This window comes from Parachitinimonas caeni, assembly GCF_030129945.1.
Lineage (GTDB): Bacteria > Pseudomonadota > Gammaproteobacteria > Burkholderiales > Chitinimonadaceae > Parachitinimonas > Parachitinimonas caeni.
Genome location: NZ_JARRAF010000010.1, coordinates 113,119 through 168,919 on the forward strand (window position 1 = coordinate 113,119; position 55,801 = coordinate 168,919).

General features: G+C 56.7%; 49 protein-coding genes (1 of these 49 cut by a window edge). 23 read left to right on the top strand and 26 right to left on the bottom strand.

Annotation, left to right across the window (positions count from 1 at the left end; translation table 11 throughout):
• Positions 1-784, top strand: the 3' portion of a protein-coding gene (gene lplT, locus PZA18_RS10710; protein WP_284100831.1) for a lysophospholipid transporter LplT. Its footprint begins 509 nt before the window's first position; only the last 784 of its 1,293 coding nucleotides appear in the window; its start codon lies off the left edge, out of view; its stop codon occupies positions 782-784.
• Between the two features lie 136 nt (positions 785-920).
• On the opposite strand, the gene modC is transcribed toward lplT, so the two are convergent.
• Genes modC through modA form a run of 3 tightly spaced genes read right to left on the bottom strand, consistent with a single transcriptional unit; the run spans position 921 to position 3,433 of the window.
• On the bottom strand, positions 921-1,997 hold the full coding sequence (modC, locus tag PZA18_RS10715) for a molybdenum ABC transporter ATP-binding protein (protein ID WP_284100832.1): 1,077 nt from the start codon (positions 1,995-1,997) through the stop codon (positions 921-923).
• Positions 1,998-2,006: 9 nt separating this feature from the next.
• A complete protein-coding gene (modB, locus tag PZA18_RS10720; protein WP_284100833.1) occupies positions 2,007-2,687 on the bottom strand; it encodes a molybdate ABC transporter permease subunit in 681 nt (226 codons plus the stop codon).
• The gene (gene modA, locus PZA18_RS10725) at positions 2,684-3,433 is read right to left on the bottom strand and encodes a molybdate ABC transporter substrate-binding protein (RefSeq protein WP_284100834.1); all 750 of its coding nucleotides are present in this window, start codon (positions 3,431-3,433) and stop codon (positions 2,684-2,686) included. Before modA ends, modB begins: the two co-directional genes overlap by 4 nt.
• Positions 3,434-3,759: 326 nt before the next feature.
• Here modA and PZA18_RS10730 point away from each other — a divergent pair, with 326 nt between their 5' ends.
• From PZA18_RS10730 to PZA18_RS10745, 3 genes are all read left to right on the top strand, one after another.
• Positions 3,760-4,911 (top strand): HD-GYP domain-containing protein, encoded by a 1,152-nt coding sequence (locus PZA18_RS10730; protein WP_284100835.1) that lies wholly within the window; start codon positions 3,760-3,762, stop codon positions 4,909-4,911.
• A 202-nt stretch (positions 4,912-5,113) separates the two neighbouring features.
• Positions 5,114-5,977 carry an isochorismatase family protein gene (locus tag PZA18_RS24970; protein WP_308447363.1) on the top strand — a complete coding sequence of 288 codons (864 nt, stop codon included), beginning with the start codon at positions 5,114-5,116 and terminating at the stop codon, positions 5,975-5,977.
• The gene (locus tag PZA18_RS10745; protein WP_284100836.1) at positions 5,974-7,251 is read left to right on the top strand and encodes a DUF2169 family type VI secretion system accessory protein; all 1,278 of its coding nucleotides are present in this window, start codon (positions 5,974-5,976) and stop codon (positions 7,249-7,251) included. Before PZA18_RS24970 ends, PZA18_RS10745 begins: the two co-directional genes overlap by 4 nt.
• A 123-nt stretch (positions 7,252-7,374) precedes the next feature.
• On the opposite strand, the gene PZA18_RS10750 is transcribed toward PZA18_RS10745, so the two are convergent.
• Both PZA18_RS10750 and PZA18_RS10755 read right to left on the bottom strand, forming a co-directional pair.
• Complete coding sequence (locus tag PZA18_RS10750; protein ID WP_284100837.1) at positions 7,375-7,839, bottom strand: YiiD C-terminal domain-containing protein; 465 nt, start codon at positions 7,837-7,839, stop codon at positions 7,375-7,377.
• Between the two features lie 8 nt (positions 7,840-7,847).
• Positions 7,848-9,263 (bottom strand): DEAD/DEAH box helicase, encoded by a 1,416-nt coding sequence (locus PZA18_RS10755; RefSeq protein WP_284100838.1) that lies wholly within the window; start codon positions 9,261-9,263, stop codon positions 7,848-7,850.
• A gap of 153 nt (positions 9,264-9,416) precedes the next feature.
• Between PZA18_RS10755 and prmB the strand changes: the two genes are divergently transcribed.
• Both prmB and PZA18_RS10765 read left to right on the top strand, forming a co-directional pair.
• On the top strand, positions 9,417-10,358 hold the full coding sequence (gene prmB / locus PZA18_RS10760) for a 50S ribosomal protein L3 N(5)-glutamine methyltransferase (protein ID WP_284100839.1): 942 nt from the start codon (positions 9,417-9,419) through the stop codon (positions 10,356-10,358).
• Positions 10,359-10,400: 42 nt separating this feature from the next.
• A complete protein-coding gene (locus PZA18_RS10765; RefSeq protein WP_284100840.1) occupies positions 10,401-11,000 on the top strand; it encodes a DJ-1/PfpI family protein in 600 nt (199 codons plus the stop codon).
• 9 nt (positions 11,001-11,009) lie between these two features.
• Here the strand turns inward: PZA18_RS10765 and PZA18_RS10770 are convergent, their stop codons facing one another.
• On the bottom strand, positions 11,010-11,804 hold the full coding sequence (locus PZA18_RS10770; protein ID WP_284100841.1) for a substrate-binding periplasmic protein: 795 nt from the start codon (positions 11,802-11,804) through the stop codon (positions 11,010-11,012).
• A 191-nt stretch (positions 11,805-11,995) separates the two neighbouring features.
• Between PZA18_RS10770 and dnaE the strand changes: the two genes are divergently transcribed.
• Positions 11,996-15,424 (top strand): DNA polymerase III subunit alpha, encoded by a 3,429-nt coding sequence (gene dnaE, locus PZA18_RS10775; protein ID WP_284100842.1) that lies wholly within the window; start codon positions 11,996-11,998, stop codon positions 15,422-15,424.
• Between the two features lie 135 nt (positions 15,425-15,559).
• Positions 15,560-16,366 carry a substrate-binding periplasmic protein gene (locus tag PZA18_RS10780; protein WP_284100843.1) on the top strand — a complete coding sequence of 269 codons (807 nt, stop codon included), beginning with the start codon at positions 15,560-15,562 and terminating at the stop codon, positions 16,364-16,366.
• Between the two features lie 287 nt (positions 16,367-16,653).
• Here the strand turns inward: PZA18_RS10780 and PZA18_RS10785 are convergent, their stop codons facing one another.
• The 3 genes from PZA18_RS10785 to PZA18_RS10795 all read right to left on the bottom strand — a co-directional run bounded on the left by PZA18_RS10785 (position 16,654) and on the right by PZA18_RS10795 (position 19,622).
• Entirely contained in the window at positions 16,654-17,115 is a 462-nt protein-coding gene (locus PZA18_RS10785; RefSeq protein WP_284100844.1) for a hypothetical protein, read from the bottom strand.
• A gap of 59 nt (positions 17,116-17,174) precedes the next feature.
• A complete protein-coding gene (locus tag PZA18_RS10790; RefSeq protein ID WP_284100845.1) occupies positions 17,175-18,272 on the bottom strand; it encodes a M35 family metallo-endopeptidase in 1,098 nt (365 codons plus the stop codon).
• A 582-nt stretch (positions 18,273-18,854) separates the two neighbouring features.
• Positions 18,855-19,622 (bottom strand): DUF2189 domain-containing protein, encoded by a 768-nt coding sequence (locus PZA18_RS10795; RefSeq protein ID WP_284100846.1) that lies wholly within the window; start codon positions 19,620-19,622, stop codon positions 18,855-18,857.
• Between the two features lie 206 nt (positions 19,623-19,828).
• Here PZA18_RS10795 and PZA18_RS10800 point away from each other — a divergent pair, with 206 nt between their 5' ends.
• The 6 genes from PZA18_RS10800 to hutI all read left to right on the top strand — a co-directional run bounded on the left by PZA18_RS10800 (position 19,829) and on the right by hutI (position 26,528).
• Entirely contained in the window at positions 19,829-20,476 is a 648-nt protein-coding gene (locus PZA18_RS10800; RefSeq protein WP_284100847.1) for a FecR family protein, read from the top strand.
• 177 nt (positions 20,477-20,653) lie between these two features.
• The gene (gene hutH / locus PZA18_RS10805; protein ID WP_284100848.1) at positions 20,654-22,186 is read left to right on the top strand and encodes a histidine ammonia-lyase; all 1,533 of its coding nucleotides are present in this window, start codon (positions 20,654-20,656) and stop codon (positions 22,184-22,186) included.
• A gap of 80 nt (positions 22,187-22,266) precedes the next feature.
• Positions 22,267-22,962, top strand: a complete 696-nt coding sequence (gene hutC / locus PZA18_RS10810; protein WP_284100849.1) for a histidine utilization repressor — start codon at positions 22,267-22,269, stop codon at positions 22,960-22,962.
• Between the two features lie 62 nt (positions 22,963-23,024).
• Positions 23,025-24,695, top strand: a complete 1,671-nt coding sequence (hutU, locus tag PZA18_RS10815; RefSeq protein WP_284100850.1) for a urocanate hydratase — start codon at positions 23,025-23,027, stop codon at positions 24,693-24,695.
• A gap of 70 nt (positions 24,696-24,765) precedes the next feature.
• On the top strand, positions 24,766-25,317 hold the full coding sequence (locus PZA18_RS10820; protein ID WP_284100851.1) for a GNAT family N-acetyltransferase: 552 nt from the start codon (positions 24,766-24,768) through the stop codon (positions 25,315-25,317).
• Positions 25,314-26,528: an imidazolonepropionase gene (hutI, locus tag PZA18_RS10825; RefSeq protein WP_284100852.1), complete on the top strand. Its 1,215-nt coding sequence runs from the start codon at positions 25,314-25,316 to the stop codon at positions 26,526-26,528. Before PZA18_RS10820 ends, hutI begins: the two co-directional genes overlap by 4 nt.
• Before the next feature lie 121 nt (positions 26,529-26,649).
• On the opposite strand, the gene PZA18_RS10830 is transcribed toward hutI, so the two are convergent.
• The 5 genes from PZA18_RS10830 to rimO form a co-directional block, all read right to left on the bottom strand.
• A complete protein-coding gene (locus PZA18_RS10830) occupies positions 26,650-27,795 on the bottom strand; it encodes an NAD(P)/FAD-dependent oxidoreductase (protein ID WP_284100853.1) in 1,146 nt (381 codons plus the stop codon).
• Positions 27,796-27,906: 111 nt separating this feature from the next.
• On the bottom strand, positions 27,907-28,074 hold the full coding sequence (locus PZA18_RS10835) for a rubredoxin (protein ID WP_284100854.1): 168 nt from the start codon (positions 28,072-28,074) through the stop codon (positions 27,907-27,909).
• 36 nt (positions 28,075-28,110) lie between these two features.
• Complete coding sequence (locus tag PZA18_RS10840; protein WP_284100855.1) at positions 28,111-28,587, bottom strand: rubrerythrin family protein; 477 nt, start codon at positions 28,585-28,587, stop codon at positions 28,111-28,113.
• Between the two features lie 232 nt (positions 28,588-28,819).
• Complete coding sequence (locus PZA18_RS10845) at positions 28,820-29,761, bottom strand: LysR substrate-binding domain-containing protein (RefSeq protein ID WP_284100856.1); 942 nt, start codon at positions 29,759-29,761, stop codon at positions 28,820-28,822.
• 78 nt (positions 29,762-29,839) lie between these two features.
• A complete protein-coding gene (gene rimO, locus PZA18_RS10850) occupies positions 29,840-31,159 on the bottom strand; it encodes a 30S ribosomal protein S12 methylthiotransferase RimO (RefSeq protein WP_284100857.1) in 1,320 nt (439 codons plus the stop codon).
• 400 nt (positions 31,160-31,559) lie between these two features.
• On the opposite strand from rimO, the gene PZA18_RS10855 reads away from it, so the two are divergent.
• Positions 31,560-32,024, top strand: a complete 465-nt coding sequence (locus PZA18_RS10855) for a hypothetical protein (protein WP_284100858.1) — start codon at positions 31,560-31,562, stop codon at positions 32,022-32,024.
• Between the two features lie 53 nt (positions 32,025-32,077).
• Here the strand turns inward: PZA18_RS10855 and phaR are convergent, their stop codons facing one another.
• Positions 32,078-32,710, bottom strand: coding sequence for a polyhydroxyalkanoate synthesis repressor PhaR (gene phaR / locus PZA18_RS10860; protein WP_284100859.1), 633 nt, complete (start codon positions 32,708-32,710; stop codon positions 32,078-32,080).
• Positions 32,711-32,961: 251 nt separating this feature from the next.
• Between phaR and PZA18_RS10865 the strand changes: the two genes are divergently transcribed.
• Complete coding sequence (locus tag PZA18_RS10865) at positions 32,962-33,513, top strand: phasin family protein (protein WP_284100860.1); 552 nt, start codon at positions 32,962-32,964, stop codon at positions 33,511-33,513.
• A gap of 75 nt (positions 33,514-33,588) precedes the next feature.
• Here the strand turns inward: PZA18_RS10865 and PZA18_RS10870 are convergent, their stop codons facing one another.
• The 5 genes from PZA18_RS10870 to PZA18_RS10890 all read right to left on the bottom strand — a co-directional run bounded on the left by PZA18_RS10870 (position 33,589) and on the right by PZA18_RS10890 (position 38,229).
• Complete coding sequence (locus PZA18_RS10870; protein WP_284100861.1) at positions 33,589-34,089, bottom strand: AtaL-like protein; 501 nt, start codon at positions 34,087-34,089, stop codon at positions 33,589-33,591.
• Between the two features lie 21 nt (positions 34,090-34,110).
• Positions 34,111-34,992 (bottom strand): EamA family transporter RarD, encoded by an 882-nt coding sequence (rarD, locus tag PZA18_RS10875; protein WP_284100862.1) that lies wholly within the window; start codon positions 34,990-34,992, stop codon positions 34,111-34,113.
• Positions 34,993-35,764: 772 nt separating this feature from the next.
• Entirely contained in the window at positions 35,765-36,259 is a 495-nt protein-coding gene (locus PZA18_RS10880; RefSeq protein WP_284100863.1) for a hypothetical protein, read from the bottom strand.
• A 438-nt stretch (positions 36,260-36,697) separates the two neighbouring features.
• Positions 36,698-37,183, bottom strand: a complete 486-nt coding sequence (locus PZA18_RS10885) for a GNAT family N-acetyltransferase (RefSeq protein ID WP_308447364.1) — start codon at positions 37,181-37,183, stop codon at positions 36,698-36,700.
• A complete protein-coding gene (locus PZA18_RS10890; RefSeq protein ID WP_284100864.1) occupies positions 37,180-38,229 on the bottom strand; it encodes a lipase family protein in 1,050 nt (349 codons plus the stop codon). Before PZA18_RS10890 ends, PZA18_RS10885 begins: the two co-directional genes overlap by 4 nt.
• A 130-nt stretch (positions 38,230-38,359) precedes the next feature.
• Between PZA18_RS10890 and PZA18_RS10895 the strand changes: the two genes are divergently transcribed.
• Positions 38,360-39,157 (top strand): substrate-binding periplasmic protein, encoded by a 798-nt coding sequence (locus PZA18_RS10895; protein WP_284100865.1) that lies wholly within the window; start codon positions 38,360-38,362, stop codon positions 39,155-39,157.
• Between the two features lie 44 nt (positions 39,158-39,201).
• Here PZA18_RS10895 and PZA18_RS10900 read toward each other — a convergent pair whose 3' ends face one another.
• Both PZA18_RS10900 and PZA18_RS10905 read right to left on the bottom strand, forming a co-directional pair.
• Positions 39,202-39,831: a helix-turn-helix transcriptional regulator gene (locus PZA18_RS10900; protein WP_284100866.1), complete on the bottom strand. Its 630-nt coding sequence runs from the start codon at positions 39,829-39,831 to the stop codon at positions 39,202-39,204.
• 341 nt (positions 39,832-40,172) lie between these two features.
• Positions 40,173-41,003, bottom strand: coding sequence for a nuclear transport factor 2 family protein (locus tag PZA18_RS10905; protein WP_284100867.1), 831 nt, complete (start codon positions 41,001-41,003; stop codon positions 40,173-40,175).
• 370 nt (positions 41,004-41,373) lie between these two features.
• On the opposite strand from PZA18_RS10905, the gene PZA18_RS10910 reads away from it, so the two are divergent.
• Together PZA18_RS10910 and PZA18_RS10915 are read left to right on the top strand one after the other, a co-directional pair.
• Entirely contained in the window at positions 41,374-42,642 is a 1,269-nt protein-coding gene (locus PZA18_RS10910) for a hypothetical protein (RefSeq protein WP_284100868.1), read from the top strand.
• Between the two features lie 9 nt (positions 42,643-42,651).
• Positions 42,652-43,086 carry a type 2 periplasmic-binding domain-containing protein gene (locus PZA18_RS10915; protein WP_284100869.1) on the top strand — a complete coding sequence of 145 codons (435 nt, stop codon included), beginning with the start codon at positions 42,652-42,654 and terminating at the stop codon, positions 43,084-43,086.
• 49 nt (positions 43,087-43,135) lie between these two features.
• On the opposite strand, the gene PZA18_RS10920 is transcribed toward PZA18_RS10915, so the two are convergent.
• Together PZA18_RS10920 and PZA18_RS10925 are read right to left on the bottom strand one after the other, a co-directional pair.
• Positions 43,136-43,894, bottom strand: a complete 759-nt coding sequence (locus tag PZA18_RS10920) for a substrate-binding periplasmic protein (protein ID WP_284100870.1) — start codon at positions 43,892-43,894, stop codon at positions 43,136-43,138.
• A 66-nt stretch (positions 43,895-43,960) separates the two neighbouring features.
• Positions 43,961-44,962 (bottom strand): AI-2E family transporter, encoded by a 1,002-nt coding sequence (locus PZA18_RS10925; RefSeq protein ID WP_284100871.1) that lies wholly within the window; start codon positions 44,960-44,962, stop codon positions 43,961-43,963.
• Between the two features lie 293 nt (positions 44,963-45,255).
• On the opposite strand from PZA18_RS10925, the gene PZA18_RS10930 reads away from it, so the two are divergent.
• Positions 45,256-46,755: a CoA-acylating methylmalonate-semialdehyde dehydrogenase gene (locus tag PZA18_RS10930; RefSeq protein WP_284100872.1), complete on the top strand. Its 1,500-nt coding sequence runs from the start codon at positions 45,256-45,258 to the stop codon at positions 46,753-46,755.
• 325 nt (positions 46,756-47,080) lie between these two features.
• On the top strand, positions 47,081-48,043 hold the full coding sequence (locus PZA18_RS10935; RefSeq protein ID WP_284100873.1) for a hypothetical protein: 963 nt from the start codon (positions 47,081-47,083) through the stop codon (positions 48,041-48,043).
• 89 nt (positions 48,044-48,132) lie between these two features.
• On the opposite strand, the gene PZA18_RS10940 is transcribed toward PZA18_RS10935, so the two are convergent.
• Positions 48,133-49,503 carry a phosphomannomutase/phosphoglucomutase gene (locus PZA18_RS10940; protein WP_284100874.1) on the bottom strand — a complete coding sequence of 457 codons (1,371 nt, stop codon included), beginning with the start codon at positions 49,501-49,503 and terminating at the stop codon, positions 48,133-48,135.
• 179 nt (positions 49,504-49,682) lie between these two features.
• The gene (locus PZA18_RS10945) at positions 49,683-50,699 is read right to left on the bottom strand and encodes a YheT family hydrolase (protein ID WP_284100875.1); all 1,017 of its coding nucleotides are present in this window, start codon (positions 50,697-50,699) and stop codon (positions 49,683-49,685) included.
• A 310-nt stretch (positions 50,700-51,009) separates the two neighbouring features.
• Between PZA18_RS10945 and PZA18_RS10950 the strand changes: the two genes are divergently transcribed.
• Positions 51,010-52,167, top strand: a complete 1,158-nt coding sequence (locus tag PZA18_RS10950; RefSeq protein WP_284100876.1) for a patatin-like phospholipase family protein — start codon at positions 51,010-51,012, stop codon at positions 52,165-52,167.
• A gap of 523 nt (positions 52,168-52,690) precedes the next feature.
• Positions 52,691-55,402, top strand: a complete 2,712-nt coding sequence (locus PZA18_RS10955; RefSeq protein ID WP_284100877.1) for a TonB-dependent receptor — start codon at positions 52,691-52,693, stop codon at positions 55,400-55,402.
• Positions 55,403-55,801 lie beyond the last annotated feature (399 nt).

Sequence of the window (55,801 nt, forward strand, 5' to 3'; positions counted from 1 at the left end):
GATCAGCGTGGTTTGCCTGCTCTATCTTGCGGCAGCTTGGGTGAACTGGTACATCCCCAAACTGGATGTCCACCTGAAGCCTATCCACTTCAATCTGCACTTCCTGCTGAAAGAGTTCTGGTGGTGCGTGCAGCGGCTATGGAAAGATCCACAAGGCCAACTATCGCTGGCCGTCACAACATTGTTCTGGGGAGCCGGTGCAACCATGCGGCTGGTGGTAATCAACTGGGCCATCATCTGGCTTGAATACACACAGGAACAGGCCACCCGACTGGTTGCCCTGGTGGCCTTTGGTACCGCCTTTGGCGCCATCCTTGCAGGGCGGTTCATTCCTATTCGACGGGCGTTTGTGGTCTTGCCAGCGGGCGTGGCCATGGGTGCGGTGGTAATGACGCTGCTCGCCGTAAAAGACACATTTGCGGCAGGACTCATGATGATTTTCATCGGCAGCCTTGCCGGATTTTTTGTCGTCCCGCTCAATGCCATGCTGCAGCATCGAGGGCATATGTTGATGGGTGCCGGCCACTCTATTGCCGTACAGAATTTCAACGAGAATCTAGGGATTCTGTTGATGGTTGGCATCCATGCACTCGTTGTTCGCTATCTGAGCACACCTCTTGATCCCGAGGCTAGCGATGCCGTCAAGGCTGCATTTGGCGCAACGGGTGCCACGCCGCCGATGGTTGGCATCGTTGTTGGTTTTGGCGTCTTCGTCATGCTGCTGATGCTCTGGATCAGTCGACGACACCGGCGCGGCGTTGCAGCCGGAATCATGCATGACTAAACCGGGTTAGGGATCACTACACGCCATTTCCCAACAACGAGACCGCTGCAACCCGGCTCGGCCGGAAACAAAACGTCAGCGTCACCCTGATGCCCACTTGACCGAAATCGACACCCGCAATCCGGTACCGCGCGAATCATATTAATAATGCAGCTGACTTGACCTGGATCCAGACCATCTTGCCTGGCGACAGTTGCAAGGTCGCGCAAGACAGGCGGGTGATTCTGGCAACAAAACGTATTCCAGCAACATCCAATGCCAGCACAACCTGCGCCGGATGATGCGCATCTGCCAGCTCAATAACGCAAGCGGGAAATTTGTTGAGGATACTATCCTGCGTGTGAGGGTCGATTGCGATACTGACATCCTTGGCACATACCCGAACCCGAACCCTCTCCGCTGCAGGCTTTGTACTGGCGGGCACACGCAGGATATGGTCGCCGATCTGCAAACAGGCCAGCGCATAATCTGCATCCCAACGAATTACCGTCGTTTCGATGACCACACTGAGGTCATCCTGAAATGGAAATGGCAAATCAAGCCGGGATAGTGTTGCCGACAAAACGCCTTGCGACGCAATTTCCCCGCTGTCAAATAGCGCAATATGGTCCGCAAGGCACACCGCTTCTTCCAGCGAGTGGGTGACATAGACCATTGGGATGTCCAGCACCCGCCGCAAGCGCACCAGATAAGGCAGGATCTCGTCCCGATGCGCACGATCAATCGCTGATAGCGGTTCATCCAGCAACAGCAGCCTGGGCGCCGCCAATAACGCACGGCCTATCGCCACCCGCTGCCGTTCTCCGCCAGACAATTTCTGAACCGACCGCTGCAGCAGGGTGCCAAGGTTCAGCATTTCGACCGCCCCCTCATAAGCTGCCCCTTGCACGGGCTGAATACGCCGGCGCCAACCGTATCTCAGATTCCCCTCAACATTCAGATGCGGAAACAGACGCCCCTCCTGAAACACCACGCCCAATTGCCGCGCATGAACCGGTACAAATACGGGAGGGTCATCGCTCTGCCAAACAACACCATTCATCGACAGCCTACCCAATGCAGCAGGCTCCAACCCTGCAAGGCATCTTAATAGCGTGGTCTTGCCCGAACCGGAGGGGCCAAGCAGGACGGTAGTGCCACGGCCCGGAAAATCAAAACTTGCCCGCAGGCTGAAGCCGGGCCGCTGCAATGTCAGATTGCCACTCAAGCTCATGAGAAGACTTTATTTGTTGCGGTTGACGATCTGAACCAAGAACAAGGCTAGAAGGCTGAAAGCCACCAGAATCGCTGCCAAGCTATGCGCCTGGGCAAATTCAAGCGATTCGACATGGTCATATAGTTGCACCGACACTACCTTGGTCTTGCCAGGAATATTGCCGCCAATCATCAGCACTACACCGAATTCGCCCACAGTATGGGCAAAGCTCATCACCGCGGCGGTAATCAGACCGGGGCGCGCCATAGGCAGCACAACACTGAAGAAGGCATCCAAACGAGAAGCTCCTAGTGTGGCGGCCGCCTCCAGCCAACCATCTCCTTGCGACGCAAACGTCTGCTGCAAAGGCTGCACGGCAAACGGCAATGTGTAGATAACCGACGCCACCAGCAACCCACTGAATGAAAACGGCAAGATCCCCAAGCCCAGGGCATTGGTCAGCTGTCCAATCGGCCCTTGCTCACCCAATGCTATTAATAGATAGAAGCCAAGAACGGTGGGCGGCAGCACCAGCGGCAAGGCAACCACCGCAGCCACCAGCTTGCCCGCCAGCGAATGCGTTCGGGCCAACCACCAGGCAAGCGGCATAGCGATCAGCAACAGGATTACTGTCGTCAGCGTGGCAAGTTGCGCTGTCAGCACAATGGCCACCCAGTCGCTATGGCTCGGCAGCGCCCAACTCGTCATAGCTCGTATCCATAAGACCGGATAACCGCTTTAGCCGGCTCAGACCGCAAATAGGCGAGCAAAGCCATCGCGGCAGGGTTGTCCTTACCCTTGATCAGCAACACCGCGTCCTGACGGATGGGCTGATGCATCTCGGCAGGTACTCGCCAGATCGAGCCGGTTGCGTGCCCACTGGCATCCACAACCTGGGATTGCGCCACCAGGCCCAGCTCTGCGTTGCCGCTCACCACAAACTGGAAGGCTTGGGCAATATTCTCGCCCTGCACCAGTTTGGCCTGTACGGCCTGCGTCAACCCCAGATGACTCAGCGTCTCGACTGCCGCCCGTCCGTATGGCGCAAGCTTGGGATTCGCGATGGACAATCGGCGAAAACGCCCCTGCTTCAGCATTTCTGTGCCCTCTGCAAATTTACCTGGCTGGGGCGACCACAGAACCAGTCGCCCCAAAGCATAGGTAAAGCGACTGCCCGACACCACCAGGCCCTCCGCCTCCAATCTGGCCGGCGTCTCGTCATCGGCGGCCAGCAATACCTCAAACGGAGCGCCGCTCTTGATCTGTGTATAGAACTTGCCGGTTGCGCCACTCGAAATCACCACTTTATGCCCGGTGCTTTGTGTAAATGCCGCAGCAATTTTCTGCATCGGCGCAACAAAATTGGAGGCTACCGCCATCGCCACCTCGCCAGCACTCGCCCAAGCAGACCAAACCGTCGTGATCAATACGACGAAAATATCCCGTCTTTTCAAAACACTAACCCCTATTCTTCTGAAATTACCCGAAAACCCGATCATCTCAAGCAAACGCCATGTTATCCGCCGGCATTTTGCTGTTCTTCGTATAAGATCAAAGAGTAAATACATAGATTTCAGTATTTATTTGGCGCTATTGACACTTTTTGCAGTCCATAAAAGGTCTCAATTGAGCCAAAACCCATGTAGAGCCGTTCATTCAGGTTACATGGGCTTTCATTGAAAAGTGATGACTTGCACCTTGGTTGGCATCGGACCTTGCGTCATTCCGGACCAACCATACGAGCCCCGCCTAAGCGGCCTGGGCCAAGGAGACTGCTGCAATGGCTTACGGTCGGATCAAGCCCTCGGATGTGCATATCGGTCGCCCGCTTCAGTGGGATGTCTTTGACGAAAAGGGCAACCTCCTTTTAGGCAAAGGCCATGTAATCAGCAGCGAAAACCAGCTGGTGCGACTACTGCAGCTTGGCATGTTTGCCGACAACGCAGCCCTGCAGCGCAGCAGGGGCGATGTCGTCATCGACGAAACACTGCCACCCTCCACCGTAACCCTGCTTCTGGTTGCGAGAAAAAAACTGGAAACCCTGTTTACCCAGCTCGAACAAGCGACACTTGAAGACAATTTTGTTGCCCGGATGCATGAGATCGTCGCGCATGTGGAAGGTGGCTGCAGCGTCAATCCGAATGTTGCCCTGGCGATGATTCTGCTGCGACAGGATGGGCGTTACGCCATCCGCCATATGGTCAACGCTGCCGTGGTGGTCAATCTGGTTTGCAAAAGCATGGGGAAGACCGAAGACGAACGCCGCCGGATCGTCGCTGCCACTCTGAGCATGAACTTCGGCATGATGGACTATCAGGACAAGCTCAAGCAGCAAACCACGCCACTCACTCCCGAGCAACGTGCCGAGCTGGAGCAGCATCCGTTTAAAAGCCGTGAACTCCTTGCCAACGCTGGTGTACTGGACGAACTATGGCTTACCGCCGTGCTGCAGCACCATGAATACATCGACGGTTCCGGCTACCCCGGCAAGCTCAAAGGTGACAGCGTATGCCAGGAAGCCCAGCTGGTTTCCCTCGCTGACCTGTTCTGTGCTCGCGTCACACCCAGGGCATATCGGGCAGCAGTTGCATCCAATGTCGCCTTGCGCGGCATCCTGCTTGATCGGGGCAAAGCGTTCAACCCGCTGCTGGCCGCCCACTTCATTAAAACATTGGGCATCTACCCGGCAGGCATGATGGTCAAACTGGCCAATGGTGAAATCGGCCTGGTTTCAGAACCCACCGAAAAAGCCAACTGCCCGATAGTCTCCAGCTTCATCGGCCCTCGGGGTGCCCCGCTGACCATCGTGCTGAAACGGGATACCAGCCTGGATCTGTACGCCATCCGCGAAACCGTCGATCCAAAATCCTTTGCGGTACATATCAATATGGAAAACATCTGGGGATCTGCCGCAGTGGAGTACCGGATTTAGCCACCGCCTCGATTGCGCCCCCTCCTGCCGAATCATCTCCCCCACCCAACGCTTGCCGCCACCGCGAAGCCTTGGCAAGCTTGAAACCCAATCAGATCCGACCGATGCTGGCCTCTATTGACCTATTGCCTCCGGACACAAAACGTCAATCGAGCCAACATGGCCAGAATCTAACCACCCTGCATACTAGAAAGCCCGAAGCATGTTAATCGACGCCGCCCAAAGCACCTTGTTGATTGTTGATGTTCAACAAAAGCTCCTGCCCGCCGTTGCCGAGGCCACAGAAACTACGGCCAACCTGCGCTGGCTGATCCGCATCGCCAATACCTTGTCGATACCAACCGTCTTTTCCGAGCAATACCCACAAGGTCTTGGCGCCACCCTGCCCTGCCTGCTGGAAGCGGCCAATAATGCTCCAGTAGTCATCAAAACCCTGTTCTCCTGCGTCGATGCCAGTTGCCTCAACGGCTCGCCGGTCGAGCAAAGCAGTCAGATCGTTGTGGCCGGCATCGAGGCACACGTATGTGTTCTGCAAACGGTGATTCATCTGCTAGCCATCGGAAAGACGGTTTATGTGGTAGCCGATGCCGTGTCATCGCGCAACGAGCACGATAAAGCGCTGGCGCTGGAACGCTTGCGCGGTGCCGGCGCCCATATCGTCAGCCGGGAGATGGTGTTGTTCGAATGGCTGCGCGATTCACGCTCGACCCACTTCAAGGAGATTTCACGCGAATATCTGCAAAAACCACCAGGCCTGAGCTTTGCCGATGCCTTGACCACGCTGCCCACCACGGCTCACCTGTCCGGATTACAGCTATGGCGGGATGGCAAGCTGGAAGCCGTCATCGAAAACAAACCCGGCCAGACCGGTTCACTTGCTATCTATCACGCCTTGTTCCAGCGCTATCGTTCCATCACGCCCAAAGCCGCTCGCGCCGGATTGGCGATGTATGGCGAGCATGTCGCCGATGCTCAGGCTCATCCGGGCAAACATCCCAATATCGACAGACTGCTGGCTCTGGAACTGGTAGGCGGTGGCTTCGGCGTCAGGCTGCTACCCCTATGAGCAGGCTCGACCGCGCGGCGGCATCGCTTCGCGCTGCAGACCTGCCTGCCCGCAGGTGGCTAAACCTGCTCTGCCTGTTATCGGCGAATTGGCTGGCTGCCTGTACCGCGCCGCAAGCCCCTCCTGTAATCAAGCCACCTGTCGCACCCGCAACAGATCCATGGGCCGCACCGTTACCACTCGTCAGAAACCTGAGTGGCTTTCCGGTATTGCAAAGCCAGTATCCCAACCATGATGGCCAGCCTTACCTCTCAGTCATCCTGAAGCAAACCTATACCCGTACGGCGGATCAGTCCTTACAGCTCGCCCTGCCGCAACCGCCCTTGCAAATCGACGACGAAATGAGTCGCAACGACTGCACGGCAGCCTTGATTCGCCCTGGAGAGCTTGCCCCACTCAAGCTGGCAACCGACGTGATGATTACCGGAACCGCCCATGCCCCGCAGGGCAAACCTGCGACCGAATGGAAAGTGGGCCTGAAGATGGGTGACGATAGTCGCAATTTGCACCTTACCGGACCTCGCTGGTGGCTCAAGGATAAGAACAACTGGAAGCTGAGCAAACCGAGTCCGATGAGTGCCTTGCCGCTCAGCTACGACTACGCACAAGGCCGACGCGACGCGGGTTGTGGCCTGGGCAGCTTCGCCCACAATCGCACCGGAATGGGCTGGTATACCCTTGCCGAGCGCAAGGAAGCAAAAAAGCTCGCCGCGCCACAGATCGAATGGGACGAAAAGCGGGTTAGCGTCATTGACCGATTTACCCAGCTGGCAGGTTTCGCACCGGTCGCCCCCAACTGGTGGGCCCGCGCAATCTACGCTGGTGCCAAACCCTGTGAAGTGCCGTGCAAAAAGCTGGAATCAGATTTTGATTTCAATTTCTACAGCCAGGCCAACCCGGCACTCCGATTCAACTTTCTGAAAGGCGATGAAGCAATCACGCTGGAGGGAATGAGCCCGCAGGGGCCGCAAGTCTGGCGCCTGCCGGGTGATCGACCCCACCTGCTGCTGCATGAACGTGCAGGAGGCCAACGCCCACAAGCCATGCGACTGGATACGGTGCTGATAGAAAACGACCGCAACCGTCTGACGTTGATCTGGCGGGCAGTGTATCTCCCCACTCCGTCCCTTGTGGCGACGGAAGTCCGTCTGTTACGTAAAGAAGAACTTCAGGCAAGCGATGGCGCAATAGCCGGACCAACCAGAGAACTGATGGAAAAATTGAAGCAGTCATTACAGCCAGGGTACCCAGGCTACTGGTGGCCGGCCATTTAGGTGATCGGGGTGGTATGGCTATCCCCCCGTGATCAGAATGAAGCATTCCCGACATCCGGGAATGCTTTTTAACTTCTCAAGAAAGCGAATGCAGGAATCAGTATTTGACGGGGTCGCTGGCGGTTACGTCGTACTCGGCTTCTGTGTACGGGCAACGAATTCGCCATCAAAACGGGCAGCCATGCCATTACCGGCCCAGATCTCTACCGTGACGGCCAGTCTGCCAATTCCACGTCGGGTCAGTATCTTGGCAAAGGCGGCAGCTGCCTCTGCATGACACGGAATGGCTCTCGCAATGAAATCCGACTCAACCGGCTTCAAATACTCGGTAGCCCCACGCTGGATGACAATCTCGACGGGTCCAAGATCATGCAGATCAGTCAACCGCAACACTTCGCACCAGCCGGCCAGTGTGGCCAGGGCTGCGATGCTGCCACCAAACCCTGTTCCCTTGTCGTTACGATTGGGGGCTAATGGCGCGAAAAGCTGCAGATGGCCATCTGCATCCAACTGGGCCTGAACAGCCATCGGCGCCGCCAGAGGAATACCCGAGCTGATCAGACTTTGCCATGTTGCAGCATTTCGCATCGACTGCCTCAGCGCTTACCGACTGGTGGCAACAGCAAAGCCGCTACAGGGCGTTGAGGACGCTGACCGAAGCGGATCTCGATCGCGGCGCTGATCTGCGCCTTGCCACCAATCAGGGCGGCAGACTCGGTTCGCGCCACACCAACCCGACCGGTTGCAGGCATCGAACGGGGCGATGCCGTTGCCGAGGGAAAGGCGGCCGGATCTTTCGGCAAAGGAGCACCGCCGCGTGAGAACCCCGGTACTGGGGTTAGAGGCAAATCACGCTTGAGCAGCTTCTGAATGGCCTGGAATTGCCTCTCTTCTTCCGGGCTGACCAGCGAAATCGCAACGCCCGACGAACCGGCACGGCCAGTGCGGCCGATACGATGCACATAGTCCTCAGGCGAACCTGGCAGCTCGAAGTTCACCACAAACGGCAGCTCCGAAATATCCAGGCCACGGGCGGCAATATCCGTCGCAACCAGCACGCGCAAGCTGCCTTCCTTGAAGGCTGCCAAGGCGGCCATGCGGGCCTGCTGGGTGCGATCACCATGAATTGCTTCTACCAGAAAACCATCACGGGCAAGTTCTCGCGCCAGGCGATCAGCCCCCTGTCGCGTGCGGCAGAATACGATGACCTGCTGCATCTGGTGCATGCGGATCAAATGCGCCAGCAAGGCACGCTTGCGCGGCGCATCAACCGGATGCAGATACTGGGCCACCGACTCATTGGCACTATTGCGACGGGCCACCTCGATCGTTTCCGGCGCATGCATGAAGTCTTCGGCCAGCTTTTTGATTTCCGGCGCAAAGGTAGCCGAGAACAGCAACGTCTGTCGCTGCTTGGGCAACAGGCTCATGATCTTGCGAATATCCAGGATGAAGCCCATGTCGAGCATGCGGTCGGCTTCGTCCAGCACCAGCACTTCCACTTGCCCCAGAGAGACGGTTTTCTGCTGGATATGGTCGAGCAGCCGTCCCGGCGTAGCCACGAGAATCTCGACCCCATCGCGCAGGGGCTTAACTTGGCCATTGATATCCACCCCGCCAAACACAGCCGTGGCGCGCAGAGGGATGTACTTGCTATAGGTTTGGACGCTGTCGAATACCTGATCACACAATTCACGGGTTGGGGTGATGATCAGCGCACGGACAGGGTGCTTGGCTGGCGACACGCTGTTGTTGGCATGTTTTTGCAGCCGATGCAGGATAGGTAAAGTAAAAGCTGCCGTCTTACCGGTGCCAGTTTGTGCGGCGCCCATCACATCGCGCCCGGACAGAACGGTCGGAATCGCCTTCTGCTGAACGGGTGTGGGGCTGGTGTAGCCCTGCTCCTCCACGGCACGTAGCAGCTCAGCCGACAGGCCAAGTTGTGCAAATGTCAGGGAAGAGGGAGCGTGAGGTCCGGAATCGGACGGTAGTTCTGAAGCCGCCTGTTGCATGGAAATTGATGACACCTTGGGCGCGGATAAACGGCGAAATATAAGCGATCGACGCCGTTCGTGAAACCTGAAACGGCCTCACTGCGGCATTTTCGAGACAGTTTGCCACACGCTTGGGCTAAACTGGAGTGTTGTCCGACCAATGGATTCGCCATGCAACCGATACCCTCCCCAGCCGAACCGAACCTGTTTCAAGATGCTTCGGCACATCTCATTACCATTCGAGACCTGCTGCGTTTTGCTGTTTCTCGCTATGAACAGGCTGAACTGTTTTTTGGTCACGGCAGCAGCAGTGCCTACGACGAAGCAGCCTGGCTGATCCTGCGTGCCCTGCATTTGCCAGCCGACCGCCTGGAGCCGTTTCTTGATGCCAGATTACTGCCTGCCGAGCGCGATACCTTGCTCGGCCTGATCAAGGCCCGTGTCGAAACCCGCAAGCCGGCAGCTTATCTACTGAATGAAGCCTGGTTGGGTGACTACCGTTTTTATGTCGATGAACGGGTCATTGTGCCGCGTTCATTCATCGCCGAACTGATCCGCGATGAAGCTTTACTGCCTTGGATCGAATACCCCGAGCTGGTGAACCGGGCGCTGGACCTGTGTACAGGCTCGGGCTGCCTCGCAATCATGCTGGCCGATGCCTTCCCCGATGCCGAGGTGGATGCTGTCGATATTTCCCCGGATGCCCTGGCGGTTGCTGAGATCAACGTCAAAACCTACGGCCTGCAAGACCGCGTAGCGTTGGTGATGAGCGATATGTTCAATTCGCTGGAAGGCCGATACGACTTGATCATCAGCAACCCACCTTATGTTGACGCGCCGTCGGTAGCCGAGCTGCCAGCGGAATACCTGCATGAGCCAGAGCTGGCACTTGGCAGCGGTGAGGATGGTCTGGATGCCGTTCGGGAAATCCTGACCAGAGCGCCAGACTTCCTCACGGATCAGGGAGTGCTGGTGGTTGAAATCGGCCACAACCGTCTGGTGCTTGAAGCCGCCTTCCCCGAGTTGCCATTCAACTGGATGCCAACCAGTGGCGGGGATGGCTTTGTATTTGTCTTGAGTCGCGGCGACCTGCTGGACCTCGCCCCGCTGTAGCTGTAGGGCAAACCGGTAACCAAGACCATCCAAGGAGGCATCATGAGCTGCCTGAATGTGGGAATCCTGTTATTCGACGACGTCGAGCTGCTGGACTTTGCCGGCCCTTATGAGGTGTTTTCGGTCGCCGCAGACAGGCAGCAACCGCCGCCCTTCAAGGTCTTCACGGTCGCACGCCAGAATTGGCCCGTGCGCTCGGTCAACGGCCTGACGGTCAATGCCGACTATCACTTCTCCAACTGTCCCACCATCGACCTGCTGGTCATTCCCGGCGGGAATGGCATGCGGCAGGAAATCACCCGGCCAGATGTGGTGGAATGGGTCAGGGAGCGTGCGAGTCTGGCTCGTCATGTCATGAGCGTCTGCTCGGGGGCCAGGCTGCTTGCGGCAGCCGGACTACTCAAGGGGCAGTCAGCCACCACCCATCACGAAGTGGTCGATGAACTGGCCCGGCAGGCGCCAGATGCAACCATCATCGCAGGTGCCCGGTTTATCGAGTCGGGCAAAATCTTCAGCTCGGCCGGCATCTCGGCAGGCATTGATCTGTCTTTGTATCTCGTTGCCAAGCTGTGTGGAAATGATGTCGCCACCGACTCCGCCCGATATATGGAATATGACTGGCGCCATCGGCATGCGGGTTGATGGCGAGGCTCAGTGATTGCGGGCCGGGATGGGCGCATCCACCGATACTGGCGCCTGCCCGGTCAGACCGTGGCGGATCAAAATGCGGTCGTACACGCCGTTTGCGCGGATCCGGCTTAGTCCATCGTTGAACTGCTGCATGAGCAAGCGGCTTTCCGGATAACTACGGGATACCAACAGCCGGTTATGGCCAACCAGATTCAAAGGCGGTTCGAGCACCCCGAACGAGGCAGACTCCTTGGGAAATTGGGTATTGATGTGGTGCCAGCCAACCACATCATTCATTGGCACCAGATCCACGCGACCAGCCCGTAGCTTGGCAATACTCTGTGCTTCGGTGGTCGCATAGTCGAGATTCAGGCCAAGGCGGCCGAACTCTTCCAGATACCACTCGCCTCTGATCACACCCAGCGTATAAGGCCGCAGCTCATCCAGTCTGGCATAGCTTGTCCGGCTCGACCATTTGGGCCGGAAAAAGAACAACCGGCCGGTTGTTGTCAGCAAGGTATCGGAGAACTCGAACCTGGCCAGTCGTGCGTCGGTCTTAAGGTAAGGAAATGCAGCAAATACGCTGCCCTTTTCAACCATCGCCTCGGCGATCGGCCAGCTGACGAACTGAATGCTCACTTCATAACCCGCCTCCTTCATCGCCATGCGCACGATCTCGGTCACCGGTCCCATATCCGGCGCAGACTGCGAGACAAACGGGGGCCACTCCCCTGTGACCAGAGAAATGACCGGCGCAGCCTTGCTGACAGCCATAGCACCGATTGCCGCGCCAAACACCACGCCACGCCAATCCATTCGCCCCCCTCTCCGCGCACTTCGGTCCACGACACACCCACACACAGACGCGCATGAAATGCGACAAACAGTTAAGTAGTCAGCCTTTCTACTGACAGTATAGATGGCTCGACAAGCAGCAAACTGGCAGATCAACCGCTGCCACCCAATGTCGCAAGGCAGCCACTGGCACGCGCTGTTAAAATCTCTTTATGAATACTCCGTCTTTTGTCCATTTGCGCCTGCACAGCGAGTTCTCGATCAGCGACGGCATTGTCCGGCTCGATGATGCGGTCAAGCGCGCCAAATCTCTGGACATGCCGGCATTGGGCGTCAGTGATCTGATGAACCTGTTCGGCATGGTGAAGTTTTACAAAGCCTGTCGCGGTGCCGGCATCAAGCCCGTCGTGGGGCTGGATGCCTGGCTCGAAAACGAAGCAAACCCCGACCAACCTTACCGCCTGCTGATGTTCGCCAAGAACCGCACCGGCTATCTGCGCCTGTGCGAGCTGATTTCGCGGGCTTATCGGACCAATCAGCACCGGGGCCGTGCGGAGCTGCGCCGCGTCTGGCTGGAAGAAGGCGACAACAGCACGCTGATCGCCCTGTCCGGTGCGCAACTGGGTGAAGTCGGCATGGCTCTCGCTCACGGCCAGCTCGATAACGCCCGTTCGGCCGCGCGTTATTACGCAGCGCTGTTCCAGGATGCCTTCTATATCGAACTACAGCGTACCGGCCAGCCGGGCGTCGAGGCCGTGGTGCAGTCCAGCCTCGCCCTGGCAGCCGAACTTGATCTGCCGGTTGTGGCAACACACCCGATCCAATTCCTCGACCCCGATGACTTCAAGGCACATGAAGCGCGTGTCTGTATTGCTGAAGGCTATGTCCTGGCGGACAAGCGTCGGCCGCGTCACTTTGCCGAAAGTCAGTACTTCAAATCGACCAGCGAAATGCTGGCGCTGTTTGCCGACATCCCTGAAGCACTGGCCAACACCGTTGGCATCGCCCAGCGCTGCAATCTGACCGTTCAGCTGGGCAAGAACTACCTGCCGCTGTTTCCAACGCCCGATGGCATGTCGCTGGACGACTACCTGATCCATGAAGCGTCACGCGGTCTGGAAGAGCGGCTGGAACAGCTCTACCCCGAACCGGTCACACGCGAAGCCAAACGCCCGGAGTACGAAGCACGACTGAAGTTCGAGTGCGACACCATCATCAAGATGGGTTTCCCCGGGTACTTCCTGATCGTTGCCGACTTTATCAACTGGGGCAAACAGAATGGCTGTCCGGTTGGCCCTGGCCGGGGTTCCGGGGCCGGCTCGCTGGTTGCCTATGCGCTCAAGATCACCGATCTCGACCCGCTCAAATATGCGCTGCTGTTCGAACGTTTTCTGAACCCGGAACGGGTGTCGATGCCTGACTTCGACGTGGACTTCTGCCAGGAGAACCGTTGGCGCGTCATTGAATACACCCGGCAGAAGTACGGCGAGGAGGCGGTCAGCCAGATTGCCACTTTCGGCACCATGTCATCCAAGTCGGTGATTCGTGATGTGGGCCGTGTACTGGATCTGCCTTTCGGCCTGTGTGACCGGCTATCCAAGCTGATCCCGCTGGAAGCCAACAAGCCGCTATCACTAGCCAAGGCGATGGAGGCCGAGCCACAGATCAAGGAGCTGATTGACGCAGAGGATGCCGGAGAGTTACTGGAACTGGCCGAGAAGCTGGAAGACCTGACACGCGGCATTGGCATGCATGCAGGGGGTGTGCTGATCGCACCGGGTAAATTGACCGACTTCTGCCCGGTTTATGTCGCCAGCGGTGAAGGCGCCGCGCCAGTGTCGATGTACGACAAGGACGACGTCGAGCAGATTGGTCTGGTCAAGTTTGACTTTTTGGGCCTGCGTAACCTGACGATCATCGAACTGGCCCAGCGTTACATCAAGCAGGTCAGCAACGAGGAAGTGGATGTCGCCAAGCTGCCGCTGGATGACAGCTTGGCCTACAAGGTGTTTGCCGACGCCAATACCACGGCAATCTTCCAGTTTGAATCAACCGGTATGAAGAAGGTCCTGGTCGAGGCCAAGCCCACGCAGTTCGAAGAGATTATTGCTCTGAACGCGCTGTACCGGCCGGGGCCGATGGATCTGATTCCCGACTTCAACCGCCGCAAGCATGGCGAGAAGTTTGAATATCTGCACCCCCTGCTGGAGCCCGTACTGGCGCCAACCTACGGCATCATGGTTTATCAGGAGCAGGTGATGCAGGCCGCCCAGGTCTGCGCCGGTTACTCGCTCGGTGGTGCGGACTTGCTGCGCCGTGCCATGGGCAAGAAGAAAGTCGAAGAAATGGCCCAGCAACGGGCAATGTTTGTCGAGGGCGCCGCCAAGAACCAAATCGGCGAAGCCAAGGCGAACGAGATCTTCGACTACATGGAGAAGTTCGCGGGCTACGGCTTCAACAAGTCGCACGCGGCGGCCTATGCGCTAGTGGCGTATCACACCGCCTGGCTGAAAGCCCATCATTGCGCTGCCTATATGGCCGCCACGATGTCTACGGAATTGGATAACACCGACCAGCTCAAGGTGTTCTACGACGACGTGGTGCTGAACAAGCTGACGGTGCTGCCCCCCGATGTCAACCAGAGTGTGTATCGCTTCGTACCGGTATCGCGCAAAGAGATCCGATATGCACTGGGGGCCATCAAAGGTACTGGCGAGAGCGCGGTCGAGCATATTGTTGCCGAACGCAATGCCAATGGCCCGTACACCGATCTCTTCGATTTTTGTCGCCGCACCGACAAACGCATGGTCAACCGCCGGGTGATCGAAGCCTTGATCCGCGCCGGCGCTTTCGACTCGATCAACCACCATCGGGCCAGTCTGCTGGCCTCCGTCGGCTTGGCCATGGAAGTGGCCGAGCAGGAAGCCGCCAATGCTGCACAAGGTGGTTTGTTCGATGATATCGAACCCCATCCGGATCAAGTCATTCAGCTGGTGGATGTGCCGATGTGGGAAGAATCGGTCAAGCTGACCGAAGAGAAACTGGCCATCGGCTTTTACCTGACTGGCCACCCATTCGAGGCTCAGGCCAAGCTGGTACGCGGCTTCATCAAGACGCCACTATCACGCATCCAGCCCCGCAAGGAACCGCAGATGCTGGCTGGCGTTGTCACCAGCCTGCGCACCAAGATCGGTCAACGCGGCAAGATGGCCTTCATTACGCTCGACGACGCCAGCACCAAGCTGGAAGTGTCGATCTTCTCGGAAACCTTTGATGAGAACCGTGGCAAGTTGAAGGAAGACGCGCTGCTGGTGATCGAAGCCAAGGTCAGTGACGACAGCTACACCGGCGGCCTGCGCATTGTGGCGGACAAGGTCTATGACCTTGCCGAGGCACGCAGCCGATTTGCCTCAGCCCTGAAACTGCAGGTTGGCATTGATGCTGCCGATGCCGTCCGCTTGCGGCGAACACTGGAACCCTATCTCGGCGGCGCCTGCCCATTGGAAGTGTATTACCGCAATCAGTCTGCCCAATGTGGCCTGCGTCTTGGGGAAGACTGGCGCATCACCCTGCGCGATGATCTGATCAAAGACCTGCAAGGCTGGCTGGGCGACACCTCAGTCAAAGTTGCCTTCCAATAACCCCTTGGCGGGAAGCCGGCAAGGGCTTCCCGCCACCCATCTGCAAATTTCCTATATTGGAGGACACAGGCCGCTGCCGCCGAGTCCGTCTGGCACGCAACGATTTCGCAAACCGCATCTGACACCGGAGCCAGCATGCCTTGGTCATCATGTGCGCAGTCAGTCCCGTTTCGAATGCTTGCCATTGCCACGGCCCTGGCATTCGCCTCGGTCCCATCAACAGCGATCGCATCAGACCCCACCCGCCTGCGCCTGACTTTGGACCATTGGCCGCCTTATGAGTACGTCGAAAACGGTCAGGTCAAAGGTTACACCATCGACAAGCTGCGGCTGGTTCTGAAAAAGCTTGGCATTGAATTGGAAACGCCACAGGCCAGCGTGCCCTGGAAGCGTGTGCTGGCAATGATTGAATCCGGTGAAGCCGACGTCGCCGTCAATGGCACTTATCGGGATATCCATTTGGGTAGCATGCGCTACTCAGCCACCCCCATCACCTACGCCAACTGGACATTTTTTGTGCGGGCCAGCGAAAAAGATCAGTTCAAGACCCGTAATGATCTCAAGGGAAAGACCGTCGGACTCGTCAACGGCTGGCTATACAGCGAAGCACTGGACCAGTTCACCCGTCGTCACAGCAAGCGTGTGGTGTCTTACGAGCAGGATGTGAACTTTCAGCGGCTGTTGTCCGGCCAGGTGGATTACGTTATCGACAATATTCATGTTGGGCGCTACATGCTGCAGCAACATCGCTGGCAGGAGCAGATTGTTGCTTCCCAAGTACCGCCTGAGCCCGTCGATTTTTATGCTTTTTTCTCGCTCAAGACAGTCCCCGCCAGTTTCGTCAGCCGTTTCAGCTCGGCATTGGCGAATTTCAACGATAGCGCTGAAGACAAAGCCCTTAAACGTCAGTACGGGATTGATACCGACACCCCACTGCCATAATGCCGATTTGCTGAAAACCAACCAATTGGTCACCTGTCCATTTAATTAATTAGCCATATGAATGACTGGACCATGCTTTTCAAGGAACGACCTCAACATCAAATAAACCAGATAATCCCCATTGGATAGACAAAGTTGTCTAGATCTAAAATAGAAACAAATGTATTTATTTAGTCCATATCCATGCAATACCCCTTATAACCCGCACCCTCCCCGTCATGAAAAATAAAAATCCCGCCACTTCTCAATGGCGGGACAGCCAAAAACCCTTAATTGCCGAAACGCGCTTAATTCAAACGCACCTCAACCGAGGCACACTCAAGAGCCTGCATTTGATGTTGCGATAGCGGTCGCGGGGGGCGTTTGGGGGCGGCGATGACATCGAAAAGCTTACCCGCCCATTCCACGCGATAGACACCCGGCTTACTCAAATCGTAAGCCAGCCCCAGCTCCACACTGGCATGCAGACTGCCACCCGGCCGAATCTGCCGGTAAGCCTCTCGCGCCGGATTGCCGCGCTTGAACATCGGGCCGACATAGGGCACCTCTTCACCATCCCGACTGACGCGCAAAAAAACGTTGCGCAACCCTTCCAGCGGTGTGTTCCAGCCCAGCACCCACAAGGTGCGCTTGTCGTGGCTGATCAGCTCGAATCCCAGCTCGACAGGACTGCCAGCCTTGCCGCTGGCGGGCAAGGTCAACTTGCACTCCAGCGGCAAAGCCTGATTAGCAGCGGCATGAGCGGGCAAAGCCATCTCCAGACAGCCAGCGACACAGAGTAGCTGGCTGATTCGTCTGATAAGCAGCATTACGGCAAGGCAGGGGTGTTCTCTGCAAAGTATTCGTGGTTATCAGCGTTATCCAGTGCTTTGTCTGGATTGGAAGAGGCCAACGATTTGGCAGCGCTCTGGCCATAGGCATGGTCATCGGTACCTGCGACCACGGTGAAATGCGACAGTTCATGCACGATGGTACCGGCACGGGAATCGGTACCCGTATTCGGTGCCGACCAGAAAGCGCCACACAGATAAATCTTGTATGGGCTGTTCGGATAAACATACGCATAGGTTCCGGATTCGGTGCAGCCGCAATCAAACGACAGCGGCTTGGACGTCAGTGCCGTCTTGATATTGTTGAAGTGCGTCCGCGCGGTGCCCCAGCGGGTGCTGGTGTAATTGCCAAACCAGGTTTTGTAACGCTGGGTGTTTGAGCCGGCAGGCGCCAGATAGCTCGCAGCGTTACTGGCGTAGGTCGTCGCCGAATTGACTGCTGTGGCAATCGACGTACGGCGGCTGGAACTGCAATTGGCCGCATAGGTAATGCTGGCAGCAAAAGCGTTCTGCGCCATGATCTCCAGCGCATCAGCCTTGACACTCAGCGGGTTGAGCCGGCCTTCTACATCCATGGTCACGGCATTCGATTCGACCGCATCGAACAGATCCTGTACCCGATCACGTTGTGAAGCAGCGCTGGCGCCACGCAGGTTAGGGGTTTCGGTTTTGTAGTTCAGCGCACCAAGGTTGTAGCGGATGCTGTACTTGCCGGATTTCGACATGTCGTACATCGACGAGACATTGATGGTGCGGGTAACGCTCTGACCTGGCTGGATCTTGAGCATGGTATTCAGGCTGGGCGCTGCGCGCTTTACCTGCGGGCCGACATAGGCCACAGCGTTACCGTCTACTGAAACCTCGAAGAGACGGTCCTGCAGCGAACCACTGGGCGCCACCCAGTGCGGCAGGTAGACCGCCTGTTTGCCGGTATTGGTGAACTTCACATGCACATCCACACCCTGCCCTGCGCTGGCCGTTGTTTTGGCTGTGGCAATGCTGACCTGGATGTCCTGAGCGAAAGCAGGTACGGCGGCAACGGACAAGGCCGCTGCAATAATCCAACGAGTTTGCATCCCAATTACTCCTGTAGTTTCTCTATATGTGTATGTAAATGCCGCCATATCGAGATGACGACGGAGTAACAGTAAAAAATTTCTTACCCGTTATGCAATACCTCGTTTGAAATTTTTTAAGCCCTCGCCAAGATGCTCAATGATAAATCTCTGAAATGGTTTTGATTAAGTACAAAGTTGTCTAGGTTAGAATATTTATCAAAGCATCGAAAATCCCACAAAAACCTCCTGTTTTCCCACGCTTTCCGAACGTTCGTGCAAAAGCCAGGGCGCTTATCCCAATAGATGCAATTTAATTAAAAGTCCAGAATTTTTTTGGCTCTCAAATGGTGCGCTTCCATGCACCATTTAAATACTTTGGCGACTTTTGGCGGTGCAGGCATTATCCAAAGGCACGCTGCAAAAGAATGGGCATGGCACTACCACGTGCACCATATTGAAGCTTGGGTCTCGCCCCTGCCAGCACCAAAGCAAAATGCCGCTCAGGATTCACCTGAGCGGCATTCGCCTGCCAATGTGGCTGCCATCCTCCCGAGCAGGGGCTCAGGGTTGTGGCCTTGCGTCTTTAAGCGCTCAACACCTTCAACGCAGCAGATCGCGATAAGCATGCCATGTGGCATGGCCTACCACCGGCCCCACCAAGGCCAGCCCTACAAAGTGCGTCAGGAAGCCGATGACGGTCATCGCACAGATCAGGCTCCCCCACAACAGCATGGTCACCGGGCTCGCCACCACAACCCGCACGCTGGCAAAAATTGCGGTCAGCGTGTCGCAATCGCGATCCAGCATCAGCGGGATAGACACCACACTGATCGCAAACACCAGGCCTCCAAAGGCAATGGCGGTACCCAGATAGATAGCAATGAACGGCAGGTTGTCTACGCTCAGAAAGCTGGTGCTGAACAAGGCCGTGGTCGTGGTCAGATCTGCCTCCAGAAACAGCGCGACGATGACCACAGACACCCGCAGCCAGCCTGCAACCAGCAAGGCCAGAATAATCGAGAACAGGCTGATCCCCCCCACGTTGTGGCGCCATGCGGTCAGCGTCGGGATCAGTCGTACCGGCCCGCGCGCCTCGGTGCGTCGGCTGATCTCGTACAGGCCAATAGATAGAAAAGGGCCTGCCAGCAAAAACGCTGTAGCCAGTGTGATGACATGGTGGGGAGCCGAGAAGAACAGGTCGTGCAATAACCACCCCATCACTGCAAAGGCCGCACCGTAAAAAGTCGAAGACAGCGGATGAGTTCGCCAATCGAAGAAGGCTTGGCGCATCCATTGGCCGATCGCCTTGGGTGGCCGCACCTGCGCCTCGGGTTCGATGATGGGTAGTTCGTCAGTTACGGTTGCCATGAGTGTCTCCCTGTTTTTGGTTAGGTGCATGTCACGAACAATAGTCATAGACGACCAAGTGAATAAAACCCAGCCAAGCGCCCGGATTTGTTGAGGCAGCAAGCATCAGGGCTGCTCGCAGGCCGGTTGAGGGCCAGAGCCCGGCTTTCACTCTATATTTAACGGACCGTACCTGATTCCATCAGTTCCGCTCGTCGGAGAGCTTCATGAATACACCCCCCAAACCCGATAACTGCACTTGCCCGATCCACCAGGATCGGCGGCGTATCCTGCGTTATGCCCTGGCGGCAGGAGGCCTGCTGTGGCTGCCGGCTGACGCCCATGCCAGCACCATCAAACGCCTGGAAGGCATGGTAGCCATCAACGGTCGCAAGGCCCTCCCTGATACCCCGGTTCGTCCTGGCGATGTCATCGAAACCGGTGAAGACGGACGCATCGCCTTTGTCGTGGGCAAAGATGCTTATTTATTGCGGTCAAATACCCGTCTGAAGCTGGAAGCCGACACCGACAACAATGCCTTGATCGGTAGCCTGCGCGTGTTTACCGGCGCCCTGATCGCCGCCTTCGGCCGGGGAAGGCGTCGCCAGATCGTCACCCCGACCTTGACGGCCGGCATCCGGGGAACCGGTATTTATCTGGAAGCCAGTGCAGAAGAGTCTTACTTTTGTCTGTGCTATGGCGAAGTCGATATCGGCCAGCCCGGAGGACCACCCAGCCTGTTCACGGCGGGTCATCATGCCGGCAAGCGTAGTACCCTACAGGGGATTCAGGACGCACCGATGATCAACCATTCAGATGTGGAAAACATCTTTGTCGAAAGCCTTGTTGGCAGAAAGCCGGACTTCCTCAGATAGCCGTGCCTGCCGGTATAGGTTCTGCTGACGTTTTGTTTCCGGTCGCGCCGAGTCAGCTGCTGTTGACATCAGGTTTGGGCCGGGGCGAGCGGAAACGAATCGCCCGCCGAGCTCAGCCTTGTCTATACAACTAGTGCGCGATATAGTTGCAGCTAAGTTGACCAGACAGGAGGCGACATGACGCAACTTACCCTCACCCCAGGCAAACTCTCTCTTTCCCTATTGCGGCAAATCGCCCGCGAAGAAGTCACACTGAAACTTGATCCCGCCGCCATTGCCGGCATTGAAGCCGGTGCCAAGGCAGTAGCCGCGATTGCCGATCTGGGCAAGCCCGCCTACGGCATCAACACCGGCTTTGGCCGACTGGCATCGACCCATATCCCCAACGATCAACTCGAACTGCTGCAAACCAATCTGGTGATGTCGCACGCCGTCGGCGTGGGCGAGCCAATGTCGGCACCGGTCGTCAAACTGCTGCTCACACTCAAACTATCGAGCATGGCGCGGGGATTCTCGGGCATCCGCCTGTGCGTGATCGAAGCGATGGTCAAGCTCTTCAATGCCAGGGTTTTGCCCGTGATTCCGGTCAAAGGATCGGTTGGCGCATCTGGCGACCTCGCGCCGCTCGCCCATATGGCCGCAACCTTGTTGGGTGTGGGAGATGTCACGGTGGATGGCCAGCGCATGTCAGCCGTTGCGGGTCTCGAAATTGCCGGTCTCAAGCCCATGAAGCTAGCAGCCAAAGAAGGGCTGGCACTCTTGAATGGCACCCAGGCCTCAACCGCCCTGGCGCTCAAGCATCTTTTCGATATTGAAGACCTGTATCAGACCGCACTGGTCTCCGGTGCGCTGAGCGTGGATGCTGCAGCCGGTTCGGTAGTACCCTTCGATGCCCGCATCCATGAGCTGCGAGGCCACCAGGGCCAAATTGATGCTGCAGCGGCCTACCGCAGCCTGCTCACCGGATCGCAGATCAATCTTTCCCACCGCGACTGCGGCAAGGTTCAAGACCCCTACAGCCTGCGTTGCCAACCGCAGGTAATGGGCGCCTGTCTCGACCAGATCCGCTGGGCATCGCAAGTGCTGCTCACCGAATCCAACTCGGTATCCGATAACCCGCTGGTTTTCCCGGATACCAATGAGGTTTTGTCGGGAGGCAACTTCCATGCCGAGCCCGTGGCCTTCGCTGCTGACAATCTGGCCTTGGCCGTCGCCGAGATCGGCGCCCTGGCCGAACGCCGCATTGCATTGCTGATTGATGCTACGCTGTCCGGTCTACCACCTTTCCTGGTTAAGGATGGCGGGGTAAATTCGGGCTTCATGATTGCCCATGTCACCGCCGCAGCGCTGGCTTCGGAGAACAAGACGCTGGCTCACCCGGCCAGTGTGGACTCCCTGCCGACCTCGGCCAATCAGGAAGACCACGTTTCCATGGCCACCTTTGCCGCACGCAAACTTGGCGATATGGCCAGTAACGTCGCAAATATTCTGGCGATAGAATTGCTGGCAGCGGCACAGGGCGTGGATTTGCGGGCTCCGCACAGCACTTCGCCGGACTTGGCCAAAGCCATGCAGAAGATTCGTGACCGGGTACCGCATTACGATATCGACCGCTACTTCGCGCCGGATATCGCTACCCTGCACGATATGGTCGTCGCGGAAGAGTTCGCCCAGCTGTCACCGTTCCGTTTCGCCTCGCAGGCACACTGAGCACAGACGCTTGTGCCACCAGCGTGCCGGGCTGGTGGCAAGTAAATGATATATAAGCAAATCCAGAGAGATAATCGGCCATGACCGCACCCGCTTACCAACGCATCAAGGACTACCTTGTCGATCAGATCCAGGCTGGCATCTGGCGCGAAGGTGATCTGATTCCGTCAGAAAACGAGCTGGCCCGCCAGTTCGATGTCGCACGCATGACCGTCAACCGTGCCGTGCGAGAGCTGGCCGATGAAGATGTGCTACGGCGGGTGCAAGGCGCCGGAACCTTTGTCGCAGCGCCCAAGTACCAGTCAACCCTGGTGACCTTGCGCAGCATTGCCGAAGAAATTCGCGAACGCGGCCATCAGCATTCGTGCCAGGTGCTCAAACTGGCCGAGGCCAACGCCCCGCTGCTGCTGGCGCAGGAAATGGCCGTTGAGCCCGGTGCCGACGTCTATCACTCGGTACTGCTGCACCGTGAAAACGGCTTGCCGATTCAGCTTGAAGACCGCTGGGTCAATCCACCGATGGGGCCGGGTTATCTCGAACAGGACTTTCGCCATCTGACACCGAACGAATACCTGGTGCGCTTTGCCCCCCTTGAGCGCGCAGAATACCGGATTGAAGCCCGCATGCCCGATCCGGCCACGCGCGAGCTCTTGGCCATGGGCAAGGACGAGCCTTGCCTTGTCCTGCACCGCCGCACTTTCAGCCAAGGCAAGATCTGTTCGGTCGTCAATCTGTACCATCCGGCCGGCCGATACCGCTTCAGTGGCCACTTTTAATCGACCGCCCCCGTTCAACCCAGGCGCCCGCTACGGCGTGGCGCCTCGCAGAGGATGCTTCCATGACTGACCCTCGCCTGGACCCTACTCGCCAGATCCGCGCTCCGCGCGGCAACACCCTCACCTGCAAGAGCTGGCTGACCGAAGCCGCTTACCGGATGATCCAGAACAATCTGGATACAGAAGTCGCCGAACACCCGCAAAGCCTCGTGGTTTATGGTGGCATCGGCCGCGCAGCCCGTAACTGGGAATGCTACGACCGTATCCTCGATACCCTGAAGACATTGAACGACGATGAAACCTTATTGATCCAGTCCGGCAAGCCCGTCGGCGTATTCCGCACCCATGCCGATGCACCGCGCGTTCTGCTGGCCAACTCCAATCTGGTTCCTCATTGGGCAAACTGGGAACACTTCAACGAGCTCGATCGCAAAGGTCTGATGATGTACGGCCAGATGACGGCGGGCTCCTGGATCTACATCGGCTCGCAAGGCATTGTGCAAGGCACATATGAGACGTTCTTCTCCGTTGCCAATCAACACTTCGGTGGCAATCCAAAGGGGCGCTGGATTCTGACTGGCGGCCTCGGCGGCATGGGCGGTGCGCAACCATTGGCCGCCACCATGGCCGGATTCTCGATGCTTGCCGTTGAGTGTGACGAAACCCGTATCGACTTCCGCCTGAAGACTCGCTACCTCGACCAGAAAGCCGCCAATCTGAACGAGGCGCTCGCCATTATCGAACAAGCCAAGGCCGATGGCCGAGCGGTATCGGTGGGTCTGCTCGGCAATGCCGCAGAAGTCTTTGCCGAGATCGTCTCACGTGGCATTACGCCAGATGTCGTCACCGACCAGACCTCCGCCCACGACCCGGTTCACGGCTATCTGCCACTGGGCTGGAGCCTGACCCAGTGGCGTGACCGGCAGAAGACCGACCCGCAAAGCATCGTCGAACCGGCCAAGCGGGCCATGGCCATTCAGGTACAGGCCATGCTGGAGCTGCAAAGACGTGGCGCGGCCACGCTCGACTATGGCAACAATATCCGCCAGATGGCACTGGAGATGGGCGTCAGCAACGCCTTCGACTTCCCTGGCTTTGTACCCGCTTATATCCGCCCCCTGTTCTGCGAAGGCATCGGGCCTTTCCGCTGGGTAGCGCTGTCAGGCGATCCGGAAGACATCTACAAGACCGACCAGAAAGTCAAAGAGCTGATTCCTGATGATCCGCACCTGCACAACTGGCTGGATATGGCCAAGGAGCGGATCGCTTTCCAGGGCCTGCCCGCGCGGATCTGCTGGGTCGGCCTGGGTGATAGACATCGTCTGGGCCAGGCATTCAACGAGATGGTCAGGAACGGCGAGCTGAAAGCACCGGTGGTGATCGGCCGCGACCACCTCGACTCCGGCTCGGTAGCAAGCCCAAACCGCGAAACCGAAGCCATGCAGGATGGCTCGGATGCGGTATCTGACTGGCCATTGCTGAACGCCCTCCTCAACACGGCTGGTGGAGCCACTTGGGTATCGCTGCACCACGGCGGTGGCGTCGGCATGGGTTTCTCCCAGCACTCGGGGGTTGTCATCGTCTGCGATGGCACTGAGGCTGCCGCCAAGCGAATCGAGCGCGTACTATGGAATGATCCGGCAACGGGCGTCATGCGCCATGCCGATGCGGGCTACGACATCGCCCAAAACTGCGCCCGCGAACGCGGGCTCAACCTGCCGATGTTGAAGTAATACCCAGCTCCGCAACGCCCCGCCCTGCGGGGCGTTTTACATTGTGATCTGCGCACTTTCTAGAGTTGCCATGCCTATACGTTTAGCCACACCCGCCGATGCGCACACCATCGCCCGCATTCATGTCCTATCGTGGCAAGGCGCCTATCGCGGCATCGTTCCGGATGCGCATCTGGACGCCATGCAGATCAGTCACCGAGAAGCCATCTGGCGCGAACGGCTGCACACCGCTGAAACTGAAACTTGGTTAGCCGATCACAATGGGGAGGCCCTTGGCTGGATCAATACCGGGGCGTCCCGCGACAACGATGCCACACCAGATTGCGGAGAAGTCCTGGCGCTGTATGTGCTGCCGGAACACTGGTCCACCGGAGCTGGGCGCGCATTGTGGCTACATGCCCGCTCCCGAATGGTCAGTGCCGGCTGGCGTCAGATCAGTCTTTGGGTGCTCTGCGACAACCTGCGCGCCATCCGCTTCTATGAGACCGCCGGCTTCCAGCCTGAGCCTGGTAGTGAAACCGAGCTAACCCTGGGCGGCAAAACACTGATAGAACGCCGTTACCGGCATACACTTGTTTACACAACAGATGACTTACCCCCCCAGACGGAGCCCCAGCCGTGACAGACTTCGACACCCTTTTCCTCAACGCCAACCTGGCCACTTTTTGCGGTGAAGGTTATGGCGAGATTCGTGACGGCGCACTGGCAATCGCCAACGGCAAGATTGTCTGGCTAGGCCCTCGCAATGCGCTACCCAGCGGTTGGGCTGCCAGCACCGACAAGATTATTGATGCCAAGGGCGGCTGGATTACACCGGGTCTCATCGACTGCCATACCCATCTGGTTTATGGCAGCAATCGTGCCGCCGAATGGGAAATGCGGCTGGAAGGCGCCAGTTATGAAGAGATTGCGCGGGCAGGCGGTGGCATCCGTTCTACCGTCAGCGCCACACGCGCTGCAGATGAAAGGGTATTGCTCAGTCAGGCATGGTCACGGGCACAGGCTCTGGCCAGTGAGGGCGTTACCACCGTCGAGATCAAGTCGGGCTATGGGCTGGATACTGACAGCGAAGCGCGCATGCTGCGGGTTGCCCGGCGCATCGGCGATAGCGGCCAGCTGGCAGTACGCACCACCTTTCTGGGCGCCCACGCCTTGCCGGCTGAATTTGCGGGTCGCGCTGATGACTATATTGACCATCTATGCCAGCACATGCTTCCAGCGATTGCTGCGGAAGGACTGGCGGATGCCGTTGATGCATTCTGCGAGACCATTGGTTTCAGCCCAGCCCAAACTGAGCGCGTGTTTCAACGCGCACAAGAACTGAATCTACCGGTCAAACTACATGCCGAACAGTTGTCCAATCAGGGCGGGGCTGCATTGGTCGCACGTTTTCAAGGATTATCGGCAGACCATATCGAATGGCTGGACGAAGCAGGTATCGCCGCCATGAAGCGGGCCGGCACGGTCGCAGTGCTGCTACCAGGGGCGTTTTATTGCCTGCGCGAGACCAAGGTGCCGCCGATTGACGCATTACGCGCCGCAGGCGTGCCGATGGCCGTTGCGACCGACCATAACCCTGGCACGGCCCCGCTGCTCTCACTGCGTCTCGCCATGAACATGGCCTGCACGCTGTTCCGCCTGACACCCGCCGAGGCCTTGGCCGGCGCAACGCGCCACGCTGCAGCAGCGCTCGGACTGAACGACAGAGGCCGACTCGAAGTCGGCCTGCGTGCAGATTTGTGCGTTTGGCAAGTGGAGCGGCCGGCAGAGCTGATCTATCAGATTGGTGGCCAGCCACTACGTATGCGCTACCTGGAGGGGCGTCAGCTATAAGACAGATCCATGGGCCGGACTTTCGTCACGATACGTTGGTGTCCACCCAAAATCTTCTGCCCAACCTGGGATCTGAGAACGTTAGATTTGCAGTCGCGCCAGGCTGAGGCTGGAGGTAACGCTAAGCCAGTACAGGCGGCAGCGCGCCCGTCAGAGCCTGCTTGCGTGCCGTCGCAGTTCCGAGTAAAGCAAAACCAAGCAATGCGCCATCCTCCGACATAAAACTGGCGGCAATCCCCCCGTCTTCGGGCTCAATCCGCCACTCCCCGGCAGAACCAATCGCCGGCGGCGATACCACAGTCGGGCAGGCAGGGGTTTTGACCACGACCGGCATGGCGGGATAGCGCACCGGGGTAGGCGTGCCGGCCAGCGTCGGGGCCAGCGCACGCGCGGCATTCATGATAGGCAGCACGAAGGGCAGCACCAGCCCTTCTACCTCTGCGCAATCACCCAAGGCGAAGATCGCAGGATCACTGGTTTGCAGATGGCGATCGACAACAATGCCACGCGCTGTCTTGATACCTGCAGCGGCAGCGAGGGCGATGCGCGGACGCAAGCCAATAGCGGACAGCACCAGATCTGCCTCCAGCACATCACCACCAGCCAGCGTGACCTGATAGCCCACAGCCGTACGATTTACTGCAGCGGCTTGTTCGCCGAGTCGCAGCGTAATCCCGGCGGTCTCCAGCTGACGCATCATGAATTCGCCTGCAGCCTGTGGTAGTAGGCGAGACAGCGGCCATTGCATCGGATCAATCACCGTCACTTCAAAACCTGCCGTAACAAGATCATTGGCAAACTCACAACCAATCAAGCCGCCGCCTAGCAATATCACGCTGCGCTTGCCAAGCAAAGCCGCTCGAAAGCGGCCGTAGTCCGACAGATCATTCACCGTCAGCACCTCGGTAACGGCATCGCCCTGCATTGGTGGTGTAAATGGGTCCGCCCCCAGTGCCAGCACCAGCTTGCCATACGGATACTCGCCGGACGCCGTTTTCACGACTTTGCGCACAGGGTCGATCTGCTCGACCCGGCTACCGGGGCGAACCGCCGCTTTCAGTTCTGTCGCCATCTGCTCGGCCGATTTCATCGCCAGGCTCTCGGCAGTTTTGTTGGCTGCCAGGCCATTCGACAGCATGGGTTTGGAATAGAAGGCTGCGCTATCTGCACTCAGCAGGGTTAGCGAGGCATCCGGAGCCAACTTGCGAAACTCACGAGCAACAGTGTAGCCAGCAAGGCCGCTACCCAGAATCAATACGTCAGACATGATGTTCTCCCGCAGGGCCGGTTAGAAAGGCCAAAAAATGACGGCGCCCGAGGCGCCGTTGTTGTTCCGCCGATGCCAGAGTCAACGGAACCCCGTATGGCGATGCCGTCGTCAGGCTATCTGCAGCATGTCGAAATCGGCTTTTGCCACGCCACAATCGGGGCAAGACCAGTCTGCCGGTATATCTTCCCAACGGGTTCCCGCAACAATGCCTTCTTCGGGCATGCCCACCGCTTCGTCATAAATAAATCCGCAAACGATACATTGATACTTATGCATGATGATGTCTCCAGTCTGTAGCAGTCGATCCGGCGTTCATGCGCCGATTTTTTCCAGAACGGCACGATACTGGTTCGCGTGCCTTTCTTCCACTTTCGCAAGTGCAGCGAATCGCTTGGCTGCTTTTTCCAGAATCGCCAGGAAGCGTTCTGCATGCTCGCGCGACTCGGCAATCTGCTCGTCTATTTCAGCCACCGCTGCATGATTCCCCTCTTCTACCGCAACATGGCGAAATGCAGGGTACATCTCGGTGTATTCGTAAGTTTCGCCTTCAATCGCGTACTTCAGCGCTTTGGCCGGGGTCATCTGGTCTTTTGGAAATAACAGGTCCAGATGTCCGAAGGCATGCATGACCTCCTGATCGGCTGTCTCCTCAAAAACCTGGGCAGTTTCAAGATCTCCTGCCTCGCGTGCCAATTTGGCAAAGTACCGATACTTGATGTGAGCCATCGACTCACCCGCAAATGCGGATTCCAGATTCTTGATGGTGGCGGATGCGTTAGCGCTTGTCATTTCGGCTCTCCTTTGAATTTGAATCTTGCAGACACTGTGTTGTCTGCAGGCTTGAACGCATCTTATGCCCCTCTCGAAAATTAATCTAATTAATTAATACTCAGTTATTGATTGTTTTTATCTATCAAAGTCACACAAAAAAGGATGGCAACCATCTGGTGCCATCCTATCTGCAGACCTGCAAACCACCAACGCACATGGCCGGAATGAGAGCAACCGCCGGTAAAACCTGTCAGCCTCCGATCACCACCGCGTCAGGAATCATTTCCACAGCGGGAATCTCAGCATTCACAATCGCCTGCCGGATCGCCTCAATAGCCTCACGTCGCGGAAAATTCCGGCGCCATGCCAGCACCACCCGTCGAGTGGGTTCAGGCTTGGCAAAGGGGATCAGACTCAATAGGTGCTTATCTGCAGTGGTAACCGAGGTTGCTGGCAACACTGTCACCCCTATGCCGCCAGCCACCATATGCCTGATCGTGGTCAGGGAACTACCTTGCAAAGTGCGCTGCAGGCTGCCGGCAGGCAAGGCTTCACGATTCAACTCCGGGCAGCTTTGCAAGACCTGATCTCGAAAACAGTTGCCGGACGATAGCAGCAACACATTCTCCTCAGAGAGCATCGCTGTATCGACTTCATTGGCTTGCTCCCAAGGGTGGCCCTTCGGCGCAGCTACCACGAAAGGTTCGTCGTACACCGCCTGGGTGACAATACCGGGCTCGCGGAAAGGTTCCGACAGCACCGCCACATCTATCTCGCCTTGCTTGAGCATCTCTGCTAACCGGCTGGTGTAATTTTCTTCGAGCAGTAACTGCATCTGCGGGGCACGCTGCCGCAAAAGCGGAATCAGATAGGGCAGAAGATAGGGGCTGACCGTGTAGATGGCACCAAGTCGCAACGGCCCAGACAGAGGATCTTTCCCCTGCTCGGCCAGCTGCTTGATGGTCTGGATCTGCTCCAGCACTCGTTGCGCCTCGCCGACAATACGCTCGCCAACGGGAGTAACGGTGACATCGCCGGCAGAACGCTCGAACAAGGTCACGCCGAGTTCGTCTTCAAGCTTCTTGATCGCCACCGACAAGGTCGGCTGACTGACAAAGCAGGCATTGGCAGCTCGTCCAAAATGGCGCTCCCGCGCCACCGCAACGATGTACTTAAGCTCCGTGAGCGTCACGTCTACCCCCCCTGACACACCTTGAGCCTGAATGGCCCCAGGCTTGCATACCCGGAGCAAGAATTGGCGATGCCATGATCAGACGCGCTCACCCCACAGATCGTGCTCGTCTGAATCAACGATCTTGACTGTCATCCAGTCGCCCACCTGCACGCCTTCGCTACCCTCAATATAGACATTGCCATCAATCTCGGGCGCATCGGCATAGCTACGAGCGACAACACCTTCTTCGTCCACTTCATCCACCAGCACTTTCAACTCACGCCCTACCTTCTCGGCAAGCTTGCGGGTACTGATTTCTGCCTGCTTTTCCATGAATCGCGCTTTGCGCTCTTCCGCCACTTCAGGCGCAACATGGTCTGCCAGAGCATTGGCCGTTGCCCCATCGACCGGCGAATAGGTAAAGCAACCAACTCGGTCTAACTGCGCCTCATCAAGAAAGTCCAGCAACATCTGGAAATCTTCCTCGGTCTCGCCAGGAAAACCGGTAATAAATGTCGAGCGGATAGCGATATCGGGACAGATCTCACGCCATTTCTGGATGCGTCCCAGCACATTTTCTGCGTTGGCAGGGCGCTTCATGGCCTTGAGCACACGGGGACTGGCATGCTGGAAAGGGATATCCAGATAAGGCAGTAATTTGCCTTCCGCCATGAGCGGGATGACTTCATCAACATGCGGATACGGGTAGACGTAGTGCAAGCGCACCCAGATTCCCATTTCGCCCAGCTCCCTGCACAGCTCGGTCATGCGGGTCTTCACAGGTCGGCCATTGTGAAAGCCAGTACGGTACTTGACGTCTACTCCATAAGCGCTGGTGTCTTGAGAAATAACCAGCAATTCCTTGACGCCCGCTTTGGCAAGATTTTCCGCTTCGCGCAGCACTTCATGAATCGGGCGCGACACCAGATCACCACGCATGGATGGGATGATGCAGAAACTGCAACGATGGTTACAGCCTTCCGAGATCTTCAGGTAAGCAAAATGCTTTGGTGTAAGCCGAATGCCCTGAGGAGGGATCAGATCGGTAAATGGATCGTGCGGTTTAGGCAAATGCTGGTGTACAGCCGCCAAGACCTCATCGGCCGCATGGGGGCCAGTAACCGCCAGCACCGAAGGGTGAACCTTCTTGACTGTATCACCACCTTCACGAGCCCCCAGACAGCCCGTGACAATGACCTTTCCGTTTTCTGTCAGCGCCTCGCCGATGGCATCCAGCGATTCAGCTACCGCACTATCGATAAAACCACAGGTATTGACCACCACCAAGTCAGCGTTCTGATAGCTTGGCGAAATGACATACCCTTCGGCTCGTAGCTGGGTAAGTATTTGTTCCGAATCAACTAAAGCCTTAGGGCACCCCAGAGAGACCACCCCGATACTTGGTAATTTATTCATCGTCCGTTGCTGCCGAATCTATGCAAAACGCGAGAGTATACAGCCGCTTAGATGATAAGACCGCTAAATCATTGGTTTGAATCAGATTCGCCACTGGATCCCATTCTTCCTCGTTCCCGGTACGCAAGAGGCTGGTGTTCGAGGCTGCCATCCCGTCTTGTCTCGACACCTTGCTCCAACACTTCACGACCCATGCAGATCAGTATTGAGACAGTGTCGAATGGTGATTCGTCACTCGGTTCCAGCTTTCCTGCAATTGGCTTGATGTTATTGATGCAGCAGGAATCACGAAACAAGTACCAACACAACGCAAGCAGAAAAGCGTCAGATAGCACCATGCAATCCCGACGACGACACACCGACCGGGACCCAGAGAACTGCACTCGGGAGGTAAACAGAAATGAGTTTTGAAACCGCACACCAACTGGTTGCCAGTTCATTTCGCGCCGCAGCAGCCCATGGCACGCACCTCCTTCCGGTCAGGCACAATGATCAGGCCAACCTTACTTGGAGCCTAGTACTGCAAAAGATAACTCTGCTACCTATCGAGCATCGGCTCGTCATAGCAGGCCACTATGATTCGAAAATTGACGTTGATACGGTATCGATTGGCTTGACCGAACTGCTTGCGCATCGCATGCAGTGGGAACGCAAGGCTGTTCGACTTGCGATTAGACGTTACTTTGATCACTCCCCACAAAATACTCCGCAGGGGAAAGTCGCAGATTTAATGAGTGCGGAAACGCTCTCGCGTCGTTATTTCGACCAAGTGTGCGTGATTCTGGACAGCTTCTGGTTCCAAGCTATCGACGCAATCTACCGGCAATTACCGGTAGTACCAAAAGCTCTGGAGCAGGCTGCCTGAGTAGACCTAAAGCAGGCCCCAACCAAGGGGGCCGACTTCTCAATAGTAAAGGCTTAGCGGGTAGTGCGCTTACGAGTCTCTGGTGGCGGCTCAGCGGCAGGCGGGGTGGAAGGCTGCGAGCTTGACGTGGGTTGCGACTGAGGATTCGGGAATCCCTGAAAGCCAAAGCCGCTCCACAGGTTACGGGTTCGATCCTGCAGCTGTTGCTGCATCTCGACGAACATATTGGTGCTTTGTTCCAGATAGCTCGTCATCATGTTCTGGATGGCTGGCCCCTGAAACTTCATGAAGTCGTTCCACATATTGGAATTAGCCGAGAGAGGACTATCTCCGCCATACACCGACTTGGCCTGATCCTGCAGTCGATTCTGCATCTGAGTAAACAATTGCAGATTTTTCTCCAGATAGTTACCCATCAAACCCTGCATTGCATGGCCATAGAAGCGGATGATCTGAGTCAGCACGTCATAGCTGAACATGGGGGCTCCGCCACTTTCCTCTTCAAGAATGATCTGAAGCAGTACGCTGCGTGTAATGTCTTCGTGCGTCTTGGCATCCTCGACAAGGATATCCGTATTTTCAAGCACCAGTTGTTTGACATCCTCCAGAGTGATGTAGCAGCTGGTAGCCGTGTCATACAGCCGACGATTTGGGTACTTCTTGATGATCCGCTTCTCTTCGCTCATCGGGCTCCCCTTTATATCTTTTAAATCAGATGGTTGCGAACAGATAAAGTGCCGCAGGGCATTTAATGTTGCGACGCACAAAAAATCATTGACATCACAAAGAGCGCTTCCTAGAATGGCTTGCGTCATTGTGCGCAGCAGCATGATACCAGATATTGCATCTTGCCTGATTGAGCGCAATGCGTGCGATCCCTAACCGGGATTGCCCCAAAGGAGAGAACGAGTCCACCCGTAAGAGGAGGTAAATACCCATGGTTTCAATGAACACACATCCGCTTTCAGACTTGGCCAGCGAAAATCTGGAAACCGTATTACGCTTTAGCAAGATAACACTGGATAGCGCAGAACGGCTCGCAAAATTGCAGTTTGAAGTAGCAAAGCAGTCGATTGAGGAGTCAACCAAGATCGCGGGGGCCTTGGCTTCAGTCAAGGATGTTCAGGACGCCATGGCCTTGCGCACAAAGCTGTCTGAATCTGCAGTAGAAACGACACTTGGATTTTCGCGCAATGTCTACGAACTGGCCTCGCAAACCCAGTCGGAAATCAGCAAGCTGTTTGAAGAGCGTATTACCGAATTCAACAAGAGCATTGTTTCGGGCATGGATAAAGTCGTTAAATCCGCGCCCGCAGGTGCTGATGTTGCCGTGGCAGCAATGAAGTCAACCGTCGCCGCAACCGCAGCAGCCGTCGATAGCATGACCAAGGCAGCTAAACAGGTCGCCGACTTTGCAGATGCAAGCGTAAAGGCCGCAACGACCGCTACCGCTGATGCCGTCAAGTCCGCAGCAGGCACCAAGCGCTGAGCTAGTTTCAGATATCCCCCGTAAAATCAAAAAGCCAGCCACTATGGGGCTGGCTTTTTCGTTTTGCGCATCCGCTTATTCGCCAAGCTGACCCAGATCGAAAAGCATGCGTATCCGCCTGACGGTATCAATGTCTGCGGATCGGTAGGCCTCTTTGACGTAGCCGGCAAAGTACGCATCATCCGCCCCAGGCCCAATCTCACCACTCTGCCCTTCCGGCGCCTCTTTCAGTGGTGTCTCGTAGACAAAACGCAAGTATAGATGCCCCTCGGCGGGCACCTCTATGGTGACTGTCTTCACCCCGCCACTGTGCTGCTCGCTGGCATGGGTATCAAAGCGCAGGTATTTGCTCGGTTCAAAGCTCACCCTCTCCTTGACCTGCATATCGCCAAACCACAACTCCCGCTGCAGATAGCCCTCACCCCGCTCCGTAATGATCGCCTTATCCAGATTGTCGTTAAACAACATGGGTTGCTCGGTAAACTGCAACAGGCCTCGCCAGAGTTGCGTTACCGACATCGACTCGATAAGTGGATTATTCGGGTCATTAATTGCGATCAGGTGTTCAAATCGCATACGTCCTCCTGAAAATTCATGCTAGCCGGCCATTTTAGACTGTTGAGCCGTGCGATAACTGTCTATCGAAAACAAAGCAAGGGCTGACCAGATCAAGGCGAAGCCGACCATCTTGGCTTGAGAAAATGGCTCGTTGTAAACAAATACTCCAAGCAGCAGTTGCAAGGAGGGACCGATGTACTGCAAAAAACCCAGTAGCGACAAGGGGATTCTCCGAGCCCCCGCAGCAAACAGTAATAAGGGGATAGCCGTTATCGGCCCAGCCAGCATCAACAGCAATTGCGTATGAGTCGTACCCGAAACAAAGCCGCTTTGCTGTGTAAGCATCAGATAAATCAGGTATCCCCCGGCAAAGGGAAACAACAGCAGCGTCTCGAAAGAGAGCCCTTCCAGTGCCCCCAGAGCTGCAGTCTTTCTCAGCAAGCCATAGCTACCAAACGAACACGCCAGAACCAAGGCAATCCACGGCAGGCTACCTGCAGCGAATGTCAGCCACGTAACGCCACCAGCAGCCACCGCCACAGCAAACCACTGCGCAGGCCGCAAGCGTTCCTTTAGCACCAGAAACCCAAGCATGACGTTGACCAATGGGTTGATGAAATACCCAAGGCTCGCATCGACCAATTTTCCGGCGTTGACCGCCCAGATGTACACAAACCAGTTAAGCGCCAGCACTGCTGCGCTGGCAGTGAATCCGAGCAGCACCCTGGGCTGCCTTAGTGCCGCCGGCAACCAGCTCCACTGCCGCCTCCAGGCAAGAATCGCGCAAAGGAATACCAAAGACCAAACCATGCGATGCAACAAAATCTCCATCGCGGGAACGGTTTGCAGCATCTTTAAATAAAGGGGTAATAAGCCCCAGCAAAAGTAAGCAAGTGCGGCAAAGAGGATCCCGTTATTCATGTCGCCGCCTCATTATCTGAATAGTCACAAGTTGATCCATGTTAGACGCACCGCATCCATGCGGACATGGACAGGCATCTGATGTCCGACCATGACAATCTACCGAACGCGCTTTACCGAATGGAGAATCAACTCTAGAATCGGGTACTTAGAGCTTCCACTTGTGGGGGCTCGAAGCGCCGAACCGTGGTTGGTGAGGTGGGCCGGAACGGTGGTTTCTGCAGCAAGTTGATCGAATTTGCCGTAGAGACGGACAGGCTGTGTCGCCGTGGCCGGTGGTTGACGTCACAAATATGGCAAGGGTTGCAACCGCCCGCGTACAGCTAAGCGCGAGGATCCTGACGGATTGATGTCTGGTGAATCAAGCGATGCCGAAATTGAAAGGAGCATTAAGATGGCTTGGCTCATCTATCTGTTCCGACGCTAATCGCGTCGAAGGGGAAAATACCCCGTTCACGTAGCCGCGCGGCAAATTGCCTCGCGGCTTTTTGTTTTGCGTTGGCGATCAGATAAGCCAACAAGAAGCGGGACGGGCTGCCCGCATGGTAGCGCGATGCATCACACAGGGAAATGCTTCAGCAGATCAAGGGTCGGATGGCGCCACTACGGACAATGCCGGCACATCACTTCTACCGGAATCCCCCCATCTATCACATCGCTCTCAGCTCTGGGTTCTGTTGACGCCAGGTTTACAGTCGTGCCGGGTTTCACCGGAAAACACCATCTGCAAACCTGGCGTCAGCAGAACCTAGGTCTGTGTGAGCAATACTGCTTAGAGTTGAGCCAGTTCATCAACCACATGAACCGGGGCATTTTTGACGAACAGATCAACACTAACTGCATCTACCCAAGCAAAATTCACGACGTGCTGGGCATAGTGCTGCCCATTGTGGCTGGTAAACCGGCCATTGATGCGAAACACCGCCAGCTCACCTGGAGCTAACGTAAATATCGGCTTATCGCTATCTTTACGCTGCGGCTGGCCGTGCGTCTGGTAGTGATACTTGAAATACACATCCAGCGCATTGTCTTTGTCCTTACAGAGAAAAGACCAGTATTTGTCATGGGTTGAAAAGGTCTCAAGCGTAGGTGCCAATTCAAAATCCCGGCTTTCGGTAGAAAGTACCCGATGCACGAGCATGTCTGCACGTTCGCCGCCTCTTACGGGTAGTGACATCACGGCTGGTACCGAATTGCGGCGGGTTGCCTCAGGCATCCCGCGGGAATTCTTGGTCCAAACGGTCTGAATATGTTGGATCACGAGCATCGTCGGCCTTTCTGGTTCTATGTCTTGAGCGGCGCTAGTCTATACAACTGTAGTCGCGGATTCATCTGCCTGAGCAGAAGAAATGTCTGTCAATCTATTCACCGGCCCGCTCTGGCATGTCCCTCCAGACATACCTGCGCAAGCCAGCTTCCTTTTGCCCGGCAAGCTGGCAGGCCATCATCAACCTGGCCACGCCACACCGGAAACAAAATCCTTTCCCCTCATCAAGTACTCAAATCCCCGCAAGCCCATCTTGCAAGGTATTGATTCGGCACACTTGCGTGCAGGATCGTGTGGCAGCATCAATGTGCGCTGCGATGAACAGCCATGTCAGATGCCGGCAGGGTCAAGCTTACCGCTGAACCTTCGATTGCCGCTGCCAGATAACGCCATTGCATACATCCCTATCCATCTCAACAAAATAAAATTTCTCGTTCTTCAGTCTGGCAAACGTTTGCCAAAACAAACAGCTTTGGCGTTACCAATATATTTTCCGTAGTTGGCGATACGCACATAGCCGCGCTGCTCATAAAAACGGACGGCCACCTGGTTTACCAATCGGGTTTCCAGCCAGATTTCCTGGTAATGCATAGCCTTGGCTTCAGCTTCGAGCTGGGCCAGTATCCGACTGCCAATGCCAGACCCGCCCTGCACAGCGTACATCCGCTTTACCTCCGCCACCGTCGAAGAAATGGGGCGGAAAGCACCACATCCCACTGGCTTTCCATCATGATCCCGCGCCAGCAGAAAGAGGGCTCGTGCGCCTCTGACGTCAGCGGCATCAAACGAGGCGCGACCACTATCCCCCGTCACCACTTCCAGCGCTATCGACAACTGATCAAGCAACACCAGCGCCTCGGGTGTCGCGGGATCTACTCGATCAAAATAAAGTGGCATGGCAACTTGGACAACAGGGTTACTCACAGATTCTCCCAGGCGTGAATCGAATAGAGGATTGGCGCATGGTCCAGCATCGGTTTAGGCACCGCCCGGATCATGGATAGTTTCGGAATGTCCTTGGAAGGCAAAAGGAAACTCGTTACCGCGCCAGCGCCCAAGGCCAGCAGATTATCCCGTTCTCGCCGGCGCGCTTCACTGCCACGCAGCATTCGGCCGTTCCGGTCGTACAGCACCAGCTCACCATAATGCGCATAACGCTCACCCAGCCAGGGCAAAGGAGCGGAGCGGCGTGGCACGCGGGCGGCAAGGTCAAGATCATTCACGACACGATAAGCCGGCACATCATTCAAGCTTTCAACAAACTGCCGGTCACCTACATAGGGGGCGCCGAAGGTATAGACCCCCTCCACGACAATCGGTCGGGCCAGGCTCGGCAAGCGCATATTCGCCAGCTCGCTGGCCAACAGGCTCGCCATCGCACCGCCCAAGCTGTGGCCGGTAACCCAAATGGGCAATCCTCGTCTTGCAAGTTCGACAACTCGCCCCAGCAACTCCCCACCCGGCCGGCGCCCTTCCAGCGGCACCAGCTCCCGATACGCCTTGTAAAACCCACAATGGACCTGTGCGCCGGCATATTCCCAATCAACAAAGAACAAGTTGGCATCCGTCACCACCCAGTCTTTGAAAGCATTCATTAATTCCTGAGGGGTATGATCAACCCGACTTGGCACTTCAGATCCCCTAAAGACCACAATCGCAAAATCATCGGCCTCAATGCAATACCAGAAGGCGCCACGCTCCGTTCGCTCGCGCGGCTCGTGGGATACCGACACGGCGTAGCCATGCTGCCCAAAGCCTTGTATGTAGTCATTGCGGGCATGTGGGGGATCAAGGTAGGCAGTGCGGCTGACTTCGGCCAACCACCAGCAGCGTCCACGATCAAAGTCGCCCTCGCTTCGGGCATGAAAAGGCACCCGTCTGGCATCCCAGAAATGCCGGTACACGCTGGGTTGTGACGGTGGAAGGTAATTCACCAGGTCGTTACGCCATTTTTCAGGACGATTCGACATCGATTTTCCTTATTAAAACAGCAAGTAGCGCTGCAGGTAGCGGGCCAAGGTCCGGATTGCACAACAGCACCGCCGCGCCGCTGACAAGGATGTAAACTGAATACTCCAGACTGCCAATTCAAGGCCAGACATGAATATTCTGCTCGGCATTCTGTCGCATCGCTCTCTTGTTCTAGCCTCGCTCGGGTATTTTGCAACAGCCTGCGCCAATGCTGACGAGCTGGTCTTCGCATTCCGGGTTCTACCACCTTATATGGTCAAGCTGGAGAATGGGCAATACAGCGGCTCTCATGTCGAAATCATGCAGAAATTGAGTCAAGCCGTCGGCGCTTCGTTGGTCATCAAGGAATGTCCGCTGGCTCGCTGCATCCGTATGCTGCAGGACGGCAGCGCTGATGTCGCCATGGGCTTGGCCCCAACGCCAGAGCGGGCGCCCTACATGGCTTTTCTCTCGCCCCCCTATGCTCATGGTACCCCCACTTATTTCTTTCAACGGGCTGACGACACGCGCACCATCCGCTCTTTCGATGATCTGCGCCCACTCCGGATCGGAGTCATCAACGGGGTGCGCTACTTCGATGAATTCGACAACGACAAAACCCTGTTGAAGGATCTCGCAACGGATAACCACCAGAATTTTGCCAAGCTGTTGGCAAAGCGGATTGATGTCATCCCTCTGGGTGCCAACGCCGGTGCGGCAACCGAGGCACTGCCCGAATTCACCGGTAAATTGAAGCGGGCCGAGTATGTGCGGCCGAACCCGGTTGAGCGCTATATCGTCTTGTCACGCAAGTCCGGCTGGATGGAACGACGCAACCAGCTCGAATCACGCCTGGCACAGCTGGTCAACACCGGTGTCATCAGCCAGATCATGAATCGCTACGAGACCGCCACGCCTGCGGGCTGCAAATCTGCCACGCAGTGCTAGGCCCTGTTGGCGTTTTGTTTCCAGGAGTAAAGCGTCAACTGCGCCTAATCAACCTTGCGCAAAGGAATGATGCGATATGCACAGCGCTGACCTTCGCTGATCACATGCTCGACACGCTCCACCTGACACTCCTCCCCCAGACTGCGACGGAATACCGCCAGCTCTGACCGGCAAAAGCCTTGGCATTGGCGGGCTGCCGCACAAATCGGGCAGTGATTTTCGACCAGTAGCCAGCCGTCATCACTAGCCTGTACCTCGGCCATATACCCTTCCGCAGTACGGGCCTCCGCCAGTGCGGAAACCTTTTCAGCCAGGCTGTCACAAGCATCCGCCCGCGCCGTATATAGCAGCTCCATCTGGCGTTCGCGTTCTGCGATCAGACGGTCCAGCCCCTCCTCACCAAAGAGCTGACGCACATGGCCAATCAGCTGCAGGGTGAGATCGGCATGACGATCAGGAAAGCGGGCATGGCCGGCGTCCGACAGAGACCAATAGCGCGAGGGGCGGCCAACCCCATCCCGCCGGTCTTCTGTTTGCAGCAGGCCCTTCTCCTGCAAGCTTTCCAGCTGCCGTCGTGCGCCCATCGAGGTCAGATCCAGCCATTCGGCCAGCGCTTGGGCGGTCTGCGGCCCACGGGTTTTCAGTAAGTAGAGAATGCGATCAGAAGTGGCCATATACCCATCGCTAGCGATTTTTGTAAACTTTTCCCATTACAAAATAAGCGCTAAGGCAGGCGGCTGTAAAGACTATTGACGGCAAGACAACGACAAACCGGCCCTCTAGGCTCGGTTGACGTTTTATTTCCGATCACTCCGGGCCGAGTTTCGGGGTGGGGCGATACCCGCAAGGAGCAGGCCGTGGCGAGTAAAGCGTTGAGGCCCCAACCGTCACGCCCCCTGGGGAGACGGAGGGCTTCGCCGGATTGAGGCCGGTTACCGTGTTGATTGCCAGGCTGTTGGCTTGCCTCAAGCCCAATACCGACGAAACGCGACACGAAAACAAGTGTCAACAGCGCCTAAAACATACCGCGGCCATTCGCCGATTTGGCAGGAATCGTCTGGATCACATCCCAGTGTTCGGCAATCTTGCCATTCTCGACCCGGAACAAATCGTAGTAGGCGCTGGGTTTACCGGCGAATTCGCCCTCCGATTGCACCAGAACAAAATTACCTTGGCCAATCACCCGATGCATGCGCTGATACTTGAGGGTGATACCTTGTTCAGCCATCGCCTTCAGTCCCGCCCCTAACCCAGACAAGCCATCCGCAACGGCTGGGTTGTGTTGAATGTAACGATCGCCATCGAAAAACCTGGGTAGTTGATCCAATTTGCCGTCGAACAAAATGGTCTGCATGAATTCGCGGACGAGGGCCTTGTTACTGTCGGTCCTGGCTTGATCCCGCACTTCAGTCACGCCGTCGATCATGCTGTGCCCGCTGGCAGTCTTTTCCGGATGAACTTGCAGCGCATCCCAATGCTCCAGTACCTGACCATTCTCAACGCGAAATACGTCGAACGCGACCTGACGGTTTTTGCCCCAAGTCAGCTCACTGTGCGTCACCACCAGGGGACCATCAACCAGCGTGCGTTTGATATCGACTTTGAATGGGTTGGCCGGATCATGAATCTGGTCAAGCAGCTTGAGCAACCCGGTGCGCCCATCTTCGACCTGTGGGTTGTGCTGAATATACTTTTCGGCCACCCACTTGCGCACGACTTGCTGGTCGCCTTTGGCGATGCCTTGTTGGTACAACTCGTGAACAATCTGGCGGGCATCAGGCGCTGCAGCCTGAGCCGTCGCAAACACAGAGGAAGAGAGAACGGCGGCAATCAGCAGGGGTTTCATTTCAGTACTCCGGTTAGTGAATTCATGACCAGCATGGTAAGGACAAACCCGTATCAGCACGAGGTTGAAAGTGGCAGCCTTATGGTCAAAATCAGACATCTCATCAGCAGGCCAGGTTGAGAGGAGCTCCCTCCGGCAAGGAATGAACTGAGGCTGATCAGGCGTGGCAGCCCCGGTATTGCAAGACTGCACGAATCACCCTTTCAAGGCCAAATAGCTGCTTTTCACCTATAAACACAGCAAGGCTCTGCTGAGGTGACATTGAGTATGTGCCGGGAATCGGGACTAGCACAGCCATGTGTCGCACGATGGAGTGTGATGAATCGTCCATTCATCCCCTTTCCAGACCCGCTTACCGCAGGGAGCAGGAATGCGCTGGTATCCGCTGATCTTACTCGCCGCGTCGGGTAGCCTGACGCCGGCCCACGCCGAGTCTTTGCCTGACTGGCTGAAAGTCGATGGTTTTGGGACGATCGGAATCTTGTATGCAGACGACCCGATCGCCACTGTCCGCACCGATGGGCGCAACAGTTCTGGCGCGCAAAACGAAACGCGCTACGATCAGGACAGTGTGTTGGGCCTGCAACTCACTGTGCGGCCTGAAGGGCCGTTCAATGCAGGGTTCCAGCTCATCTCCAAGAAGAACAGTGAAGCAACCCATCGTCCGAGGGTGCAATGGGCTTATCTGGGCTGGGAGCCGAACAGCAGTGTGCATATGAAGGTAGGCCGCGCGGTTGCGCCTGTCTTTGCGCTATCAGATGTCAACGATGTTCATTATTCGCAGATCACCGCTCAGCCCCCCAATAGCGTTTACGCCAATAACTCCGTCACCTACAACGACGGCCTGACCGGCACTTGGGAGCACACTTTCGGCAGCGACAAGCTGACTGTTGAGGGATATGCCGGCAAAACCAATATCGACACTTCGCGCCTGTTCATTGATGTCCCGCGCCAGGCTGGACTGTCGCTCAGCTGGAACCGCGATGCGCTGACCCTGCGCGGCGGCTATTCCTACGCCAGGGCAGTGGTCGGAATTCCGCCAGGTGGCACCATTGATCAATTTTTCAAGATCACACGGGCAGCCCAGGGGCTGGGTCTGTGCAGCAACTGTGAGGCGTTCATAGATCACCAGCTCAAACTCAACGGCACGACCAACCATGTCTCCAGCCTCGGCCTGACTTGGGACGATGGAGCGAATGTCGTGCAGGCCGAGTGGGCACAGCGTACTTCCGACTCGGCCATTCTGTCGGGTTCTGCCGGCTGGTATGTGACCCTGGCCCGGCGCTGGGGGGCTTTTACCCCCTATTTGATGTTCAGCGCCATCAAACCCGTTGCCGAACCCATCAATCTCAAGCTCACCCCTCCAGCCCGGCCCACAGCCTCGCAGACCGCCATTTTGAATGCACTGGAAGGCGCCAACGCCTCTAACTTCACAGGGCAGTTTCACCGCCGGCAACAGGCGCTGGGGCTACGCTGGGATCTTTACCGGAATCTGGCGCTGAAGCTGCAGTGGGACACCTACAAAATCGACAATCCACTATGGGGCAGTGCCACGGTCGTCACGTTTCCTCAGGGCCCACAGTCGAAGTTTGATGGCAGGGTGAACACTTACAGTCTGAATCTGGACTTTCTGTTCTGAGAGGCGGCGATGAACAACACTCTACGCCGTTCCATGATCTGGCCTCTATTGCTGCTGACGCTGACCTGTTTCGTACCATCCCATGCCGAGCTAGTCGTCGTTGTCGGTGCAGGCAGCACCGTCAGCACTTTAAGCAAAGAGCAACTGATAGACCTCTATCTGCGTCGTCTCAAGGATTTTCCTGGCAGTAACGACACCGCCACGCCCTTGATATACAACAGCGGCCCACTGCGGAGCGAATTTCTGCAAAACGTGCTGGGGCGCAGCGATGCACAGGTCAAAGCGATCTGGGCCCGCTACACCTTTACCGGCAAGGCACAGGCACCCCGTACCGTCGAGAACCCGGAAGAAGTGAAGCAGCTGCTGGCGGCGCATCCCAAGATGATTGGGTACCTGAATCGGGGGGATGTCGATGCCAGTGTCAAGGTGGTACTGGTGCCCTAGGCTCTGTTGACGTCAGGTTTCCGGCCGCACTCCCCCTGCCGGCAACCGATCAGGGCAGCGGGAATCGACCTTCAGTCTTGAGGATGACCAAGCCCCGGTTAAGCGCACTGAGTTTAGCCTCGTAGCCCGGCACGCTTTTGCTGAACGCCACATAAAGCGGCAAGGTGTCGATGACGCGGCCACTGAAGATCACTTTGCCTCGCAGATTGCTCAGGCTGGTTTTCAGCAGATGTTCGGCCAGACGCCTGTCCACCAAAGCCACATCAATCCGGCCGGCAGCCAGTTTGCGTAGATTGGTTGCATCATCAACGGTTTCCTCCGTCTTGGGCTTGAGTCGGGTAATCACGTCAGGATTGCGATAATCACGCACCGTTCCCACGATCAGGCCGTCCAGCGTCTCCAGGCGTTTACGGTCGAACTGATTGACCACGCTCAGGTAATAGCCGATCTCGTTGGCGGCTGTCGGTTCGGAAAAGGCGAAGTTTCTCGCGCGCTCCTCGCTGTGCCAGATACCGACGATGCCGTCGAAATAGCCACGCTGCGCTTCCTGCAAAGCGCGGGCCCATGGCATGAACTCAATGGTGGCCGCATAGCCTGCACGATGAAATGCATCGACCACCAAAGCACCGAGGATGCCCTGCCCGGGCAGGTCGCTGGCGTAGTACGGCGGGAACTCTGTAGACACCAACCTGACCTTGAGTGCGCCGGGCTGATGCTGCGCCCAAGCCGATGTCGGCAACAGTCCACCAAGGCAGAATGCCCCCAGTACGCCGCATAACAACCTGCGTCGCCTTGAACTTCCGATCATCCGCTCCCCCTTTGCTGCGCGACCTCAGGCGATCCCGCATTGAAATACCTTCGCTGCCTTGCTGGTTCAGATCAACTCGACCCGCATCAGCTCACGCTTCATATAAGCGTAGTAGATTGGCGCGGCCACCACACCTGCCAAGCCAAACGCCGCCTCCATCAGCAGCATGGCGGTCAGAAGCTCCCAGGCGCTGGACTGGATGCGCGAGCCGACAATACGCGCATTCAGGAAGTACTCGACCTTATGGATGACAACCAGGAAAGTCAGCGCCGCAATCGCCACCGGAAAGGAGATCGACAGAGAAACGATCACGATCACCGTATTCGAAATGAGGTTGCCCAGCACAGGCACCAGTCCGGCGAAGAAGGTCACGGCAATCAAGACCTTGAGCATGGGCAAGTGAATGCCAAACAGTGGCAAGGCCACACCCAGGAACAACCAGGTGAAGAAGGTATTGACCGCAGCAATCTGCACCTGCGCAAAAACGATGTCGCGGAAGGCGTTCGACAATAACGAAAGCCGTTCAGTGATTGCCTGGGCCAACGGGCCAACACGCTTCTCCGGGTTGACTTCGTGCAGCGCAACCAGCGCCCCCAGCACCATCCCCACCAGAATATGCGTCAGCACCAGTCCGACTTCCTTGCTGACCGTACCCAGCATTCCGGCATGCTGTCGCAACAGGGCGGACGCGGCAGATTTCAGCTCACCGACATCTGCCGGCAGATAGGGCAACAAGACTTCCGGCAGCCGTCCGCGCAACCCATCAATGATCTCAGCCAGCTTCACCATCAGCACGGGCAGGCTACCCGAGTCGCTGCGAAAAAATGCGGTCGTACGCAAGACCAGCACCGTCAGCGCAATCACAACCAGACTGGAAATGAAGGCGACTGCAATCAGCTTGGGTCGGCCGCCGATCCGCCCCCGAACAACCAGTGGCGCCAAGATATCCACCAGCTGGACAACCAGCAAACCGGCCAGCAACGATGGCAACAAGTGGGCAAACATGACAAAAACCAGCCCAAGCCCGATAAACAGATAGCTGGCGATATTGATGGTGCGTGGGGACACTTGGAATCCTCGTCATTGGGGTTGGTCCAAACATCGTAGCCCGAATAAACGGCGAGCGGGCAACTGGCAAGCGCTCGAATGCCCGAAGAATGAAAAAACCCGGCCTCTGCCGCATCACAACCAGCCGGGCAGGCCGAGGTAGTCGTACAATGCGCCCGGACGCCGCCTGCCAACAGCCACCCGGGCAGGCGCGACGGGCGGCAGCCCGTCATCACCGCTTACCCGCGGCGATGGCGTGTGCGGCCCGACAGGCGGAATAACCGCCAGAACATCCCACCAAACAGGAGTGAGACATGCCGATTTCCACCGTAAAACTGTTGATCGATGGCGAGTTCGTAGAATCGCGCACCAACGAATGGCGCGACGTCGTGAACCCCGCCACGCAGGAAGTGCTAGCCCGCGTGCCGTTTGCTACGGCCGACGAGATGAGTGCGGCGGTAGCCGCCGCCAAGCGTGCCTTCCCGGCCTGGCGCGACACGCCTATCGCCCAACGGGCACGGGTATTCCTGAAGTTGCAGCAACTGATTCGCGACAATATTGATGAGCTGGCCCGCACCCTGACTACCGAACAGGGTAAAACGCTGGCCGATGCTCAGGGCGATGTCTTCCGTGGACTGGAAGTCGTTGAACATGCCTGCTCGGTTGGCACGCTGCAGCTGGGAGAGTTTGCTGAAAACGTTGCAGGCGGCGTAGACACCTACACCCTGCGCCAGCCACTTGGCGTCTGCGCGGGCATCACCCCGTTCAACTTCCCGGCGATGATCCCGCTCTGGATGTTCCCGATGGCCTGCGTGCTGGGCAACACCTTTGTTCTCAAACCGTCTGAACAAGACCCGATGACACCGATGCTGCTGGCCGATCTTGCCCAGCGCGCCGGCTTGCCCAAGGGAGTTCTCAACGTTGTGCACGGGGGCCCCGACGCCGTCAATGCCATCTGCGATCACCCGGATATCAAGGCCATTTCCTTCGTCGGCTCGGTTGGCGTAGGCACCCACGTCTACCGCCGTGGTTCGGAGGCTGGCAAGCGCGTGCAAGCCATGCTGGGCGCCAAGAACCACGCCACCTTCATGCCGGATTCGAACAAAGACCAAGCCATCAACGCACTGGTCGGCGCCGCTTTCGGGGCTGCGGGTCAGCGCTGCATGGCGATTTCCGTCGGCGTACTGGTTGGAGAAGCCAAGGCCTGGATTCCAGAGATCGTCTCCAAGGCCAAGCAGCTGAGCGTCAATGGTGGTCTGGAACCCCATACCGACGTCGGCCCGCTGATCAACAAGCGCGCCAAAGAGCGGGTGGAAAGCCTGATTGCCGCCGGTGTTGCCGAAGGCGCCACGCTGGAACTCGACGGCCGTCAGCCTCAGGTTGCCCGTTACCCGAATGGCAACTTTGTTGGCCCGACCATCTTCTCTGGCGTCAAACCCGAGATGACGATCTACCGCGAAGAGATCTTCGGGCCGGTGCTGTGCCTGATCACCGTGGATACGCTGGATGAAGCCATTGCCATCACCAACGCCAACCCTTATGGCAACGGTACGGCCATCTTCACCCAGTCTGGTGCAGCGGCCCGCAAGTTCCAGAACCAGATTGACGCTGGCCAGGTTGGCATCAATGTGCCGATTCCCGTGCCGGTCCCGTTCTTCAGCTTCACTGGCTCTCGCGGCTCCAAGCTGGGCGATCTGGGCCCTTACGGCAAGGAAGTGGTGCGCTTCTATACCCAAACCAAGACCGTTACAGCCCGTTGGTTTGATGACGAAACGGTCGCAGGCAAGGTCAATACCACCATCACCCTGCGCTAATAGCCACCGAAGGCTGCCCGTCATGGGCTGCACTGAATAAACAGCCCGGCTCATCCTTTTTATACACGGGATGGGTCGGGCTGTTTGTTTTGACTTGGCCGATTTATATTTTCAAGCCGGCGATATATTGCCTATCAAACCATTCACGAGACTCTTGCCCAGTCGATATATTCATACACTACGCAGCAGAAATATAAACAAACCCCAAGAAATCCGATAAAATATCGCTGCAACTTTTTGTTGCCAGTCATGCCAGACTTTTTCAGAAAATTGCTAATTGACTGGTATCGACTGATTCCAAATCAAACAATAAACAGGAAATCTTATGCGACAATTCAAACTTGGCAAACTCGCCATTATTGCAGCCCTTTTTATAAGTCCCATTAGCGCGCAGGCAACCTGGGTGCAAGAACTCGACCATTTTGACTATACCTTGATATATGGTAGAAATGGCAGCAACCGAAAATTGGTTGATCCCACCCAGACGATCAAACAGGTTACCGACAAAACCGCCGATATTCTTGCCTACAAAAAAGCATTAGCCACTTTGGCGGAAAGTGAAGTACAAAAGGCCATTGCAGGAAAGGCGACGCTGAAGGGATTTAATTTCAAAATGGTCGGCCCGCTGGTTATCAGGCTGGAAGGCAACGATAAAGGCAAGATCATTGCCCGGATTGGTGGCATGCAACTGGATGCACATGCCAATCTTCATGCCAAATGGACAATTGATGCCGATGTGGCGATTTCTTCCAATCCTATCTGGTTAAAGGCAGAATACGATCCGAATACTGGTAAATTATCGAATGCCGTTCCCGAAAATCTGGATATCCGTACCAACGTCAGCGTCAGCACCATTCTTGATTATATTCCTGGCTTCACCCAGCTCATTACCAATCGCGTCTCTGATCATTTCTCCCGAGAATTACACGATATGGTCTATAACTCGCTTAACCAAAAGCTGGCCACCACTTCGCGCGATTTTCTTGGGCTGGATGAAATAATTCCGCCCGGCACCGTATTTGACCCAATCAGCGGCAAGGACATGAGCAGCAAAATCAAAGAGGGTTTTGCCAATCTGATCAGCGGCGAAAAGATCGAAGTGGCTTTGGATGAAAACCAGATCTGGTATTACGGCTTCAAGAAGTCATTCCAGATGTATTCGCTGAAAGTGACATTTGGCGATACCACCAGTCTCAGTTTTGTCAATTACCCCGCTTATCGACAAGCCTGGGATGATTGCCCTAACTCGCCGTTGATTTGCCGCGACCCACACGAAGTCATTGACTAAATCATTATTGAAGTCGCTGCACTTTTGAAGTCACCACAAACTGCCCGTCCGAGTACGGGCAGTTTGTCTTGCGGGAATGGCCACTACGCCTAAAACACCGCGTCCGGCAATACCGCCTGTATCTGCGCCAAAAACACCTTGCGGATGCGGGCAAGCGCCTCGGGCGTGTCCGCCTCAAAACGCAAGGTCAGCATCGGCGTGGTATTGGACGCCCTGACCAGACCGAAGCCGTCATCAAACTCCACTCGGAGCCCATCCAGATTGATGATGTCGGTGGCGCCTGCAAACTCTGCCTGCTTGCCCAAGGTCTGCATAACTTCGGTGGGCTGACCCTCCTTTAAAGGTAGCTGCAACTCCGGGGTGCTGATGGCATCGGGCAAAGCATTGAACAGCGCCGTCGGGTTATCAACCCGCGCGACGATCTCCAACAGGCGGGCACCGGCATAAATGCCATCATCAAACGCAGGCCAGCGATCCGCAAACAAAACATGACCGCTCAATTCACCACAGAGCAAGGCCGAAACCTCTTTCTGCTTGGCCTTCATATAGGAATGGCCGGTGCGGCATAGCACAGGCTTGCCCTTGTGCTGCTTGATCCACGGCGCAAGCAGGCGCGTTGATTTCACGTCGTAGACAATCTTGGCGCCCGGATTTTTTTCCAGCACCTCCGCAGCAAACAGCATGAGGGCCCGATCCGGGTAGAGAATCCTGCCATCGCGCCCAACCACGCCCAGCCGGTCGCCATCGCCGTCAAATGCCAGTCCCAGTTCGGCATCGGTGCTCGCGACGGCATGGATCAGCTCATTCAGGTTCTCCGGGCGGGATGGGTCCGGGTGGTGATTGGGGAAGTGTCCATCCACCTCACTGAACAGGCTGCGTACCTTGCAGCCCATCCTTCGATAGAGGACTGGCGCAAACGCCCCCGCAACACCGTTGCCACAGTCAGTCACCACACTTACCGGGCGATCCAGCTGGATATCTGCAACGATCCGGCTGTAATAAGCTTCGGCCACGCTGGCCTGACTCAGCAGACCGCGCCCATCGGCAAACTCCCTGGCATCGATGCGCTGGCGCAACGCCTGAATGGCCTCCCCCGCCAGGGTGTCCCCCCCCAGCATGATCTTGAAGCCGTTGTACTCAGGCGGGTTGTGACTGCCGGTGACCATGATCCCGGAGTGGCAGCCGAGTTCATGCGTGGCAAAGTACAGCAGTGGTGTGGGCACCATGCCGACATCGATAACATTCACCCCGGTCGAGAGTACCCCTTGCGTCAGTGCGTCTGCCAACGCTTCGCTGGAAAGGCGGCCATCCCGGCCGACACAAAGCCGGGCCTGTTTGCGCACCAGGGCTTCGGTGCCGATGGCACGGCCCAGCACTTCAGCCACCTCAGGGGTAAGCGTTTTGCCGACGATGCCGCGGATGTCGTAGGCCTTGAACAGATTGGGGGAAAGCGAGGGCATGGAGCCTCCGGAAGGTGCGGTCGTTCTGACCCGATGCGGCCGAGACTACGCTTGTTGCAGTGCAGAATCAAACAGTCGTTTGGCACCTTTCCGATTGGCCGGTCAACCTGCACATGCGAATCCTGCATGACGCTGCGGGCTTTTCTAACCGAGACGTCAGCGGTGCATCGACGAGCCGGTCAGCCATACTCAGAACGGCGCTGGTCATCCGCATGCGCCTGAAAGAAGGTCAACAGACAGCGGGGGAGCCAGTCAATCCGGCCAGGAAAGCCACCATCCACAAACCCGACATGCCCCCCCTGCGCCGGCTGCAACAAAGTAACCTGCGCCGAGACGTCGGCAGGCGAAGGCAAGGCGTGCTCGGGCAGAAAGGGATCATTACGGGCATTGATGACCAGCGTCGGTACCTCGATGTGGCGCAGCCAGGGCTTGCCGCTGGCCCGCACCCAATAGTCATCGACATTGCGAAAGCCATGCAGCGGTGCGGTGACCCGATCATCGAACTCCCGAAAGGTACTGGCCCTTTGGATTTCCTGCGGATCTACATTCAATCGCGCCAGATCTTCGCTGAATCGCTGAAGGTGCTGCAGCGTCTTGGGGCGCAGTGTCCTCAAGAAATTCCGGGTATAGACGCGGCGGTTGAATCCGCGATCCAACACTGATCCAGCAGCAACCAGATCTAGCGGTGATGAGACGACCGCCGCACCATTGACCAGCAGTCTGGCTGCGGCGCCCTGCTCCCCCAGCCATTTGGCCAGCGCATTGCCACCCAGAGAAACGCCGACCACAAACAAGGGACCGGCATGCACCGCGCGCAGACGGCCAAGCATCCAGCCAATCTCGTCGCTGTCCCCGGCGTGATAAGCGCGTGGTCGCCGATTGGGTAAGCCTCCACACCCTCGAAAGTGCGGAACCACCCCTTGCCAACCTATCGCCAGGAGTTGGTGAAACATCGCCAGCGCGTAGTGGCTGCGGGAACTGCCTTCCAGCCCGTGAAACATGGCTACCAGGGGGGCGCCGCCAGGAGTCTGGGCACGATCACCCAGCCAATCGACGGCAATTTCATCGCCATCTGGCGTTGTCCAGTTTTCGCGGCGCATGGCCGGCTCGGTGGGCCGTAATAGCAACGCCGGATAAATGGTCTGCGCATGGCCACCCACCAGCCACCGCGGCGCCCTATAAGGTGGTAGTTGCATGATCTCCCTTTCTGAATACTGGTTTGTCTGCAGCATCCCAACAGGCCCTCGGTTTGACAAGGGGATGGCGCCACAAGGGCTCAAAGATTAGGTTCCTCTTGCCAGCACTCGGCCATCGTCTAATCTGCTTTGAATAGCCACGTCCGACTCCACAAACGGGCATCCACCTGTTCTGAAGCGACATCAGCAACCGGTGGCATCAAGGCTTCACCCAGGCATACGTGTCACGCAACTTCAACAAGCCCCTCATGTGGCCCTGCCATAACCATGACTGGCAGGTTGATGCTTCACACCTCAGGAGGAAACCATCATGACAGAATCCGAAAAACGCAGGCCGCAAAGTAAGGCAACATTCCCCTCACACAAGGTAGTGCTGGTGCTCCAGGGCGGTGGTGCGCTGGGTGCCTACCACATTGGTGCCTATGAAGCATTAAAGGATGCAGGCTTTGAACCGGACTGGGTAACGGGCATTTCGATTGGCGCAATCAATGCCGCCGTGATTGCTGCCAACCCGCCACAGCAACGACTGGCAAAGCTGGAAGCGCTCTGGGAAAGCATTTCGCGCCCAGATGGTTGGGGAATGATGCTGCAAGGGGTCGATCTGCGCATGTTCAACCAGTTCAACGTGGCCGAGGCGATGGTTCTGGGGCAGCCCAATTTCTGGTACCCCCGCGTCCCCAGCCCGGTTCTGGCAAAGGATCTCCCAGCCACCGAGGCCAGCTTCTACGACACTCGCCCAATGCTGGCAACGCTGCACGAGCACGCCGACTTCGCGCTGCTCAACCGTGGAGAAGGCGCTCGCCTCAGCCTGGGCGCAACACGGGTGGATACCGGAGAGCTGGAGTTCTTCGACTCCAACCATCAGACGATCGACCCACGCCATGTATTGGCCAGCGGCTCTTTACCGCCAGGCTTTCCGGCCACTGAAATTGACGGGATCTGCTATTGGGATGGCGGCTGTGTCAGCAACACGCCACTGAATGCGGTGCTGGACGATCTCGCCACTGATGACCTGCTGGTATTCATGGTGGATCTATGGAGCGCTTCGGGCCCGCTACCCCGCACCATGGATGAAGTGGCATGGCGTCAGAAGCAAATCCAATATGCCAGCCGTAATGCTCAAGTCGAGACCCTCTGCCAGAACCACAACATCCGCCAGGTTCTGCAACAAAACAAGGCCGGGCTCCCCGCTGAAACCCTTGCAGTGGCCCGAGCTGGCATGCTGGAAGTGCCTCAGCGTCACATTGATATCGTGCACATCACCTACACACCGAGCGACACAGAAAGCTCATTCAGCGATGCCGAATTTTCCCGGCCGTCCATCCAACGCCGGCGCGACGCCGGCAAAGCCGACATGCAGCAAGCACTGGCTGCTTCGCCATGGCTGCAAACCCATATTGGCGCCGCTCCCATGGCACGTTTGCACCGGATGCAGGCAGGTTGCATGAATAGCAGCTTGTGCATGTGATGTTTGCGGTATAGCGGACTCCCCAACCCTCGATACGGCGGGGAATCGGTGCTGACGGGGCTAGCTGTTCAATGACGCGAGCAGTGCAGCGCCAGCAAGCCCTCACCCTGACGGCCAATGCAGTCAGGTAATACTGCGCTTGACAGTGAAATCAGCGCCATGGTGCATGGCACAAAAGCGACGTAGCCACCTCAATATAAATCAATGAGTTGAACGGCACTCCTCGCACCAGCCATACCGAAAGTTTGCCTAACTGGTAGACATTCTTTATGGTCTGTCAGTTGGGGATTTCCCGTGCCGTGATCGCAGAGAAATCTGCACATGCTGCGAAACGTCTGTGATCACAACACCATGCAACCCGGCATTCCCCAAAACACCATGAAAGCCGCAATCAAGGTATAGCGGCTTTGAAGATAAGACGGCTGCCGCAGGGGGGCCAAATTCTGCGAGCCGCCAGTCATACCCTTAACCTACGCAGCCATTCCATTTTCTAGCAAACCCAGTCGAGGGGAGTAAACAAGAAATGAAGATGAAGCACATTGCCTACGCCATCAGTATTCTGGGCTTGGCCGGCCAAGCTTTTGCGGCAGACGAAGCGCCTGCCACGCAGAAGCCTGAGAAAATCACCGTTACCGGCTCGCACATCAAGCGGATCGCCAAAGAAACCGTTTCGCCCGTCACCATCATGACCCGTGAGGACATTGATCGTTCAGGCGCCACGACCGTTGTCGAGTTGATGCGCAAACTGACTGCTGCGGGCGGTAATGGTGGCGAATCGCTGACAGCCAGTTCGTTCCGTAATGGTGCAACCAGTGTTGATCTGCGCTCATTGCCAACACTGATATTGCTCAACGGCTATCGGTTGCCTGCATCCGGATCTGATTCGTACAGCGGTGAAACCGCCGTTGACCTCAATGCCATCCCAGTCGCTGCTATCGAGCGTGTGGATGTTCTGAAAGATGGCGCATCCGCGCTGTATGGTACGGATGCCGTTGGTGGTGTGATCAACTTCATCTTGCGCAAGGACTATCAGGGCTTCGGGGCCAATGCCTACTACGGCCAGACGACACACGGTGATGGCCAGACGACTCGCGCGTCCGTTACTGCGGGTTTTGGCGACCGTAACACCGATCGCTTCAATGCCAACTTCACATTCTCGATTGAAGATCGCAAAGCCGTTCATGCATTTGACCGCGATTGGGCGCGCGGCCCGGATTTCCGCGATCGTGCCAATGGCCTGCACCAAGGGAACGTCTACGGACAACGTGGCTCAGACCCTGGCACGATCTCTACTGGTGGCTCGCAGCGTATGCCTGATCCGGAATGCCGCGCTGATCGTAAGCAGCCTTATCCCGATGCGCCCGAGTGGTTTGCATCACCCAACCGTAACGCCTGTATGTACGCGGTATCGGAGTCAGAAGACGTCATTCACCCCTACAAGCGTTACACTGGCGTAGGGATGTTGAATTGGGACGTCAGCAGCAATGTTTCAGTGTTCGCTCAGGCCTTCGTCAACCACTACGATCTCAGGCTCGAAGGCTCCCCTTCCTGGATCCAAGACGAAGGGCGGGGCAGCGTACTGTTCGTCAGCAAAGACAATAAATTCAACCCGTATGGAAAGGACGTCAGAATCCGCCGTCTCTTCCAGGCTGATGAAGGCGGTACCAGATCAAAGGTCGATACGCTCTGGCTGGTTGCAGGCGGTAGTGGACAAATTGGTCGCTTTGACTGGAACTTGGCGGCCGGGCATGCCGAAGAGAAAGGTGATATCCGCACCTATGGTACTTTCATGCACGACAAGCTGCATCAGTACCTGAAAGAAGGTAAGTACAACCCATTCGGCGGCAATCATAACTCCCCCGATGTGATTCGCGAGCTGACAGCAGACCATCATGTCAACACCAATTCAAAGACCGACTTCATCACCGGTAAGGTAACCACCGAAGTGGGTGAACTAGGAGGCGGCCCGATTGGCGTGGCAGTTGGCGCCGAATGGAAGCGTGATCAGCTGAGCTATGACCCCTCTCAGGCTTGGCGTGACGGCGCCATTGGCATCTATTCGATACTGCGCGGCATTTCTGGCTCCCAGAAACAACACGCCCTGTTCTCCGAATTGAACTTGCCATTCCTGGAAACACTGGAAGGCCAAGTGGCGGTACGTTACGACAAGTATGAGTTTGCTGGCGACACAACCAATCCTAAGATCGGCCTGCGCTGGACACCACTCAAGAACTTTATGATGCGTACATCATGGGGCACGGGCTTCCGCGCACCAACACTGTCGCAGACCTTTAGCGAAGGCCGTGGTGGCTTTGCCGCACTTAAGGATGGTCGCCGCTGCATTCCAGGTGCTTATCAGTTTGACGACGACTGCACCGGCTCCGCACTGTCGGTTACAACGGGCTCCAAAGACGTCAAGCCCGAAAAATCCGAGACCTTCAACTTGGGTTTTGTTTTTGAACCCACCGCCAATAGCAGCATGGGCTTGACCTACTGGCGCATTGAATGGAAAGACCGTATTTCTTCATTGGACACCGAAACGGTCTTGGCTGGCGAAAATGGATCTTACAAAAACTCCGTCATTCGTCATCCCTGGAGTACCGAGGACGAGGAAGCATTCAAGCGCCTGACACCCGCCCAACAAGCTCAACTCGCTTCCAAGCCTGGACGCCTGAAAGAAATCCGCGTTGGACTGATCAATCGTGATCAGGTACTTACCGATGGTTTTGATATTGATGGCTCAGTGCGATTCCGTCTGGATCAGTGGGGCACTGTGCGTCTGTATGGAGAAGGGACTTACCTGAGCCGTTACAATCGGACGCTGACCAAGGACGATCCAGAAGTAAATTGCGATGGAAACCGGGCTTGTGATGCGGGCGAATTCCGCAATCCACGCTGGTTGGCTAAAGCTGGCATCAATTGGGACATTGGCGCCTGGAAGATCAATACAGTTGCCAATTACACATCAGGCTACCGAACCAACCGGTTGCCCAATGAAACGATCAATGCCAACTATGGACAGTATGAAGCAGGCGTATCAATTGCCAGCTCCACTCTGTTCGATGCTTCAGTGAGCTATTCCGGCTTCAAGAACGCGACTCTGCGCCTGGGTGTCGACAATATGTTTGATCGCGACCCACCGTTCTACAGTGGATCAAACCTTGGCTTTGACACCAGCTATGGCAGCGCTCGTGGCCGCTATATTTACGGTTCGCTGAGCTACCAGTTCAAGTAAGCATTTAGGTTTATTGTATTAAGCAAAAGCCGGTACAAGTTGATTGCTTGTACCGGCTTTTGCTTTGTAGCTAGAGTCAGGCCCCCCCAATCTGCCATTGCATTATCCGAAGCGTGAGATGCTAATCACCCCGAAGAACAGCGGAGATCAGGGGTAGAATTTTCTCGAATAGAGAGTTCTGGTAGATGAAGAGCATCCGAGAGGCCTGCGCGACGTTCGGAATCAGCAAATCCAGCTATCGCTACCAAGCCCCCCGCCAGGCGGCAGAGAAAGGTTAGAGGCTATTAGTGGGGATTGCCGTGGAGGAGTATAAAGCAAAGCGCCCCGACCATCAGAGGAGGGGGCGCTTTATAAGGGGAGCCTGGCGGTGACCTACTTTCACACGGGAATCCGCACTAT

Excerpts from the sequence above, each read along its gene's own strand:
- PZA18_RS10790 (WP_284100845.1), bottom strand. The coding sequence starts at position 18,272 with ATGCAAACTCGTTGGATTATTGCAGCGGCCTTGTCCGTTGCCGCCGTA.
- PZA18_RS10730 (WP_284100835.1), top strand. The coding sequence starts at position 3,760 with ATGGCTTACGGTCGGATCAAGCCCTCGGATGTGCATATCGGTCGCCCG.
- PZA18_RS10840 (WP_284100855.1), bottom strand. The coding sequence starts at position 28,587 with ATGACAAGCGCTAACGCATCCGCCACCATCAAGAATCTGGAATCCGCA.
- PZA18_RS10880 (WP_284100863.1), bottom strand. The coding sequence starts at position 36,259 with ATGCTCGTGATCCAACATATTCAGACCGTTTGGACCAAGAATTCCCGC.
- PZA18_RS10950 (WP_284100876.1), top strand. The coding sequence starts at position 51,010 with ATGACAGAATCCGAAAAACGCAGGCCGCAAAGTAAGGCAACATTCCCC.
- PZA18_RS10920 (WP_284100870.1), bottom strand. The coding sequence starts at position 43,894 with ATGATCGGAAGTTCAAGGCGACGCAGGTTGTTATGCGGCGTACTGGGG.
- modC (WP_284100832.1), bottom strand. The coding sequence starts at position 1,997 with ATGAGCTTGAGTGGCAATCTGACATTGCAGCGGCCCGGCTTCAGCCTG.
- PZA18_RS10955 (WP_284100877.1), top strand. The coding sequence starts at position 52,691 with ATGAAGATGAAGCACATTGCCTACGCCATCAGTATTCTGGGCTTGGCC.
- PZA18_RS10930 (WP_284100872.1), top strand. The coding sequence starts at position 45,256 with ATGCCGATTTCCACCGTAAAACTGTTGATCGATGGCGAGTTCGTAGAA.
- PZA18_RS10835 (WP_284100854.1), bottom strand. The coding sequence starts at position 28,074 with ATGCATAAGTATCAATGTATCGTTTGCGGATTTATTTATGACGAAGCG.
- PZA18_RS10800 (WP_284100847.1), top strand. The coding sequence starts at position 19,829 with ATGAATACACCCCCCAAACCCGATAACTGCACTTGCCCGATCCACCAG.
- hutU (WP_284100850.1), top strand. The coding sequence starts at position 23,025 with ATGACTGACCCTCGCCTGGACCCTACTCGCCAGATCCGCGCTCCGCGC.
- rarD (WP_284100862.1), bottom strand. The coding sequence starts at position 34,992 with ATGAATAACGGGATCCTCTTTGCCGCACTTGCTTACTTTTGCTGGGGC.
- PZA18_RS10770 (WP_284100841.1), bottom strand. The coding sequence starts at position 11,804 with ATGGATTGGCGTGGCGTGGTGTTTGGCGCGGCAATCGGTGCTATGGCT.
- PZA18_RS10940 (WP_284100874.1), bottom strand. The coding sequence starts at position 49,503 with ATGCCCTCGCTTTCCCCCAATCTGTTCAAGGCCTACGACATCCGCGGC.
- PZA18_RS24970 (WP_308447363.1), top strand. The coding sequence starts at position 5,114 with ATGTTAATCGACGCCGCCCAAAGCACCTTGTTGATTGTTGATGTTCAA.
- PZA18_RS10865 (WP_284100860.1), top strand. The coding sequence starts at position 32,962 with ATGGTTTCAATGAACACACATCCGCTTTCAGACTTGGCCAGCGAAAAT.
- rimO (WP_284100857.1), bottom strand. The coding sequence starts at position 31,159 with ATGAATAAATTACCAAGTATCGGGGTGGTCTCTCTGGGGTGCCCTAAG.
- PZA18_RS10745 (WP_284100836.1), top strand. The coding sequence starts at position 5,974 with ATGAGCAGGCTCGACCGCGCGGCGGCATCGCTTCGCGCTGCAGACCTG.
- PZA18_RS10905 (WP_284100867.1), bottom strand. The coding sequence starts at position 41,003 with ATGAAACCCCTGCTGATTGCCGCCGTTCTCTCTTCCTCTGTGTTTGCG.
- PZA18_RS10915 (WP_284100869.1), top strand. The coding sequence starts at position 42,652 with ATGAACAACACTCTACGCCGTTCCATGATCTGGCCTCTATTGCTGCTG.
- hutC (WP_284100849.1), top strand. The coding sequence starts at position 22,267 with ATGACCGCACCCGCTTACCAACGCATCAAGGACTACCTTGTCGATCAG.
- phaR (WP_284100859.1), bottom strand. The coding sequence starts at position 32,710 with ATGAGCGAAGAGAAGCGGATCATCAAGAAGTACCCAAATCGTCGGCTG.
- PZA18_RS10910 (WP_284100868.1), top strand. The coding sequence starts at position 41,374 with ATGCGCTGGTATCCGCTGATCTTACTCGCCGCGTCGGGTAGCCTGACG.
- PZA18_RS10935 (WP_284100873.1), top strand. The coding sequence starts at position 47,081 with ATGCGACAATTCAAACTTGGCAAACTCGCCATTATTGCAGCCCTTTTT.
- PZA18_RS10900 (WP_284100866.1), bottom strand. The coding sequence starts at position 39,831 with ATGGCCACTTCTGATCGCATTCTCTACTTACTGAAAACCCGTGGGCCG.
- PZA18_RS10765 (WP_284100840.1), top strand. The coding sequence starts at position 10,401 with ATGAGCTGCCTGAATGTGGGAATCCTGTTATTCGACGACGTCGAGCTG.
- PZA18_RS10890 (WP_284100864.1), bottom strand. The coding sequence starts at position 38,229 with ATGTCGAATCGTCCTGAAAAATGGCGTAACGACCTGGTGAATTACCTT.
- dnaE (WP_284100842.1), top strand. The coding sequence starts at position 11,996 with ATGAATACTCCGTCTTTTGTCCATTTGCGCCTGCACAGCGAGTTCTCG.
- PZA18_RS10755 (WP_284100838.1), bottom strand. The coding sequence starts at position 9,263 with ATGCAACAGGCGGCTTCAGAACTACCGTCCGATTCCGGACCTCACGCT.
- PZA18_RS10870 (WP_284100861.1), bottom strand. The coding sequence starts at position 34,089 with ATGCGATTTGAACACCTGATCGCAATTAATGACCCGAATAATCCACTT.
- modB (WP_284100833.1), bottom strand. The coding sequence starts at position 2,687 with ATGACGAGTTGGGCGCTGCCGAGCCATAGCGACTGGGTGGCCATTGTG.
- PZA18_RS10830 (WP_284100853.1), bottom strand. The coding sequence starts at position 27,795 with ATGTCTGACGTATTGATTCTGGGTAGCGGCCTTGCTGGCTACACTGTT.
- PZA18_RS10780 (WP_284100843.1), top strand. The coding sequence starts at position 15,560 with ATGCCTTGGTCATCATGTGCGCAGTCAGTCCCGTTTCGAATGCTTGCC.
- PZA18_RS10945 (WP_284100875.1), bottom strand. The coding sequence starts at position 50,699 with ATGCAACTACCACCTTATAGGGCGCCGCGGTGGCTGGTGGGTGGCCAT.
- PZA18_RS10895 (WP_284100865.1), top strand. The coding sequence starts at position 38,360 with ATGAATATTCTGCTCGGCATTCTGTCGCATCGCTCTCTTGTTCTAGCC.
- hutH (WP_284100848.1), top strand. The coding sequence starts at position 20,654 with ATGACGCAACTTACCCTCACCCCAGGCAAACTCTCTCTTTCCCTATTG.
- prmB (WP_284100839.1), top strand. The coding sequence starts at position 9,417 with ATGCAACCGATACCCTCCCCAGCCGAACCGAACCTGTTTCAAGATGCT.
- PZA18_RS10855 (WP_284100858.1), top strand. The coding sequence starts at position 31,560 with ATGAGTTTTGAAACCGCACACCAACTGGTTGCCAGTTCATTTCGCGCC.
- PZA18_RS10795 (WP_284100846.1), bottom strand. The coding sequence starts at position 19,622 with ATGGCAACCGTAACTGACGAACTACCCATCATCGAACCCGAGGCGCAG.
- PZA18_RS10820 (WP_284100851.1), top strand. The coding sequence starts at position 24,766 with ATGCCTATACGTTTAGCCACACCCGCCGATGCGCACACCATCGCCCGC.
- PZA18_RS10750 (WP_284100837.1), bottom strand. The coding sequence starts at position 7,839 with ATGCGAAATGCTGCAACATGGCAAAGTCTGATCAGCTCGGGTATTCCT.